General features: G+C 64.7%; 56 protein-coding genes (2 of these 56 cut by a window edge). 22 read left to right on the top strand and 34 right to left on the bottom strand.

The window, feature by feature from the left end; genetic code table 11:
* Both mnmA and NS6_RS15235 read right to left on the bottom strand, forming a co-directional pair.
* Window positions 1–492 carry the 5' portion of a tRNA 2-thiouridine(34) synthase MnmA gene (mnmA, locus tag NS6_RS15240; protein ID WP_068042216.1) on the bottom strand. The gene continues 609 nt to the left of window position 1, outside the view, so the window shows 492 of its 1,101 coding nt (coding positions 1–492); it begins with the start codon at window positions 490–492; its stop codon lies beyond the left edge, outside the window.
* A gap of 3 nt (window positions 493–495) precedes the next feature.
* Window positions 496–1,722 (bottom strand): cysteine desulfurase family protein, encoded by a 1,227-nt coding sequence (locus NS6_RS15235; protein ID WP_068042212.1) that lies wholly within the window; start codon window positions 1,720–1,722, stop codon window positions 496–498.
* A gap of 207 nt (window positions 1,723–1,929) precedes the next feature.
* Between NS6_RS15235 and NS6_RS15230 the strand changes: the two genes are divergently transcribed.
* Both NS6_RS15230 and NS6_RS15225 read left to right on the top strand, forming a co-directional pair.
* Window positions 1,930–2,520 (top strand): TetR/AcrR family transcriptional regulator, encoded by a 591-nt coding sequence (locus NS6_RS15230; RefSeq protein ID WP_068042210.1) that lies wholly within the window; start codon window positions 1,930–1,932, stop codon window positions 2,518–2,520.
* A 107-nt stretch (window positions 2,521–2,627) separates the two neighbouring features.
* Entirely contained in the window at window positions 2,628–3,362 is a 735-nt protein-coding gene (locus NS6_RS15225) for an SDR family NAD(P)-dependent oxidoreductase (protein ID WP_068042207.1), read from the top strand.
* A gap of 596 nt (window positions 3,363–3,958) precedes the next feature.
* Here the strand turns inward: NS6_RS15225 and NS6_RS34725 are convergent.
* Window positions 3,959–4,111, bottom strand: coding sequence for a hypothetical protein (locus NS6_RS34725; RefSeq protein WP_157112769.1), 153 nt, complete (start codon window positions 4,109–4,111; stop codon window positions 3,959–3,961).
* Window positions 4,112–4,406: 295 nt separating this feature from the next.
* Window positions 4,407–5,624 (bottom strand): fatty acid desaturase family protein, encoded by a 1,218-nt coding sequence (locus NS6_RS15220; RefSeq protein WP_068042203.1) that lies wholly within the window; start codon window positions 5,622–5,624, stop codon window positions 4,407–4,409.
* Between the two features lie 466 nt (window positions 5,625–6,090).
* On the opposite strand from NS6_RS15220, the gene NS6_RS15215 reads away from it, so the two are divergent.
* Window positions 6,091–6,645 carry a hypothetical protein gene (locus tag NS6_RS15215; RefSeq protein ID WP_068042200.1) on the top strand — a complete coding sequence of 185 codons (555 nt, stop codon included), beginning with the start codon at window positions 6,091–6,093 and terminating at the stop codon, window positions 6,643–6,645.
* 110 nt (window positions 6,646–6,755) lie between these two features.
* Here NS6_RS15215 and NS6_RS15210 read toward each other — a convergent pair whose 3' ends face one another.
* The 3 genes from NS6_RS15210 to NS6_RS15200 form a co-directional block, all read right to left on the bottom strand.
* Window positions 6,756–7,619 carry a lysophospholipid acyltransferase family protein gene (locus tag NS6_RS15210; protein ID WP_084471079.1) on the bottom strand — a complete coding sequence of 288 codons (864 nt, stop codon included), beginning with the start codon at window positions 7,617–7,619 and terminating at the stop codon, window positions 6,756–6,758.
* A 64-nt stretch (window positions 7,620–7,683) separates the two neighbouring features.
* On the bottom strand, window positions 7,684–8,511 hold the full coding sequence (locus NS6_RS15205) for a GNAT family N-acetyltransferase (RefSeq protein WP_068042194.1): 828 nt from the start codon (window positions 8,509–8,511) through the stop codon (window positions 7,684–7,686).
* A 233-nt stretch (window positions 8,512–8,744) separates the two neighbouring features.
* Window positions 8,745–10,049, bottom strand: a complete 1,305-nt coding sequence (locus tag NS6_RS15200; protein WP_068042191.1) for an NAD(P)/FAD-dependent oxidoreductase — start codon at window positions 10,047–10,049, stop codon at window positions 8,745–8,747.
* A 110-nt stretch (window positions 10,050–10,159) separates the two neighbouring features.
* Here NS6_RS15200 and NS6_RS15195 point away from each other — a divergent pair, with 110 nt between their 5' ends.
* Complete coding sequence (locus tag NS6_RS15195; protein ID WP_068042187.1) at window positions 10,160–11,017, top strand: LysR family transcriptional regulator; 858 nt, start codon at window positions 10,160–10,162, stop codon at window positions 11,015–11,017.
* A gap of 209 nt (window positions 11,018–11,226) precedes the next feature.
* On the opposite strand, the gene NS6_RS15190 is transcribed toward NS6_RS15195, so the two are convergent.
* The 3 genes from NS6_RS15190 to NS6_RS15180 form a co-directional block, all read right to left on the bottom strand.
* Window positions 11,227–11,550 (bottom strand): hypothetical protein, encoded by a 324-nt coding sequence (locus NS6_RS15190; protein ID WP_068042184.1) that lies wholly within the window; start codon window positions 11,548–11,550, stop codon window positions 11,227–11,229.
* Between the two features lie 104 nt (window positions 11,551–11,654).
* Entirely contained in the window at window positions 11,655–12,842 is a 1,188-nt protein-coding gene (locus NS6_RS15185) for a lipase family protein (protein WP_068042308.1), read from the bottom strand.
* A gap of 208 nt (window positions 12,843–13,050) precedes the next feature.
* Window positions 13,051–13,242 (bottom strand): DUF4177 domain-containing protein, encoded by a 192-nt coding sequence (locus NS6_RS15180; RefSeq protein ID WP_068042305.1) that lies wholly within the window; start codon window positions 13,240–13,242, stop codon window positions 13,051–13,053.
* Window positions 13,243–13,745: 503 nt separating this feature from the next.
* Between NS6_RS15180 and NS6_RS15175 the strand changes: the two genes are divergently transcribed.
* Window positions 13,746–15,380 (top strand): AMP-binding protein, encoded by a 1,635-nt coding sequence (locus NS6_RS15175; protein ID WP_068042181.1) that lies wholly within the window; start codon window positions 13,746–13,748, stop codon window positions 15,378–15,380.
* 67 nt (window positions 15,381–15,447) lie between these two features.
* On the opposite strand, the gene NS6_RS15170 is transcribed toward NS6_RS15175, so the two are convergent.
* From NS6_RS15170 to NS6_RS15155, 4 genes are all read right to left on the bottom strand, one after another.
* Window positions 15,448–16,290, bottom strand: a complete 843-nt coding sequence (locus NS6_RS15170) for an SDR family oxidoreductase (protein ID WP_068042177.1) — start codon at window positions 16,288–16,290, stop codon at window positions 15,448–15,450.
* A gap of 182 nt (window positions 16,291–16,472) precedes the next feature.
* Complete coding sequence (gene gdhA, locus NS6_RS15165) at window positions 16,473–17,822, bottom strand: NADP-specific glutamate dehydrogenase (RefSeq protein WP_068042174.1); 1,350 nt, start codon at window positions 17,820–17,822, stop codon at window positions 16,473–16,475.
* Between the two features lie 298 nt (window positions 17,823–18,120).
* On the bottom strand, window positions 18,121–19,077 hold the full coding sequence (locus NS6_RS15160) for an electron transfer flavoprotein subunit alpha/FixB family protein (protein ID WP_068042171.1): 957 nt from the start codon (window positions 19,075–19,077) through the stop codon (window positions 18,121–18,123).
* A 38-nt stretch (window positions 19,078–19,115) separates the two neighbouring features.
* Window positions 19,116–19,901 (bottom strand): electron transfer flavoprotein subunit beta/FixA family protein, encoded by a 786-nt coding sequence (locus tag NS6_RS15155; RefSeq protein WP_068042168.1) that lies wholly within the window; start codon window positions 19,899–19,901, stop codon window positions 19,116–19,118.
* 195 nt (window positions 19,902–20,096) lie between these two features.
* On the opposite strand from NS6_RS15155, the gene NS6_RS15150 reads away from it, so the two are divergent.
* Genes NS6_RS15150 through NS6_RS15140 form a run of 3 tightly spaced genes read left to right on the top strand, consistent with a single transcriptional unit; the run spans window position 20,097 to window position 23,679 of the window.
* Window positions 20,097–20,882: a class I SAM-dependent methyltransferase gene (locus tag NS6_RS15150; RefSeq protein ID WP_068042165.1), complete on the top strand. Its 786-nt coding sequence runs from the start codon at window positions 20,097–20,099 to the stop codon at window positions 20,880–20,882.
* The gene (locus tag NS6_RS15145) at window positions 20,879–22,420 is read left to right on the top strand and encodes a 1,4-alpha-glucan branching protein domain-containing protein (RefSeq protein WP_068042162.1); all 1,542 of its coding nucleotides are present in this window, start codon (window positions 20,879–20,881) and stop codon (window positions 22,418–22,420) included. Before NS6_RS15150 ends, NS6_RS15145 begins: the two co-directional genes overlap by 4 nt.
* Complete coding sequence (locus tag NS6_RS15140; RefSeq protein ID WP_068042159.1) at window positions 22,417–23,679, top strand: glycosyltransferase family 4 protein; 1,263 nt, start codon at window positions 22,417–22,419, stop codon at window positions 23,677–23,679. Before NS6_RS15145 ends, NS6_RS15140 begins: the two co-directional genes overlap by 4 nt.
* 91 nt (window positions 23,680–23,770) lie before the next feature.
* Here the strand turns inward: NS6_RS15140 and NS6_RS15135 are convergent, their stop codons facing one another.
* The gene (locus NS6_RS15135) at window positions 23,771–25,081 is read right to left on the bottom strand and encodes an outer membrane protein assembly factor BamB family protein (RefSeq protein WP_245669351.1); all 1,311 of its coding nucleotides are present in this window, start codon (window positions 25,079–25,081) and stop codon (window positions 23,771–23,773) included.
* 133 nt (window positions 25,082–25,214) lie between these two features.
* Between NS6_RS15135 and NS6_RS15130 the strand changes: the two genes are divergently transcribed.
* Window positions 25,215–25,964: an acyltransferase gene (locus NS6_RS15130; RefSeq protein ID WP_068042156.1), complete on the top strand. Its 750-nt coding sequence runs from the start codon at window positions 25,215–25,217 to the stop codon at window positions 25,962–25,964.
* An 11-nt stretch (window positions 25,965–25,975) separates the two neighbouring features.
* Here NS6_RS15130 and NS6_RS15125 read toward each other — a convergent pair whose 3' ends face one another.
* The gene (locus tag NS6_RS15125; protein ID WP_068042153.1) at window positions 25,976–26,524 is read right to left on the bottom strand and encodes a DUF1697 domain-containing protein; all 549 of its coding nucleotides are present in this window, start codon (window positions 26,522–26,524) and stop codon (window positions 25,976–25,978) included.
* Between the two features lie 156 nt (window positions 26,525–26,680).
* Here NS6_RS15125 and NS6_RS15120 point away from each other — a divergent pair, with 156 nt between their 5' ends.
* The 3 genes from NS6_RS15120 (at window position 26,681) to NS6_RS15110 (ending at window position 30,691) form a co-directional block, all read left to right on the top strand.
* Window positions 26,681–26,911: a hypothetical protein gene (locus tag NS6_RS15120; protein WP_068042150.1), complete on the top strand. Its 231-nt coding sequence runs from the start codon at window positions 26,681–26,683 to the stop codon at window positions 26,909–26,911.
* Between the two features lie 286 nt (window positions 26,912–27,197).
* The gene (locus tag NS6_RS15115) at window positions 27,198–29,228 is read left to right on the top strand and encodes an ATP-binding protein (RefSeq protein ID WP_068042145.1); all 2,031 of its coding nucleotides are present in this window, start codon (window positions 27,198–27,200) and stop codon (window positions 29,226–29,228) included.
* Window positions 29,225–30,691, top strand: coding sequence for an ABC transporter substrate-binding protein (locus NS6_RS15110; RefSeq protein WP_068042143.1), 1,467 nt, complete (start codon window positions 29,225–29,227; stop codon window positions 30,689–30,691). The genes NS6_RS15115 and NS6_RS15110 overlap by 4 nt, the downstream gene beginning before the upstream one ends.
* Before the next feature lie 8 nt (window positions 30,692–30,699).
* Here the strand turns inward: NS6_RS15110 and NS6_RS15105 are convergent, their stop codons facing one another.
* The 8 genes from NS6_RS15105 to ctaD all read right to left on the bottom strand — a co-directional run bounded on the left by NS6_RS15105 (window position 30,700) and on the right by ctaD (window position 40,075).
* Complete coding sequence (locus NS6_RS15105; RefSeq protein WP_068042140.1) at window positions 30,700–31,965, bottom strand: class I SAM-dependent methyltransferase; 1,266 nt, start codon at window positions 31,963–31,965, stop codon at window positions 30,700–30,702.
* Window positions 31,966–32,940: a class I SAM-dependent methyltransferase gene (locus tag NS6_RS15100; RefSeq protein ID WP_068042137.1), complete on the bottom strand. Its 975-nt coding sequence runs from the start codon at window positions 32,938–32,940 to the stop codon at window positions 31,966–31,968.
* Between the two features lie 141 nt (window positions 32,941–33,081).
* Entirely contained in the window at window positions 33,082–33,870 is a 789-nt protein-coding gene (locus NS6_RS15095) for an enoyl-CoA hydratase-related protein (protein ID WP_068042134.1), read from the bottom strand.
* A gap of 11 nt (window positions 33,871–33,881) precedes the next feature.
* Window positions 33,882–34,718, bottom strand: coding sequence for an NUDIX hydrolase (locus tag NS6_RS15090; protein ID WP_245669361.1), 837 nt, complete (start codon window positions 34,716–34,718; stop codon window positions 33,882–33,884).
* 225 nt (window positions 34,719–34,943) lie between these two features.
* The gene (locus NS6_RS15085; protein ID WP_068042133.1) at window positions 34,944–35,777 is read right to left on the bottom strand and encodes an ABC transporter ATP-binding protein; all 834 of its coding nucleotides are present in this window, start codon (window positions 35,775–35,777) and stop codon (window positions 34,944–34,946) included.
* Between the two features lie 38 nt (window positions 35,778–35,815).
* The gene (locus NS6_RS15080; protein WP_084471068.1) at window positions 35,816–36,652 is read right to left on the bottom strand and encodes an aminoacyl-tRNA hydrolase; all 837 of its coding nucleotides are present in this window, start codon (window positions 36,650–36,652) and stop codon (window positions 35,816–35,818) included.
* Window positions 36,653–36,791: 139 nt separating this feature from the next.
* Window positions 36,792–38,009, bottom strand: a complete 1,218-nt coding sequence (gene serB, locus NS6_RS15075) for a phosphoserine phosphatase SerB (protein WP_245669358.1) — start codon at window positions 38,007–38,009, stop codon at window positions 36,792–36,794.
* Window positions 38,010–38,335: 326 nt separating this feature from the next.
* Entirely contained in the window at window positions 38,336–40,075 is a 1,740-nt protein-coding gene (gene ctaD / locus NS6_RS15070; protein WP_068042129.1) for an aa3-type cytochrome oxidase subunit I, read from the bottom strand.
* Between the two features lie 369 nt (window positions 40,076–40,444).
* On the opposite strand from ctaD, the gene NS6_RS15065 reads away from it, so the two are divergent.
* The 5 genes from NS6_RS15065 (at window position 40,445) to NS6_RS15045 (ending at window position 44,155) form a co-directional block, all read left to right on the top strand.
* The gene (locus NS6_RS15065; RefSeq protein WP_084471067.1) at window positions 40,445–41,536 is read left to right on the top strand and encodes an ABC transporter substrate-binding protein; all 1,092 of its coding nucleotides are present in this window, start codon (window positions 40,445–40,447) and stop codon (window positions 41,534–41,536) included.
* 94 nt (window positions 41,537–41,630) lie between these two features.
* Window positions 41,631–41,852 (top strand): hypothetical protein, encoded by a 222-nt coding sequence (locus NS6_RS15060; protein ID WP_068042122.1) that lies wholly within the window; start codon window positions 41,631–41,633, stop codon window positions 41,850–41,852.
* A gap of 215 nt (window positions 41,853–42,067) precedes the next feature.
* The gene (locus NS6_RS15055; RefSeq protein ID WP_084471066.1) at window positions 42,068–43,570 is read left to right on the top strand and encodes a recombinase family protein; all 1,503 of its coding nucleotides are present in this window, start codon (window positions 42,068–42,070) and stop codon (window positions 43,568–43,570) included.
* A gap of 1 nt (window position 43,571) precedes the next feature.
* Window positions 43,572–43,922, top strand: a complete 351-nt coding sequence (locus tag NS6_RS15050) for a hypothetical protein (RefSeq protein WP_068042117.1) — start codon at window positions 43,572–43,574, stop codon at window positions 43,920–43,922.
* Window positions 43,922–44,155 carry a hypothetical protein gene (locus NS6_RS15045; protein WP_068042114.1) on the top strand — a complete coding sequence of 78 codons (234 nt, stop codon included), beginning with the start codon at window positions 43,922–43,924 and terminating at the stop codon, window positions 44,153–44,155. Before NS6_RS15050 ends, NS6_RS15045 begins: the two co-directional genes overlap by 1 nt.
* Window positions 44,156–44,210: 55 nt before the next feature.
* Here the strand turns inward: NS6_RS15045 and NS6_RS34720 are convergent, their stop codons facing one another.
* The 9 genes from NS6_RS34720 to NS6_RS15005 form a co-directional block, all read right to left on the bottom strand.
* Window positions 44,211–44,552: a 6,7-dimethyl-8-ribityllumazine synthase gene (locus NS6_RS34720; protein ID WP_157112768.1), complete on the bottom strand. Its 342-nt coding sequence runs from the start codon at window positions 44,550–44,552 to the stop codon at window positions 44,211–44,213.
* Window positions 44,553–44,566: 14 nt separating this feature from the next.
* A complete protein-coding gene (locus tag NS6_RS33905) occupies window positions 44,567–44,881 on the bottom strand; it encodes a hypothetical protein (RefSeq protein ID WP_084471065.1) in 315 nt (104 codons plus the stop codon).
* A gap of 2 nt (window positions 44,882–44,883) precedes the next feature.
* Window positions 44,884–45,723 carry a phage major capsid protein gene (locus NS6_RS15035; protein ID WP_068042106.1) on the bottom strand — a complete coding sequence of 280 codons (840 nt, stop codon included), beginning with the start codon at window positions 45,721–45,723 and terminating at the stop codon, window positions 44,884–44,886.
* 116 nt (window positions 45,724–45,839) lie between these two features.
* Window positions 45,840–46,256: a hypothetical protein gene (locus tag NS6_RS33900; protein WP_084471064.1), complete on the bottom strand. Its 417-nt coding sequence runs from the start codon at window positions 46,254–46,256 to the stop codon at window positions 45,840–45,842.
* Between the two features lie 18 nt (window positions 46,257–46,274).
* A complete protein-coding gene (locus tag NS6_RS15025; RefSeq protein WP_245669350.1) occupies window positions 46,275–47,450 on the bottom strand; it encodes a phage portal protein in 1,176 nt (391 codons plus the stop codon).
* Window positions 47,451–47,508: 58 nt separating this feature from the next.
* Window positions 47,509–48,969: a terminase large subunit domain-containing protein gene (locus tag NS6_RS15020; RefSeq protein ID WP_068042097.1), complete on the bottom strand. Its 1,461-nt coding sequence runs from the start codon at window positions 48,967–48,969 to the stop codon at window positions 47,509–47,511.
* 81 nt (window positions 48,970–49,050) lie between these two features.
* Window positions 49,051–49,416 (bottom strand): HNH endonuclease, encoded by a 366-nt coding sequence (locus tag NS6_RS36460; RefSeq protein ID WP_084471063.1) that lies wholly within the window; start codon window positions 49,414–49,416, stop codon window positions 49,051–49,053.
* A gap of 1,237 nt (window positions 49,417–50,653) precedes the next feature.
* On the bottom strand, window positions 50,654–50,923 hold the full coding sequence (locus NS6_RS15015) for a hypothetical protein (protein ID WP_157112767.1): 270 nt from the start codon (window positions 50,921–50,923) through the stop codon (window positions 50,654–50,656).
* 958 nt (window positions 50,924–51,881) lie between these two features.
* Window positions 51,882–52,097, bottom strand: coding sequence for a hypothetical protein (locus tag NS6_RS15005; protein ID WP_068042088.1), 216 nt, complete (start codon window positions 52,095–52,097; stop codon window positions 51,882–51,884).
* Window positions 52,098–52,206: 109 nt separating this feature from the next.
* On the opposite strand from NS6_RS15005, the gene NS6_RS15000 reads away from it, so the two are divergent.
* The 4 genes from NS6_RS15000 (at window position 52,207) to NS6_RS14985 (ending at window position 54,535) form a co-directional block, all read left to right on the top strand.
* Window positions 52,207–52,428, top strand: a complete 222-nt coding sequence (locus NS6_RS15000) for a helix-turn-helix domain-containing protein (protein ID WP_068042086.1) — start codon at window positions 52,207–52,209, stop codon at window positions 52,426–52,428.
* Window positions 52,429–52,496: 68 nt separating this feature from the next.
* Window positions 52,497–53,480, top strand: a complete 984-nt coding sequence (nrdF, locus tag NS6_RS14995) for a class 1b ribonucleoside-diphosphate reductase subunit beta (protein ID WP_068042083.1) — start codon at window positions 52,497–52,499, stop codon at window positions 53,478–53,480.
* A 135-nt stretch (window positions 53,481–53,615) separates the two neighbouring features.
* Window positions 53,616–53,939: a hypothetical protein gene (locus NS6_RS14990; protein WP_068042080.1), complete on the top strand. Its 324-nt coding sequence runs from the start codon at window positions 53,616–53,618 to the stop codon at window positions 53,937–53,939.
* Between the two features lie 152 nt (window positions 53,940–54,091).
* Complete coding sequence (locus tag NS6_RS14985) at window positions 54,092–54,535, top strand: nitroreductase family deazaflavin-dependent oxidoreductase (RefSeq protein WP_068042296.1); 444 nt, start codon at window positions 54,092–54,094, stop codon at window positions 54,533–54,535.
* 45 nt (window positions 54,536–54,580) lie between these two features.
* Here the strand turns inward: NS6_RS14985 and NS6_RS14980 are convergent, their stop codons facing one another.
* Window positions 54,581–55,087, bottom strand: coding sequence for a nuclear transport factor 2 family protein (locus NS6_RS14980; protein WP_068042076.1), 507 nt, complete (start codon window positions 55,085–55,087; stop codon window positions 54,581–54,583).
* 182 nt (window positions 55,088–55,269) lie between these two features.
* Between NS6_RS14980 and NS6_RS14975 the strand changes: the two genes are divergently transcribed.
* On the top strand, window positions 55,270–55,829 hold the 5' portion of the coding sequence (locus NS6_RS14975) for a zinc-dependent alcohol dehydrogenase family protein (RefSeq protein ID WP_068042072.1). It continues 463 nt past the right edge of the window; the window shows 560 of its 1,023 coding nt (coding positions 1–560); its start codon is at window positions 55,270–55,272; its stop codon lies beyond the right edge, outside the window.

Here is a 55,829-nt window from a genome sequence, read left to right as displayed (position 1 = left end):
CACCGGGAACAGGGCGCGTTCCAGCTGTCCGGCGGTCAGCACCGCCAGGACGTAGGACTGGTCCTTGTCCGCGTCCACGGCCCGGCGCAGCACACCGTCGGCCAAGCGCGCATAGTGCCCGGTGACCACCGCGTCGAAGCCGAGAGCCATCGCCCGGTCGGCGAGGGCGGAGAACTTGATCTTCTCGTTGCAGCGCAGGCACGGGTTCGGGGTTTCGCCCGCGGCGTAGGCGGCGACGAAATCGTCGATGACGTCTTCCTTGAAGCGATCGGCGAAATCCCAGACGTAGAACGGGATACCGAGCACATCGGCGGCCCGCCGGGCATCGCCGGCGTCCTCCTTGGAGCAGCAGCCCCGGGAGCCGGTTCGCAGGGTGCCCGGCGCGCTCGACAGCGCCAGATGGACTCCGACCACCTCGTGTCCGGCGTCGACGGCCCGTGCCGCCGCAACCGCCGAATCGACTCCACCACTCATCGCGGCGAGTACGCGCATACGCTACGCACCTCCTCTCGCACCGGCCAGGCCGGCGGCTCTGGCTCGTTCCACCACTTGCGGTAATACTTCCAGCAGGGCCTCGACATCGGCCCGTTGTGAGGTGTGCCCGAGCGAGAACCGCAACGATCCGCGCGCTTCCCGGGGCTCGACCCCCATCGCGATCAGGACATGGCTCGGCGAGGCGACCCCCGCCGTGCACGCCGAACCGGTGGAGCATTCCACCCCTGCGGCATCCAGCAGCATCAGCAGCGAATCACCTTCACAGCCGGGGAAGGTGAAATGGGCGTTACCCGGCAGCCGGCGCTCGTCGTGCGGGCCGTTGAGCACCGCGTCCGGAACGATCCGGTGTACCCCGGCGATGAGCTCGCCGCGCAGGGCGATCAGTTCTTTTGTCCGGGAAGGCATTTCCGCGACGGTCTCCCGCAACGCGGCGGCCAGCCCGGCCACGGCGGCCACATCGGAAGTACCCGACCGCAGGTCGCGTTCGTGCCCGCCACCGTGCAACAGCGGAACACAGCCCACCTGCCGCCCGAGCAGCAGCACACCCACCCCGTGCGGACCACCGAGTTTATGGCCCGCGAAACTCGCCGCCCCCAGCCCGCAGGCCCCGAAATCGACGGGCAATTGCGCGGCGGCCTGGACTGCGTCACTGTGCATCGGCACACCTGCCGCGCGCGCGATGACCGCCAGTTCCTCGATCGGCTGGATGGCCCCGACCTCGTTGTTCGCCCACATGACGGTCACCAGCGCTACCTCGCCGGGATTGTCGGCAAGTTCGGCGCGCAGAGTTTCGGGAGCAACAATGCCGTCGGAATCCACCGGTAGCCAGGTGACCCGCGCGCCCTCGTGGCGCTCCAGCCATTCCACGGCGTCGAGCACGGCATGATGTTCGGTGGCACCGGCCAGGATCCGGGTACATCGGGGATCGGCATCACGGCGGGCCCAGAAAATGCCCTTGATCGCGAGATTATCGCTTTCGGTACCGCCGGAGGTGAGCAGGACCTCGGACGGCCGGGCCCCCAGATCCGCGGCGATGGATTCGCGGGCCTCTTCCAGCCGACGGCGGGCCGCCCGGCCCGATCCGTGCAGCGAGGACGCGTTCCCGGCCGTCCCGAAAGCAGCGTTCATCGCCTCGATGGCGGCGGGCAGCATCGGTGTGGTCGCCGCATGATCGAGGTAAACCGTCGTGGGCACACCGCTGACCGCACCCGGAAAAGCCGACTTCATGACCGACAAAGCCTATACCACCGTTGACCTGGGCATCCTTGGGGTATCCCCCCTTGTTTCTACAGATTTTCTACAAACTACACACGATCCACAACAGTGCAGGCACCACCGACATTCCTGGATTTACATGCCCGGATGGCAGACATGACACCGCCAGTGCATCACCGGAGCGTGGACCGAACGGTCCACTATCGGTAGCCTGGGTTCATGCCGCGTCCACGCCAGTTCGATGAAGAGCACGTCCTGGCGGCAGTGCAGGCGGCGTTCTGGGACAAGGGGTACGCGGGCACGTCACTCGAAGATCTCCTGGCAGCCAGCGGACTGGGCAAGGGGAGTCTGTACGGGGCCTTCGGAGATAAGCGGAGCTTGTTCTTGCGGGTGCTGCGCGAGTACGACGAGGCCAACGATCGGATGCTGCGTACGCGGCTGGAGCAGGCGGATCGTGCTATCGATGTGATACGCGGTTTCGTGACCGGACCCGCCGGTGACCCGGGCGGCGAACAGGCCCGTCGAGGTTGCCTGCTCGCCAATACCGCGATGGAGCTCTCCGTGAGCACCTCCGAGGTGGCGGCCGAAGCTCGGCGCAGCTACGCCGCGACCACTGCCGTGCTGGTCGACGCGATACGGCGAGCACAGCGCGAGGGCGACATCACGCCCCGTGTCGACCCGGACGGCGCCGCCCATGCGGTGCTGGCGGGTCAGCTCGGACTGATCGTCCTCGGCCGGGTGGGGCAGGATCCGGCCGCCTTGTCGATCATGGCCGAGACCCTGCTCGACGGTCTGTTGCCCAAGTCTTGAGCGTTCTCGCAGTGGTGTGAGGCAGGGCACCGCCCAGATTCTTGACCGATCCGTCCACATCGGGTGTTATGGACGGATCAGTCAATAATAGGGAAGTGGGAGCTGCCATGAAGGTTCTGGAGGGCAAGGTCGCCGTCGTGACCGGGGGTAACGCGGGTATCGGACGGGCGATCGCGCGGGCGTACCTCGACGAGGGTGCCCGGGTGTTCGTCGCCGGCCGTCGCCAGGCGCAGCTCGACGAGGTCGAGGCCGAACTCGGTCCCGGGGTGACCGGGGTCCGCTGTGACGTGGGCAGACTCGAGGACCTCGACGGGCTCTATGCGACGGTCGCCGAGCAGGCAGGCCGGATCGATGTCCTGGTCGCCAACGCCGGGATCGGGATCGTAGCGCCGTTGGGTGAGATCACCGAGGAGCAGTTCGACGCCATGTTCACCACCAATGTCAAGGGCTCGCTGTTCACCGTGCAGAAGGCACTGCCGCTGCTCTCGCCGGGGGCGTCGATCATCCTCACCGGATCGACGGCGGTCTCGCGACCCGAGCCGTACCTGCCCGTGTACGGGGCGACCAAGGCCGCGATCCGCAACCTCGTTCGCGGGTTCGCCCACGCAGCCGGGGAACGCCGGTACCGGATCAACATGCTTTCCCCCGGCGGTACCCGCACGCAGGGTTTGGTCGACCTGATCTCGGCGGAGACGGTCGCCACCGCTGGGGCGTCGGTTCCGCTCGGCCGGTTGGCCGAACCCGAAGAGATCGCCGCGGCGGCTGTTTTCCTCGCCTCGGACGCGTCCAGCTATGTCAACGGCTCCGAGCTCGCCGTGGACGGCGGCTCCGCCCAGATCTGAGCCGCGCCCAGGCGCAAGCCGGTCGGCCCGGCAGAAGCCGTGGAAAGCCCGAGCGAACGACACTGTTTGCCAGCCAAGAGCTGTAGCGGCCCATCCGCCCGGGCTCGAGCCGAGACGATCTCCTCGCGGCGCGGATTCATCCCTGCCGGGTCCGGGTGGTGCCGGTCAAGTGCACCTCCCAAAACACTGTGCGGGCAACGCAACACGATCACGCGCGTTCGCGAGCCTGCACCGTCGTCGAATTACATTGCCGAACAACGTAAGCCAGACAGCGCTGGATCGGCACGTAGTTGGTGGCAGCGACATGGGCTGCCACGCAACTCGACCTGCGCTCGCCCCGCTTCATCGGACCGCCACCAGCCACCCGGCCTGCCCAGGACTTCGGCGCACCGGGCGTACGGGTCAGGCGCGACCAGTCACCCGCCGGCCCGCAGTTTCTACAAATTTTCTACAAATTTCACACGGGTCAGGATGGAAGTCAGAGGTCCCCGGCAGACCACTTCCGGCATGAGATCTGGCGGCGTTCCGGCACCGTTTCACCTCTACAGCCGGTGGCGCCCTACACCGCTACCGAATCCCCCGCCCGGTCCCCGCTTTCAGGACCGCTCGGCGCCGTCTTCCGGGGCGGCCTCACCGGCGGCCCGGTTCTCGGTCGTGGCGCTCGAGAACACCGGCTGGTTCGCGACAGTCGAGGCCGGATAGACCTCGGGTTCCGCGGGGACGTGACTGAACAGATTGCTCTCGTGCATATCGATACTCCGGTCGTAGAAGGTTTCGCAGTCGGTGCGCGGTGCGCGGTGGTCGCCGGTGGCGACTCCTCTCGCATCACCAGGGGGCCACCCGGCCCCGCCGCCCGCCCGCGGGACGGCGATTGTCCGCCGTGCACCGCGCCGCCCGATCGGGCGTAGTGGGCAGCGCCCGGGTCCCGAACGGATCCGGTGCTGTGATGGATACTCCTGACTCGGCCCGAGCGGACCGGATTGCGCGTCATCCGACGGTCCGGACCCGCACCCGAGGGGTCGCGGGGCCAGGGCCCTCTCCACCTTACTCGCCGCGGCGGCGGGAAGTCGCCTTTCGCAGCCGCAGCGCGGTGCGCAAGCCACGCACTGGGGTGTGTTCTCCGGCACGGCCCGGGGCATCGAATCGGCGTTCGGACGCGGTCTCCGGCGCATCGTCGGAGGTCGCGGTGAGCAGACTGTCCGGTAGCGCGAGTTTGTGGATGGTCCGCAAGCTGAGCACCGCCTGACGAGGCAGCGGCCCCGTCGTATACGGCAGATCATATTTCTCGCACAGCGCCCGGACCCGCACCGCGAGCTGCGGATACCGGTTACTCGGGAGGTCGGGGAACAGGTGGTGTTCGATCTGGTGCGACAGATGCCCACTGAGGAAAGCCAGCACCCGGCCGGCGTCGAAGTTCGCGGTGCCCAGCATCTGCCGGAGATACCAGTGTGCCCGGGTCTCGTCCGTCATCACCTCGGGCTCGAATTTCTCCGCGCCGTCGGGGAAGTGACCGCAGGCGATCACCAGGTAGGCCCACAGATTGCGGACCAGATTCGCCGTCGCGTTCGCGGTCAGCGTCCGGCGCCAGCGGCGGCCGCTCAACGCCGGGAAGACCACATAGTCCTTGCCCACCTGCCGGGCGATCTTCGCCGCCAGCGCCCGCGCCGAGCCCGTTCCTCCACCGGCCGGGCCACGACCGAACTTGCGCTCGAGGTACCAGCCCTGCGAGGCGATCCCCCATTCGAAGGTGACCGCCAGCAGCAGATTGCGCAGCGGTTGCAGCAGATGCCCGGGTTGCCAGCGTTCGTCGCGCGTCACGCGCATGACCCCGAAACCGATATCGTCGTCCAGCCCCAGCACATTGGTGAAGACGTGATGCCGGTAGTTGTGGGAATGCCGCCACTGTGCGGACAGCCCGGCCATATCCCACTCCCAGGAGGTGGAGTGGATTTCCGGGTCGTTCATCCAATCCCACTGGCCGTGGCTCACATTGTGGCCGATCTCCATGTTCTCGATGATCTTGGCCAGCGCCAGCCCACCGGTTCCGGCCAGCCATCCGCCCCGGCGGCGGCTGAATCCGATCGTCGCCCGCGCGACGGTGTCCAGTGTCCGCTGGAAGGCGATGGTGCGCCGGATGTACCCGGCATCACGGGCACCGAGCCCGTCCTCGACATCACGCCTGATCTCGTCGAGTTCGCGCCCGAGGGACTCGATTTCGGTGACGCTCAGGTGCGCATACACCGCCACCTGGCTGATCGCCATAGTTCTCTGCCCCACATTCCTGGGTAGTTGCCCGGATCCGGAGTCGGAACCGTCGTGAAAGCACCGATGACAGTGTTGCGCGGTGCACCTGCTGAAGCCGCCCCGGCTATGCCAGGGACCTTCCCGGGAACACTCCGGACACGCTCGAATGCGGCGCCACCGATATCGAGAGCAGCAGGCTCGGCCTGTTCGAGTCCACCGTAGCCGCATTCGTTCGCGGCGGTCCACAACACCGGTGGCGGGGCGTCGCGCCGGTTCCGTAACCCCCGTACAACCTCGCGCCCGCCCGCAAAACATCTGGTAGCGGGGTCGATACAGGCGGCGCAGTGAGCAAACGCACCAAACTTTTCAAAACCTATTGAATGTGCCGTTATTTAGCGGTACGGTACTGAATGTATCGATGGAGCGCTCCAGAAGCGCTACCGCCCCGCAAGTCCACCGGGGCGCGAAGAGTGAGGACTCTCCGATGAACCGAACCCCCGAACAGCGCATCCGCCGCATTGCCGCCAGGATCGCCGCGATCGCGGTGCTCGCCCTCGCGCCACTGACCGTCGCCGCCGGCAACGCCCTCGCCGACCCCGTCACGGCAGCAGCGATCAGCGATTCCGACGACTCCAGCGGTTTCGGCAACGACGACAGCCACACCGGCAATTACGGCGTCGACGACGACAGCTTCGGCTGGGACGACAACGGTCAATATGGTTATCGCGGCCACAACCAGCATAATTACGATGGCTGGAACGACCAGTTCAACACCGGTCACACCAATCGCGGAGATCAGGACTCGTATGCGGGTTACGACGGCAACCGCGGTAGCGACTACGACGCTCCGACCGACTGGGACGGCGACAACTACAGCAACAGCACCCCGAACCAGACCTGGAATGTGCCCAATCCCCACATTCCGCCGGCTCCCCCGGCCCTGCTGCCGACCCCGCCGGTACAGCTCCCGGCACTGCCACATCTTCCGCTACCACTGGTAGGCCTTCCGGGCCTGCCCGGCACAGGCAGCGCCTTCTGATACCGCGACTTATGTTGCCGTTGCATAGCGGTACATTCATAAGCGATACATCAGTTGCGACAAAACGGCCGGGCCCGTAGCCCGGACCCGGCCGTTCACCACCTCGTCGGTCAGCCGGGCGCCGCCACCGCCGCCCTCGTCAGCTGCCGACCGGCCGCGGCGAGTACCGCATGCGCCGCATCCGAGAGTTCCTCGGCCCGGACAGCCCGTTCACACCGCCGCGCAAGATCGATCCGGTCACCGCCCGCCGGCTCGACCGGGGCGAGCACGACCTCAGCCGTCAGCCCCCGCGCCCGCAGCACTCGGCCCACCGAGCCGATCAGCGTATCCTCGCCGACGAAACCGGGTACGGTCGATCTGTTGCCGTTCAGATCCAGATACCGCAAACGCACCGGCTGCACCGGGGTCCCCGTATCCACCGCAGCCTGGAAAATCGCCGGCCGCAATTTCCCGTAGGCCCGGCCGCACCAGGTGGTGCCCTCCGGAAAGAACCCGATCCGCTCGCCCGCGGCCAGTCGCTGCCCGACCTGCTCCACCACCTCCGGCAACCGGCGTAACCGCTCCCGCTCGATCGGCACGACCCGCATGATCCGGGCCAGCCGTCCGAGCAGCGGCCAGTCGACCAGGTCCGCGCGCGCCACGAATGCCAGTGGCTGCACCGCGGCGAGGACGATGATGTCCGCCCAACCTATATGCCCGCAGGCCACCAGCACTCCGGTACCGGACGGCGCGAACTCCGGCCGCCCCTGCACCGGCCGGCGATCCACCACCCGAAGCCGGATCCCGCAGCTGCGCAACAGCAATCCCGCAAAATGCCGCTGTACGCCGGACCGGCGCGACGGCGGCGTAACGATATGCGCGAACGGATAGGCAGCCAGAACCGACAGCGCACCCGCGGCCCGGATCCCGGCGCGCAGCACCCCGACCTCGGCGCCGGGCTGGACGCATCCGGCCGCGCACGGACTGATGGGCATCCACGAATGCTGCGGTGCGGCTACTTCGACGATGTGTTCTTCCAGAGTCCGGGCCGGCATCGGGTCACCGCCCGCCGGCGAAATTTGCCGCCGCGCCGCGTAAACGGTCCAGATAACGGGTGTTGATGGTGTCCAGCCCCAGCAGCACCACGAAATCGGCGACCGCGAAATCCGGATCGTGCGCCGGTTCCCCGCAGATTTCCGCGCCGAGCCGCAGATACCCGTTGAGCAGCGGCGGTAGTTTGGGGCGCAAGGGCGCGGGCAGATCGTCGAGCGCCACCCCATCCACCACGACCTGGCGGTACGGCCGCACCCGTTTCTCCGGTGCGCACGCATATTTGGCGAGCAGGAGATCGCGCACCCCGCGCACATTGACCCCGGCGGGTTCGTCCGGGCGGTTGCGCATGGGCACCGAGGCGCATCCCATCACCCAGTCGTAACCGGTGAGCTGAATATAGTGCAGGATCCCCGCCCACATGAGCGTGAGCACCGACCCGTTGCGGTGGTCGGGCACCACACAGGCCCGCCCCATCTCCACGATCCGCTTCCCGGCCGGGTCCAGCCGGGTCAGGTCGAATTCGGTGGCCGTGTAGTAGCCGCCGGCCGCCGCGACCTTGTCCGGCGGCAACATCCGGTAGCAGCCGACGAATTCGCCGCTGACCTCGTCGCGCACCAGCATGTGGTCGCAGTGGTCGTCGAAGCGGTCGGCGTCCAGACCCGTTCCGTTGTCGGGGATCCGGAAACCGGGTTCATCGGCGAAAACGTTGTACCGCAGTCGCTGCGCCGCGATGCGATGGTCGGTATCGGAGGAGACGATCAGTGCGTATCGGGACCGGTGATCCTCGCTGCCGGCCGGTCGAGCCGGCGCAGTCAGCACGGACGTAATAGCCATATGGCCAAGGAGGCCAGTTCGACACCTCGCCGGGGCGTCCGCGACGTGTCGCCGATATGCCGATTCGGTGAACGAGATGTAGCTCACACCAGGCGTTCACCAGCAGGTTCCGAGCAGTTTGCCGACCGGGGCGTGCGCCACCCACTCCGCCACCGCCGCGCGGAAACTACCGGCGGTGAACAACCGTCCGCTGCGTCACACCGCGAACAGATATCCGCCGACCGGTCACCGCACTACGCGACAAATCGTTCCGGTTCCCGGACACTGGCGCGCCACTGCTCGTCGACCTCGTCGAACCCGGGCCGGCCGGTTCCGATGAACGCCACCAGCCACGAGAGCACCGCGGCGAAGCGGTTGCGGAAGCCGACCAAGTAGAACAGGTGTACCGCCAACCAGATGAACCAGGCGATCGTGCCGCGGAAGCTGATCCGCTCGTTGAGTTTGGTGACGGCGCTGAACCGGCTGATCACCGCCATACTGCCCTTGTCCCAGTACACGAACGGCGTACCGGGGTGCTTCTCGCGGCTGACGATATCGGCGGCGTGCCGCCCTTCCTGCATGGCGACCGGCGATTGTCCCGGATAGCCGCCCAGCGAGGTCATATCGCCGACGGCATAGATATCGGCGTAACCGCCGACGGTCAGATCAGGGTTGATGAGCAGCCGGCCGGCCCGGTCGGTTTCGCATCCGGTGACTTCGGCCAGCAGTTTCGCGAACCCACCCGCCTGTACACCGGCGGACCAGACGATGGTTTCGGCGTCGATCTGCCGCTGTTGCCCGTCCTTGTCCTTGACGGTGACCTGCCCGGCCTCGATATCGGTGACGAAGGTGCCCAGCAGCACTTCCACACCACTGCGGGTCAGCGATTTCTTCGCGTACTCCGAGAGCCCGCCCCCGAACGGCGGCAGGACCGCACCGGCCCCCTCCACGAGGGTTACCGAGACCTCTTGGTGGAAGTGCCGCTTCGCCAGCTCCTTCAGCTGTCCGGCCACCTCGACACCGGTGGCGCCCGCCCCGACCACCACGAATGACAGCAGCCGGCGGCGGGTCTCCTCGTCGGCGCCGGCGGCTTCCCGGAAAACGCGCTCGATCTGCGCGCGCAGCAGCTTGGCGTCGTCGATGGTTTTCAGCGAATACGTCTTGTCGGCAAAATCGTCACGCCCGAAATACGACTGGCTGGCGCCGGTGGCGGCGATCATCGAACCGTAGCGGATACGCCGGATTCCCTCGGGGGTCTCATAGGTGAGGATCGCGGCATCGGGCTCGATATCGGTGACGTGCCCCTGCCGGACATCGGCCTCCTTGTGCCGGCGCAGGATGTTCGCGATGGGGGGTGCGATCTCCTCGGACACCAACACCCCGGTGGCGACCTGGTACAGCAGCGGCTGGAACAGGTGTTCCGGCGTGCTCGAGATAAGGACATAATCGACGCCCGCCTTCGCCAACTGCTTGGCGGCGGCGAGCCCACCGAACCCCGATCCGATGATCACGACATCCGCGTACTCGACGCCGGCGCCCATTTCCGTGGCGTTATGCATGACAGCCTCCTTCACTCATGACTAACCGTCATCCATAACGCAGATATTTCAAGGTTCAGGGCGCATAATTGAGATGACTCTTATCTGATCTCGTCATGAATGGGGTAGAGATGGAACTTCGCCAGCTCACGTACTTCGTCGCAGTGTGCGAGGAGCTCAGTTTCAGCCGGGCCGCGGTCCGCTGTTTCATCTCGCAATCGGCGATCAGTCATCAGATCGCCCGGCTCGAACACGACCTCGGCGTCCAGCTCTTCGAACGCTCGACCCGATCGGTCGTCCCCACCGACGCGAGCACAAGGCTACTACCGCTGGCGAAGCAGATGCTAGGTCTCGAATCCGCGATCCGGGCCTCCATCCGCACCACCGGCCCCAGGATCCGGCTCACTGCGAATATGTCCTTCGCCACACGATCGCTGACGGCTATCGCCGGTGCCCGCGAAGCCCACCCCGGGGCCGAGATCGAATTCGTGATCAAACCCTTCCGCCAGCGCGTGGCCGCGGTGGCCGACGGCGATTGCGATCTCGCCCTGATCCGCGGCAGCGTCCAGCAGGCGGGCCTGATCGTCGAACAGCTGTGGGTGGAAGACCTCACCCTCGCCACCGCCCCCGCCCACCCACTCGCCGGACGCACCGATGTCACCCTGCCCGAACTGAGCGCCTATCCCCTACTGCTGCCCCCGGAATCCGAGCAGGTCCTCATCCACAACGTGATCCGCGCCGCCTTCGCCGACCTCCCCGTCGGCCCCACCTACGGCCCGCCCATCCCTCCCGACCACACGGCCACCATGGAGTTGATCAACCACCCCGACGCCTGGACCGTGCTCTACGCGAACAGCTCCACCGAAGGTATCGCCACACTCTCGCTCGCCGACCAGCGTCTGCGTATCCCGGTCTCCGCGGTCCTGCGCGCCGACACCCGCCGCACACCGATCCTCGGGAAACTGCTGGACGGACTGCACGGCGCATAGCGGCGCATAGCGGCCGGAACGAGTTCCCGGGTCCCACGCAACCAACCGGCCCGGCGCCGTCGCATACCGGGTCGGTCGTGTTCCTGCGGCCGGGCAATCGATAGCCGGCTTTCGATGTTTGCGACGCTGGTTCGCTTTCCTGCGCTCCGGTTGCGCGCACAGCCGGGAGTCGGGCGGGAACCGGCCGCCTTACGGAGAACCGCGCCGGTTCAGCCGCAGCAGAACGGGTCGTCGCACGGCTTCCCGGCCTCACTGCCATACACCGTGAAACCGCGCAGCGGCGCCAGCAGAGTGTCGGCGGTCCACGGATCCAGCAGCGGCGCGGATGCCGGAGCGAGAACACCCCAGCTCGGTGGCGCATCGTCGAGGTCGTAGCGGGCAGCACCGTCGACGAACAGGGTCCACAGGCTGTGGTCGGGAAAAGGGTTCAGCCGCAACACCCACCAGTGCCCGTCTACTGCCGCGGCCAGCGGAAACCTACGGTGGCCCGTACCACGCCACCGCGGCTGCGCCTGCGATTCGTATCCCGCCATCCCTCGAGTATCCGCCGCGGCCGTGGTCGACCACCCCGCCGTACGGTAGCCGGCTCCGAGTGCCTACGGCTGCCCAGCGGGAGACGACCTCGGGGCCCGGCTCGTCATGCTCCACACATAGGACCCGGGTCGTCGCCGGCGAACAACGTGCCGAGAAAGGCGTCGACATCATCGCCCGCGGCCGTGAGCACACCACGGTGGTCTGCACCCTCGTAGGATCGGTAGCCCACGGGCGAGCCATCGGCGCACAACTTCTCGGTGATCTGCGTGGTGATCGGTGCAGCGACCAGGGCGTCGGTGGTGCCTTGCGCGACCAGCGCCGGAACCGTCAGGTTCAACTCCTCCGGCTCCTGACCGGCGAAGTACGCGGTGAGCGCGGCGGTATCGGCGCCGGGCGCGAACAGATCATCGGCCGGGATCCTGGCCGCTGCCGCTTTGATCTGGTCCATGCAGCCGGTGCGCGCCACATCGAGCAGCGGCCGCGCCGCATCGCTGATCATCGCCTCGGCCGAAAGCGCCGGGTCTGCGGCCTCGGCGCCGAGCAGCAGTACCGGCAGGAACGGTATTGCCGCACGCACCCCGGGACCGCCGGCTGCCATATACGCGGCGGTATCGCTGGTGCGGCTGCCCGGCGCGTAGGACACGGCGCCGACGAGATCGAGTTCCGGGGCGTATTCGGCACCCTGAGCGGCGGTGAACAAGGCGGCGTGCCCGCCCTGGCTATGTCCGGCCACAGCCCATTTCGTTCCGATCCGGGAATCGAGTTCACGCGCGGCACGCACGATGTCGGTGACGGTATGGCCTGCGCTGACGCCGTTCATGTACGGATGGCCGCCCGGTGTTCCCAGGCCCTCGTAATCCGTGGCGGCGACCGCGTACCCGCCGGCAACCCATCGGGCGATGACGGGATCGGTGGCAGCCAGATAGTCGCGGGCCGGCCCGCCCACGCTGTGCGCCGACGGGGCGCAGGCGTCACCGACGCCGGTGGTGCCGTGCGCCCAGCTGATAACCGGCCAACCGCCCTCGGGTGGCTCGCCGGCCGGGACGGTGACCGTCCCGGAAACCAGGACCTCCTGCCCTGCAGCGGATTGCGACAGATAGGTGATGCGTTCGGTCCGGGCATCCTCGGGCACCACCGTATCGGGAGACAATCGCACCGGTGTGGCGGTGATCAGCGCGCCCGGCGCGGCACTGTCGGGCCGGTCGGCCGATTCGCCGCATGCCGTGGCGACCAGGGCGATGGCCGCGAGCACGATCGCGACGCGCCATTTTCCGGTGCTGCGACGGGACACATCTGTTTTCATATCACGCTTCCAACCATCTGCGGCAGCGCGACCTCGCTCCACCGAAAACCGGTCGCCACGGCCAAAAACTGAAATTCATTCTAGAACGTAGCACGGTGCGCCACGTCGGCGGAGCGAATCGGGAAGTTCCGGACCGCGGCCGATGATCGATCCCGACCGGGGCCGCCGAGACAGCCGACCCCACCTATCGCGCGCCTCAGTCGTTGCGCTTCTTCAGTATGAGAGCGACCTCGATGGCCTGCCCGGAGCCGAAGCTCGGCGCCAGCGTCCCGACCGCTTCCCAACCCTTGCGCCCCAGATCGTTGAGGTCCTGCTCCATCTGCTCATAGTCGAAGCCCTTCATACGGAGCTTGTACTTCAGCACCTTGTGTTCCCACTGCACCGCCATACGGCAGCCTCCCATCGGGTCGGCCATCGCCGGCGCGGATCCGCCCGGCGAGAACAGTCGAAACTATGCCGTCACGGCACGGTCAAACCTGTCACGCCGAGCCGGATACTCTCGGTTTCCGACGGCAGCGGCAGCAGCCGTCGTCATCGACGGGCCGTCCGTTGTCGTTCGGAGAGTGCGGTCACGCGACGGTTCCGCCGACCATGCCACCGGGTTGACCGCCGTGCGTTGCACTGTCACTTCAGCTATGCATCGGCCTGGACAACCGCGCCGCCGCGATCGCACCCGCTACAGCGGGGTGCACGTCCTAGGGAATCCGGTGGCCCTCGTACCGGCGATCGGGGGCCGCCGATGCGACGTCCCGGATCAGCCCGTTCTACCCCCGTTCGGGGGTGGCCGATGGCCAGTGACCTGTATCACTATCTCATCGGGTCATGGCGGCAAGAGTTACGCCTACGGCTCCGGATACAGGCGTCCGTGTGGGCGCCGGGAGAGGACCGGTGATGAGTAGAGCCCAGAAGAGTTACGCCTCCGGCGCGTGGGATATACCGCTGCTCGGGGATACGATCGGCGACAACTTCGATCGCACAGTGGCCACTTTCCCCGATAACGATGCCCTGGTGGATGTAGCCGGCGGACGGCACTGGAGCTACCGCGCGCTGGCGACCGAGATCGATGCGCTGGCTTCGGGGTTGCTCGCGGCGGGGATCGGCAGCGGCGACCGGATCGGGATCTGGGCGCCGAACTGCCCCGAATGGGTTTTCGTCCAGTACGCGACCGCCAAGATCGGGGCTGTTCTCGTGACGATCAACCCCGCGTATCGCGCGCACGAACTGGAGTACGTGCTCCGGCAGGCGGGTATCCGGATGGTGTTCGCGGCACCGGCATTCAAGACTTCGGACTACGCCGCCATGTTGGAGGAGGTGGGGTCGGGGTGCCCGGCGCTGGAACGGGTCGTACTACTCGGCAGCGCGGATTGGTCCGGCCTACTCTCCGCGGGCCGCGCCGCCGACCCGGCCGCGCTCGCCGACGCACAGGACCGGTTATCCGCAGACGATCCGATAAATATCCAATACACCTCGGGCACAACGGGTTTCCCCAAAGGGGCGACGCTGAGCCACCACAATATCCTCAACAACGGATTCTTCGTCGGCGAGATCTGCGGTTACACCGATCAGGACAGGGTGTGCATCCCGGTGCCGTTCTACCATTGCTTCGGCATGGTGATGGGCAATCTGGCCTGCACCAGTCACGGGGCGACAATGGTCATCCCGGCGCCGGCGTTCGACCCCGCGGCCACCCTCGCCGCGGTACAGGCGCAGCGGTGCACATCGCTGTACGGGGTGCCGACCATGTTCATCGCCGAACTCGCCGAACCAGGTTTCGGCGACTACCGGTTGTCGACGCTGCGAACCGGGATCATGGCGGGGTCTCCGTGCCCGGCGGAAGTGATGAAACAGGTCATCGAGCGAATGGGGATGAGCGAGGTGACGATCTGCTATGGCATGACGGAAACATCACCGGTGTCCATCCAGACCAGAGCAGACGACAGTATCGACCAGCGCACGGCAACGGTCGGGCGGGTGGGCCCGCATCTGGAGATCAAAGTCATCGACCCGGTGAGCGGCCGGACGCTGCCGCGCGGTGAGCCCGGTGAGGTGTGCACCCGGGGCTATTCGGTCATGCTCGGCTATTGGGAGGAGCCGGAGAAAACCGCCGAGGCCGTCGACGCGGCCCGCTGGATGCATACCGGCGATCTCGGGATCATGGACGACGCCGGCTATGTGGCCATCACCGGGCGGATCAAAGATATGGTGATCCGCGGCGGCGAGAACATCTACCCGCGTGAGATCGAGGAGTTCCTCTACACCCATCCCGATATTCTCGACGCGCAGGTGATCGGCGTCCCCGACGCCCATTACGGCGAGGAGCTCATGGCGTGGGTCCGGATGCGTGAGGGTACCCCCGCCCTCGACGCCGCGGCACTTCGCGCGTTCTGCGAGGGCCGGCTCGCGCACTACAAGGTCCCGCGCTACGTGCACGTGGTCGACGAATTCCCGATGACCGTTACGGGGAAAGTGCGCAAGGTGGAGATGCGTGAGCGGGCCCTGGCACTGCTCGAGAGCATGGACGAATGATCTCCCGCACGTGAATGATTGCGGATTTCGCCGGGCCGCAGTGGCGGCGGCCCGGCGAAGTCGCGGTTCAGGCAGTAGTGCCGAAAGATTCCAGAATCGTGTCGATCCGCTCACGGGCGGCGACCGCCATATCCGGGTGCGTGGTTTCGTACAACTTTCCGGATTCCACCGCATCGAGGATGATCTCCGCCGCCCGGGTCGCCGTGATCATCTCTGTCGCCATCTCGGCGACGGCCTCCATCATCGGCGCCAGCTTGGCCATTACTTCCGGCGGCAATTCCTCCGATTCCGTTGCCCCGCCCTCCGGTGGAGTAGCGAGGTCGGTGAGACCACGCAACATCCGGGTATCCACCGGGCCCGGGCACACCACTGTCACACCGATATTCGGCGCGACCAGGTCGAGTTCCCCGCGCAGCGATTCCGAGAGCGAGATGAGTGCCGCTTTGCTCGCCGCATACGGGGCACCGAACAGGCCGACCGTGAGCCCTGCCAAGGAGGCGGTGTTGACGATATGCCCCTGCCCCGCGCTGATCAGATGCGGTGTGAAGACGTGGATCCCGTTCACGACGCCGCCGATATTCACCGCCCAGACCCGGTCCCAATCGCCCGGATCGATCTCCCAGCTGGGCCCGCCCGTTCCCATCCCCGCATTGTTGAACACCAGATCCACGCGGCCGAATTCGGCGAGCGTCCGGTCGGCGAGCACGCGCACCTGTTCGATATCGGCGACATCGGTGGGCACGGCGATTGCCCGGTTACCGAGTTCGGTAGCGGTTGTCGCCAGCGCCTCGGAATCCGTATCGGCCAGGACCACTCGCAGCCCCCGCTGCACCAGTGCGGCGGCAACGGCCGCACCGATCCCGTTCGCGGCACCGGTGACGACAGCGACCTGCCCGGCTTCCAGTTTCATATGCCCTCCACTCCGCTGCCCACCCCAGCGGCGGGCTCCCAACCATCCTCGCGAAATGGGCGGCGGACCACATCGGTCTCGGGGCCTACACTCATCTCAGCCCTGAGTACCACTGCGCGACAAGCGGCTCGCTCCCGCGATCGGTCCGAGGTGGAAACCGATCGTCGCGTTCGACCCGTCCGTCAGATGACGCCGAGTGCGAGCATGGCATCCGCAACCTGGATGAAACCGGCGATATTCGCCCCGACGACATAGTTTCCGGGGGAACCGTATTCGTCGGCGGTCGCGAGAGTGCGATCGTGCACACCGCGCATGATCTCGGCAAGGCGTTCCTCGGTGTATTCGAACGACCACGAGTCCCGGGAGGCGTTCTGCTGCATTTCCAGGGCACTGGTCGCGACACCACCCGCGTTGGCGGCCTTACCCGGCGCGAACCCGACCTTCGCCTCGCCGAACACCCGCGCCGCCTCCGGCGTGCAGGGCATATTCGCTCCCTCGGCGACGACCGTGCAGCCGTTGCGTACCAGTACGGCCGCGTCCCGGCCGTTGAGTTCGTTCTGCGTGGCGCAGGGTAGCGCGATATCGCACGGCACATTCCAGACCGACCCGTCCTCGACGAACCGCGCCGAACGACCCCGTTCGTCGGCATAGCAGGAGATCCGGGCCCGGCGCTGTTCCTTGACCGCTTTGAGCAGTTCGAGGTCGATTCCGGCTTCGTCGACGATATAGCCGCTCGAATCGGAGCAGGCGATCACCGTGCCCCCCAGTTGCTGCACCTTCTCGATCGCGTAGAGGGCCACGTTTCCGGAACCGGAGACGATGACCTTTTTGCCCTCGAAGCCTTCACCGCGGGTCCGCAGCAGTTCGTCGACGAAGAACACGACACCGTAGCCGGTGGCTTCGGTGCGGACCTGCGACCCGCCCCAAGCGAGCCCTTTACCCGTGAGCACACCCGATTCGAAGCGGTTGGTGATGCGTTTGTACTGCCCGAACAGGTAGCCGATTTCCCGCCCACCGACACCGATATCACCGGCCGGGACATCGGTGTGCTCGCCGATATGCCGGTAGAGCTCGGTCATGAATGCCTGGCAGAAGCGCATCACCTCGGCATCGGAGCGGCCCTTCGGGTCGAAATCGGATCCACCTTTGCCCCCGCCGATCGGCATGCCCGTCAGGGAGTTCTTGAAGGTCTGCTCGAAACCCAGGAATTTCACGATTCCGACGTTCACGGTCGGGTGGAAGCGCAGCCCGCCCTTGTACGGCCCGAGCGCGGAATTGAACTCGACCCGGAATCCCCGGTTGATCTGTACCTGACCGGAGTCGTCGACCCAGGCCACCCGGAAGATGATCTGCCGTTCGGGCTCACACAGGCGTCGGATCACGGCCGCATCAGTGTAGGCGGGATGCTTGGCCACTACCGGAGCGAGGCTGTCCAGCACTTCGTGCACGGCCTGGTGGAACTCGGTCTCCCCCGCATTGCGGAGAAGCACCTCGTCGTAGATCTCCTGTAGTTCCTCGTGCAGAACGGGCATGGATCCGGTACCTCCTCATCAGCGGTGACCACGTGCTGATCGACCCGTCGGGCCGCGCTCGAGCTTTCGCATCTGTCACGAACCTCTCCGCCACGAGGACACCGTTGTGAGCCTAACTGCCGGCCCGAATGAGCCTCCCACCTGGATACACTCAACGCGGTTCAAACCTACTTGGGAGTAATTTTCGCCACAGATTTCCGGGCGTACGCTCACCGGCCGGAGCACGAAAAGCGAACGCCCGGCCGGATGAACCGGCCGGGCGTTGTCGTGAACGGGTGCGGACAGAGCCGCGGGGCGCTCAGCCCTTGTGCTTCTTGACCTCTTCGGTCAGCTGCGGGGCGACGTTGAACAGGTCGCCGACGATGCCGTAGTCGGCGATCTCGAAGATCGGCGCCTCTTCGTCCTTGTTGACCGCGATGATGGTCTTCGAGGTCTGCATACCGGCCCGGTGCTGGATCGCGCCGGAGATGCCCAGGGCGACGTACAGCTGCGGGGAAACCGTCTTACCGGTCTGGCCGACCTGGAACTGGCCCGGGTAGTAGCCCGAGTCGACCGCGGCACGCGAGGCGCCGACGGCCGCGCCGAGCGAATCGGCCAGGGTCTCGACCACGGAGAAGTTGTCGGCGGAACCGACACCGCGGCCACCGGAGACGACGATATTCGCCTCGGTGAGCTCGGGCCGGTCACCCGCGACGACGGGCTCGCGGCTCGTGACCTTGACGGCGCCTTCTTCCTGCGCAGGAACCTCGACGGTGACCTTCTCGCCGGCGCCGGCCGAGGGTTTCGCCTCGATCGAACCGGGGCGAACGGAGATCACGGGCACATCGCCGGTGGCCTTGGCGTCGACGGTGAAGGCGCCACCGAAGATGCTGTGCACGGCCGAGCCGTCGGCTTTGACGTCGATGACGTCGACCAGCAGGCCGGAGCCGATACGAGCGGCCAGGCGACCGGAGACCTCTTTGCCCTCGGCGGTCGCGGCGACCAGGACGGCCGCCGGGGAGGCGGATTCGACCAGGCCGGCCAGCACGTCGACCTTCGGCGTGATGAGGTAGTTCTCGACATCGTCGGATTCGGCGACGTAGATCTTGGCGGCACCGGCCGCGGCCAGCGCGTCGGACAGTTTGTCGGCGGTGCCGGGGGCGCCCGCCACCACGGCCGACGGCTCGCCGAGGGCGGCGGCGGCGCTCAGCAGTTCGGTGGTCACCTTCTTGACCGCACCGTCGGCGTGCTCTACGAGCACAAGTACTTCTGCCATTTGTCTCTTCTCCTAGAAGTTGCTGCGGGTGCGGGGACTCAGATGATCTTCTGGCCGACCAGGTACTGGGCGATCTTGGTGCCGCCGTCGCCCTCGTCGCTGATCTTCTCGCCCGCCGTGCGCGGCGGCTTCGGGGTGGACGCGGTCACCGCGGTGCCCGCGTTCGCCACACCCACGGTCGACGGGTCGATGCCCAGATCTTCCAGGGTGAAGGTCTGCACTTCCTTCTTCTTGGCGGCCATGATGCCCTTGAAGGAGGGGAAGCGCGGTTCGTTGATCTTCTCGGTGACGCTGACGATGGCCGGCAGCGTCGCCTCCAGCTTGAACACGCCGTCGTCGGTCTCGCGCTCGCCGGTGATCTTCTCGCCGTCGACGGTGAGCTTGCGCAGATGGGTGAGCTGCGGGATGCCCAGGTACTCGGCGATAACGGCCGGAACGGCACCGGAACGGCCGTCGGTGGCCTCGTTGCCGGCGATGACCAGTTCGACGCCTTCGACCTGCCCCAGTGCACCGGCCAGGACCCACGCGGTCTGGACGGTATCGGAGCCGTGGATGGCCGGGTCGTTGATGTGGATGGCTTTGTCGGCGCCCATGGACAGGGCTTTGCGGATGGCCTCGGTGGCGCGATCCGGGCCGGCGGCGAGCACGGTGACCTCACCGCCCTGGGCCTCCTTGATCAGGAGGGCTTCTTCGACGGCGCGCTCGTTGATCTCGTCGAGCACCGCGTCTGCGGCTTCACGGTCGAGTGTGAAGTCACCGTCGGTCAGCTTGCGCTCGGACCAGGTATCGGGCACCTGCTTGATGAGTACGACGATATTCGGCATCGGTCTTCGTCGACCTCCTGTTCTGGTTACCTGTGTTGGCGGTCGCACGATCTCCAGCGGCCGTACGTCCATGTGAGTAGCTCAGGCCGAGACATTACCCTACGTTAAGTTACTCGTGGGTAACTTACAAGCGCGGCCACCCGGAGGGCCTCCCTGGACACCCGTGTACCGGGCAGTACCAGTAACCTCGTCGCAATGAGCGAGGCTGTGATTCCCGCCGCACCGGCCACCCCTGACGTACTGGAGCCGCTGCCGTTGACCGGCGAGCGGACGGTGCCGGGTATCGCGGAGGAGAACTACTGGTTCCGCCGGCACGAGATCGTCTACGACCGGCTGCTGTCGCGGTGCGCGGACAAGGTGGTACTCGAGGCAGGGTCGGGCGAAGGATACGGCGCAAATATGATCGCCGAGATCGCGACCGCGGTGATCGGGCTCGACTACGACCGCGGCGCGGCCGCGCATGTACGCGCACGGTACCCCCGGGTGCAGATGATCCGCGGTAACCTGGCCGCCCTCCCACTGCCGGACGACACGGTCGACACCGTGGTGAATTTCCAAGTGATCGAACACCTTTGGGATCAGGTGCAGTTCCTGCGCGAATGCCTGCGCGTGCTGCGCCCCGGCGGTGAACTGCTCATCAGCACCCCCAACCGGATCACCTTCTCCCCCGGGCGTGACACCCCGCTCAACCCCTTCCACACACGCGAACTGAACGCTGCCGAATTGACCGGACTGCTCGAGGAAGCCGGCTTCCGGGTGGAGCTCATGACAGGTGTGCACCACGGCCCGAGCTTGCGCGCACTGGACGACAAACACGGCGGCTCCTTCATCGACGCACAGATCGAGCGGGCGCTGGCCGGCGAGCCCTGGCCGGCCGAACTCACCACCGACGTCGCGGGTATCACCGTCGACGATTTCGCGTTGACTCCCGCCGATATCGACGCCAGCCTCGACCTGGTCGCCCGAGCGGTGAAACCGTGAGCGGCAACAACACCGGCGACGCGGTACCCGGACAGTTCACGCTCGTCCTGCACTCGCACCTCCCCTGGCTGGCCCATCACGGCCGATGGCCGGTCGGCGAGGAATGGCTCTACCAATCGTGGGCGGCGTCGTACCTGCCGGTCGTCGAGGTACTGCGCACGCTCGCCGACGAGGGCCGCTCACATCTGCTGACACTGGGGATAACCCCTGTTCTCGCAGCACAACTCGACGATCCGCATTCGCTTGCGGGAATGCATCACTGGCTCGGCAACTGGCAGTTGCGGGCCGACGAGGCCGCCATGGCCGGAAACAAGGCGCTCGGCCGGCACGAGCACCGGCTCGCGGTGGCAGCGCTGGCCGAGTTCGAGCAGAGCTGGCGGCACGGGGCGGCGCCGGTCTGGCGGCAGTTGCTCGACGCCGATGCCATCGAATTGCTCGGCGGCCCGCTGGCGCACCCCTTCCAGCCCTTACTCGATGAACGGCTGCGCGATTTCCAATTGCGCGAAGGGCTGATCGACGCACGCCTGCGCTGGGGTCATACGCCCTCGGGGATCTGGGCACCGGAATGTGGGTTCACGCCGGGGATGGAAGACGGTTACGCCGCCGCCGGTGTGACCCATTTCATGGTCGATGGACCCGCACTACGCGGGGATACCTCGTTCGGCCGGCCGGTCCGCGATTCACCCGTCGTCGCGTTCGGGCGCGATCTCACTGTCAGCTACCGGGTGTGGTCACCGAAATCGGGTTACCCGGGTAACGGCGCCTACCGAGACTTCCACCACTACGACCACGCCACCGGACTCAAACCCGCCCGGGTCACCGGGAAAACCGTTGCCGGGCCGGACAAGGCGCCCTACGACCCCGAACTCGCCGCGGCGCAGGTCGAGCGGGACGTCACCGATTTCGTCGCAACCGTACGTAAGCGGCTCATCACCGAATCCGAGCGAATCGGACGGCCCGCACTGGTGGTTGCGGCCTTCGATACCGAGCTGTACGGACACTGGTGGCACGAGGGCCCGCAGTGGCTCGCCCAGGTACTGCGCGCACTACCGGAAGCCGGGGTCACCGTCGGCACCCTCGCGGACGCGCGCGAACGCGGGTTCGTCGGCGATCCGGTTCCGCTCGCCGATTCCTCGTGGGGGTCGGGTAAGGACTGGCGGGTCTGGGCCGGCGATCAGGTCCGCGACCTGGTCGAACTGAACGAAGAAATCGTCCGGCTCGCCCTCGACACGACCGCGAAGATGCGGGCCGACGCGCCCACCGGCCGTGACCCGGTGGCCGACCAGCTCCTACGCGAAGCCATTCTCACGGTGTCCAGCGACTGGGCGTTCATGGTCAGCAAGGATTCCGCCGCCGGATACGCCCGCGACCGGTCCCACCAGCACGCCCACGCCGTCCGGGAGATCGCGGGCGCCGTGGGCGCGGGCCAGTTCGCGCGGGCCCGGGAATTGGCGGCCGGATGGGCTGTCGCAGACGGCGTGTTCCCGGCCCTGGACGCGCGTAGGCTACGCGTCAATCCAGGAGAAGGACCGCGATGAAGATCTTGATGGTGTCGTGGGAGTACCCGCCCGTGGTCGTCGGAGGACTGGGCAGGCATGTCCACCACCTGGCGACTTCGCTCGCGGCGGCCGGACACGAACTGGTGGTACTCGCGCGGCGCCCCACCGGCACCAGTCCCGCCACTCATCCCACACATTCGTTCGTCGCCGAAGGTGTGCTGGTGGTGGCGGTCGCGGAAGATCCGCCGATCTTCGATTTCGGCGAGGATATGCTCGCCTGGACCCTGGCCATGGGGCATGCGATGGTCCGTGCCGGAGTCGCACTGGACAAGCCCGGTATCGGCGAGGGCTGGACCCCCGATGTGGTGCACGCACACGACTGGCTGGTGGCGCATCCCGCGATCGCACTGGCCGAGTACTACGACGTCCCGCTCGTCTCCACCATCCACGCCACCGAGGCCGGGCGGCACAGCGGCTGGGTAGCGGGCCGGGTGAACCGGCAGGTGCATTCGGTCGAATGGTGGCTGGCCAACGAATCGGATGCGCTCATCGCCTGTTCGGCGTCCATGCAGGACGAAGTGGAACGGCTCTACCGGCCGGACCGGGTGCCCGTACACGTGATCCGCAACGGAATCGATGTGGGGGCCTGGTCGTTTCGCGCCCGGCCGCCACGCAGCGGGCCGCCGCGCCTGCTGTACGTGGGGCGGCTCGAATACGAGAAAGGGATCCAGGACGCGATCGCCGCGCTACCCCGGATCCGCCGTGCGCACCCTGGTACCACGCTGACCATCGCCGGAGTCGGAACCCAGTTCGAATGGTTGCGGGAGCGCGCCCGCGTGCACCGGGTGGCGCGCGCGGTGCATTTCACCGGGCAGCTCGACCATGCCGAACTGCTGGGCTGGCTGCACGGGGCCGACGCCATCGTGCTGCCGAGCCGCTACGAACCGTTCGGGATCGTCGCCCTGGAGGCGGCGGCCACCGGAACACCGCTGGTCACCTCGACCGCGGGCGGGCTGGGCGAAGCCGTGATCGACGGCGTGACCGGGGCCTCGTTCGAACCCGCGGACGTCAACGGCCTGGTGGACGCAGTGATCGCGGTCCTCGACGACCCCGCCGCCGCACAGCAGCGCGCGCGGGCCGCTCGCGACCGGCTCACCGAGGATTTCGCCTGGGACGTGGTGGCCGCGGAAACCGCGGGGGTGTACTCCGGTGCGAAGCGCCGGGTCCGCACTCCACTGGGGCGGCCCGAAATCGACCGCCGCCCGCTCCCGGAAAGAGATCCCGCACAGCCGCTGTGAACCACGGCCGGTAGTCGCCGGGATTCCCGGGGCTGCTGCCCGAAATCGCACGTATCGCAGTCCTTCTCCACACTCGTGGAAGGGGGCCGGATCAGGCTTTTTCGCGGAAGGTGAAAATTTCGCCGATCCGGGTCGCGACCACGACCTCGCCTTCGGCGCCCACGGCCGTTCCCGTGGTGGTGCCCGAGGCGCCGGGCAGGGCATCGGAGTCGACGGTGGCGCCGGTGGCGGTGTCGAAGGTGATCAGGTTCAGTCCGTCGCCGATTGCGGCGGTGACATAACCGGTCCCGCCGGCCGTTTGCACGGGAGCGCCGCGCAAGGCCAGGTCCTTACGTTCCCAGACTTTTTCGTAGCCGGCACCGGTATCGCGGAGGGCCATCAGGTAGCCGTCGTCGCCGGCCGGGATGATCAGGCCGTCGTCGGAGACCGAGATCCCGCGGCGTGGCTCCCAGTCCAGGTGGGCTTCCCATTTCGGTCGGCCGTCGGCGGTGTCGACGGCCAGCAGGCGCCGGCTGTTGTCACCGACGTAGAGCGTCGACCCGTCGGCAGCGAGGGCGGGATCGGTGGCGCTGCCCCCGGCCAGGATCTTGCGGCTCCACTCCTGTACGACCTTGCCGTCGGCGTACCGCAACGCCACCAGGGCGGCATCGGGTTCGCCCGGTTTGCGCACCGTGGCATAGATCCGCCCGGAGTCGACCTCCATCGCGGCGATGGTGGCCACCGCACAGCCCGGGCCACCGGTGGCACAATCTTCGAGCCCCTCCCCGGCGGGCGGCCAGTCGACATCGGGGGTTTTCAGGAAATCGGGCGTCGGCAGCAGCTGCTGGGTGGGCACCATCCGTTTACCGGTCTGCCGTTCCAGTACATCGACCTGACCCGATTGCGTGATCACCAGCAGATGGCCGTCACCGGTGAACTGCATACCGGTCGGCACCCCGGCCACCGGCGTGCGCCAGCGTGGCTGGCCCAGTTGGTTCGCCGATTCGACCGCGCTGTCCAGCCCCACATACACATTGCTCGCGCCGTCGAGCAGGGTGGGCGAGTAGATGGCGTGCGGGCCCAGCGGATTGCAGAAACGTTTACGGCCCGTGGACATCTGATAGGAGTAGATCTCACAATTAGCGTCGGTACGGGTGGTCAGGAAGATCTGCCCCTCCGAACCCACCGTCACCGGCGCGACGACGGGCCCGCCGACCGGACGCGACCACCGCAGGCTCACCGCCCGGGAACCGGTGACCGGGGTATTGCCGCTGTTACGGGCCTCATGTCCCGCCGCGGGCCAGCCCAGACCCCGTCCGACCGTGATGTCGTCCACATCGGTACCGCACGCGGTGAGCACACCCACCGCCGCGACAATCACCGCGAGCCAGGACCCGGTCCGTACGCCGCCGCCGATACGCACCTGCTGGTCTCCTCCGTCGTCCTGTCGCCCCGGCCATGTGTGAGATTAACGGAAGGGTATAGGCCGGGCCCGCGGAGCACGAAAGTAGGCTGTTCGGCAGTGGGGGGACCACGGGAGATTCAGGAGAGACGTCGTGACGAGCATGTGGGGCGCACCGTTGCGCACGCGATGGCAGGGTTCCCGGCGACGGGACCCCAGGCAGGCCCGTTTCCTCACTCGCGATTCGCTGCGCTGGGTCGTGTCCAATCGTGCCTACACGCCCTGGTACCTGGTGCGTTACTACCGACTGCTCAGATTCCGACTGGCCAACCCGCACGTCATCCTGCGCGGCATGGTCTTCCTCGGCAAACGCGTGGAAGTCCACGCCACCCCCGGACTGGGCCGGCTCGAGATCGGGCGCTGGGTCCATATCGGCGACGGTAACGCCATCCGCTGCCACGAGGGCTCGCTGCGAATCGGGGACAAAGTGGTGTTCGGCAAGGACAACGTGGTCAACACCTACCTCGATATCGAGATCGGGGAGTCGACGTTGGTCGCGGACTGGTGCTACATCACCGATTTCGACCACCGGATGGACGACATCACCATGCCGATCAAGGACCAGGGCATCGTGAAGAGCCCGGTGCGAATCGGACCCGACACCTGGATCGCCGCCAAGGTCACCGTGCTGCGCGAAACCCGGGTCGGGCGGGGTTGTGTGCTGGGCGCGCACGCGGTGGTGAAGGGCGAGATCCCGGATTTCGGTATCGCGGTCGGGGCACCCGCCCGGGTGGTGAAGAACCGGAAATCGACGTGGGAGGCCGGCGCTGCCGAACGGACGGCGCGCGAGGCCGCGCTTGCCGATATCGAACGTAAGAAGAACGGGGTCGCGCAGGACGCGTGACCGCCCCGAGGCTATTTCGGCGATTCCATCTTCTTCACGACTCGCTGCACGGTGAGCCAGGTCCGGGTCGTGATGTTCTTCCCGTAGTTCCGTTCCAGCCACACCATGAAATTCGGGGTGTTCGGCGCGGAATTGTCGATGATCGAGAGGAAGGCCCGCGCCTGATCGTCGTAGCCGACGACCTTGGTACGCGGATCCGTATCGGTGGGCATTTCGACACGGGAGTGGGCGCTGTCTTTGAAGAACGTCACGGTCAGATAGGTTTCGCGGCCGTGGGTGTAACCGGCGAAGGGGTCGCGGTCCAGCAGGGCGCGTAGCTCGGCGTAGCCGCGGACTACGGTGCCGCCCGCGATCCCGAGTTCGGCGCTCAGGGCTTCCTGGATCCGCTTCTCGAGCTCCGCACCGGGAGTCTCCCCGGTGGTGAACACGATATTGCCACTGGAGAGCACCGACGCCACCGATTCGAAGCCGAGCCCGGTGAATACACCACGCAGCTTCTCGTTGCTCATATTCGGATTGCTGGGCATGATGCCGCGTAGCAACGCCGCGTACCTGGTCATGGGCAGACCGTACCCCGGCGCTCCGACATCATTCGGGCCCGGCGCCGGTGTCCTGCCCACGAAACCACGGGCAGGACAACTCGGGTCTGGCCGGCGACCGGGATCGGCACTACCTTCGCTGCTGATCGGTACGCTCCGGTCAGGAAGGAAGCAATCATGCGTCGTACTCTCCGGGCCGGCCTGCTGGTAGCGGCCCTGTTCACGATCCCGGTCGCCGGCGCGGCCACCGCCTCGGCCGTGCCACTAGTACCGCAGGCACAGCCCGCGGCCGAGCAGAAGGCGTCCGAGAACATCGGGCTCGTCTGCACCATGCAGTACCCCCCGTCGCCCCTCTGCTTCTTGTCGTCGTTGTCGGCCTCGATTTCGGGACCGTCCGCCGCGGGCTGACCATCCACCACCGGAACGACCCCGGGTCCACGTCCCCGGGTTCGTTCCGGCGGTCATCGGCCCCCCTGCTCCCGGACACCCCATCCGCTCCCGCAACGCAATTCCCGCCTCCCCGTTTCATATTGCGATCTCATGGCTACTCCAAAAGCCTGGGCGGACTTGCCTAAGATGGCTGCACTGATCGATTTTCGTCCAGCAGTTCGCCCGGTCCGCTCAGAGCGCCGGTTCACACTGTGGCACCGGATACCGATATGCCGGATATCGATTGCCGAAAGCGGGAGGGGCGATGCCAGGAGAAGGCCCGGTACTTCATGGGCTGGAACCGATCACCGGGCAGCTGATCGAACAGCTGGTACAACGGCCGGAGGGCCGGAGCCGGCTGCTGCCGGTGGTGGTGGCCGTCGGGCCCCCCGGGAGCGGGAAAACCGTTCTACTGCAATCGCTTGCCCAGCGCTGTGCGAAACTGCCGTTCGCCCAGGTGGATCTGGGTCGCGGCGACCGCACCCCGCGCGAAGTCTTCGGTGAGCTCGCCTTCGAACTCGGCCGGAAGCGAGCGCAATTCGGCAGTATCAACTTCCCGCAACTGTGGCTGTGTGTCGTGGCGGTCGGCAGCACACTGCATATGCAGGCCGACAACCGGCGGGCGGCGCTGCAGACCCTGCGCCAAGTCGTCTCCAGCGCCCAGCCCATGGAGGCGCGCAGCCAGAGCGTCGCCGATATCCTCGAGGCTGCCGGTCAGGTGCCCGAAGGGATGTCGCCGTGGGTGGGTATGGCCGTGGAAAGCCTGATGCAGAGCCTGAACCGGCTCAGTATCAGGCGCCGTATCAAACGCGGACCACGACTCAGCGGTGAACAGGTCGAACGCGACGATATGCTGATCGACCTGGCCAAATGGGCACACGGCGACGACGAATCCCGCGCCGAGGCCGACGCCATTTTCGGGATGGCCTTCCTACACGATCTGCGACGGGCCTACAGCGGCATGCGCGGTACCGGGCGCACCCTCAACTCCGTACTGCTGCTGGACAATGCGCACACTCCCTCCGGCCGGCATTTCTTGCAGACCCTGCGTGAAGCGCGGCGGCGCAACGGTGCCGAACCGGATCCGCTGGTGGTCGTCGCCACCAGCGCGCAATGGCTGCCCGCCTGGAGCGAATGCTGGCACCGTCCCGGTATGCATCGCTTCAGCGATGTCACCGAACGCCGCGAACCCGAACACCGGACCGGCGGTATCGAATGGCCGGAACCGCGCAACCCACCCGATATTCTCACCGACTGGGCATCCGCAGATAATCCGGCGGCCTCCTGGTTTCCCTGGTACCTGGTGGATCTGAGCCGGTTGAGTACGCAGACCACCGGTGATCTCGCCGCCGACCGGCGGATGCGCTCGGTGCCCCGGGTCGCGGATTTTGTCCGCGCCCTCACCGGCGGGAACGCCGCCGCAACCACCGATGTCCTGGCCGCGCTGGAACAGACCGGGGTAGACGATCCACTCGCCTGCGCGCGGTCCGTCCTCACCAGCGCCGTAGGTACCCACCACGATCCTTTGCAGGAGCCGGTCGACACACCCGGCACTGTGCTGGAGCGGGCCGGCGAACGGTTGCTCGGCGATTTCGCGGCCGACAACTTACGTGATCTGGTTACTGCCGCCGCGGGCCGCACCGTGGATGTGCTGTATCAGCGGGAGATTCTGGATTCCCCCCTGCCGGACGGGGAGGCGTTGCTCCAGGAACTGCGTAACCGGTTGTGGATCCGGACCGCCGGCGGGCCGGAACCGGAGATGGTGCTCGATACCTGGCTCCGCCGGATTCTGCTCTGCGAACTGGCAGACCGCGAACCGGACGATCCCCGGAACTGGGACGCCACCCATATGATCTGCCGCGACCTCTACCGGTGCAAATTCGAAGAGGGTGAGGCGGAAGCCGAAATAGCGGCCATCTACCACGATCTGGCTCTCGGCGGACTGGGTGCCGCCATCGAATACCTGGAGCGGCCGTTCCTGCCCGGGCAGACGGAGTTCGGTCACGCATCGGCCACGGCGTGGCTGTCCGATCTGGATCTGATCACCTCGGCCCCACGCCGCCCGGACGCGGATGAAAACCCGTTCACACAGGTCGAGGCGATCGTCCGGAACAACGGTCTGGAGCCCGAACACGAGATGGCGTGGCTGATCGCCGCGCTGTGGGTTTCCAGCGATCCCCTGGGCGATCCGCAACGGACTCTCGATCGCACCATCGAGAACGAATTACGGCAGCTCGCCCGTGGTCTCGGCCGCGGGGCCCTGCTGCTGTATGAACGAGCGGAGAGGTATCGATGACCACCTTGATCCAGCCGCCACCGCCCGGCTACCGAAAATGGTGGTGGGTTCCCGCCGTGTTCCTGGTCGCGGCTCTGGTCGTGGCCGCCACGCTCTGGCTGACCGACCTACTCCGTCCGGGCGACGGGTGCGACGCCGGTCTCGACCGGAACGAAAGCGGCCAATGCGTCGGGGTCACCGACGGTAGCGAGCAGTTCACCGACGATATCGCCGATCTCACAGGGCGCATCCGGGACGAGAACGAGACCGTAGTGGATTCCGGCGATCCGTATGTGAGCATCGTCTTACTGACACCGATGACGACCGGCGACAGCGACGAAGGCAACGTCACGACGGCAGGTATCCAGCACCGGCTGGCCGGCGCACATCTCGCCCAGCTCTCCGCGAACAAGACCAGCTCCTGGGGGGACCGTCCGAAGATCCGGTTACTCCTGGCGAATCCGGGCAGTGATTTCGCCTCGTGGGAATCCGTGGTCGATACGATCGTGCAGCGCCGTACGGCCGATCGTATCGTCGCGGTCACCGGGATCTCGTTCAGTTTCGAGAAGGCGCTCGCGGCCATCGACCGGCTGACCAATCTGGAGGAGCCGATTCCCGTATTCGCCTCCACACTCACGATCGATGTATTTCAGGGAGCACGCGCCTTCCTCAAAGTTTCGCCGCCGGCCTCGGAACATGCTCGTGCTGCCGCGGAATTCCTCGCCGGCGACAACGAAAAAATCCTGATCGTTCGCGACGACAACCCGGCAGACCAGTACGGCCGTACCCTCGCCGGCGCCTTCGAGTCCCAGTTCCCCGGTGATTCGCCGCATTTCGCCGGGCCACCGGAGACCTACGATGCCGGTTTCGGCCAGGTGTCCATCGCGTTCCGCTTCATGATGGCGAACATCTGTGATCGGAAGCCGAGCACGATCTATTTTGCAGGGCGGGGCGCCGATGCCCTCGAATTTCTCACCCAGCTCGCCCAACGCGATTGCCGCGAGCAGCCGATCCAGGTGATGACCGCTGACGATATGCCCTACCACCAGCTCGCGGACAGCGTTGCCGGAAAGGCGCTCGAAGGTAATGTCACGGTACGGTACACCGGGCTGGCCCATCCGGATGCCTGGGACCGAAACCGCAACGAATTCAACCCGATCGCGATCGACCAATTCTCACCCGAGTGCGAAGGCCCGATCTGCTATCGCGCGTTCTCCGACGGCGATGTACACGATTTCGCGGCGGTTATGGAACATGACGCGGTGCTGGCGGCTGTGCAGGCAACCAGGTGGGCGGCCGTGGCAGCCGGGGACGACGTAGATTCGAACGCTGTCGGTCAGATGATGGATCAGATGCGATTCAACTGGGCGTTCGCCGGTGCCAGCGGGAAACTCAACTTCATCGACGGGCTGCCGCAGGGTAAGCCCATTCTGCTCCTGGAGGCACGGAACGGCCGGCCACCGCTGTATCTCGAATCACGCTGACAGATCCCTCACCGGGACGCACGGCACAGGAAGGCGGTGGCCGTACGGCCGATTCGGGTGATCACCAGTGTGTACGGTTCGGAGCCGTTCGGTTTCAGCCGGCGCCGCAGCGCATCCGGGTCGGTGTCCACCCCTCGGATGAGGATCTCCAGGGCACCGCAGTCGCGGCGGCGGAGCTCGGTACGCACTGCCTTCTCGCGGAATTCGAACCGGTCGAGGATCCGGAATCCGCGGACACCGGCAGGCAGCCGGTCACCGGTGAGATAGGCGATCCGGGGGTCCAGCTGCCACAGCCCGTGGCGAGCCGCATAGTGCCGAACGAGCCCTGCCCGGACCACCGCGCCGTCCGGGTCGATGATCCACTCCCCCGGCGCCCGCTCCGGGATCTCGTCAGGATCGGCGTCGGTCAGGGTGGTAACCGTGTCCGGGGCCGTGAGCACCGTGGCCCGGCGGGTGACGCCCGGTTCACTCAACCCCGCCGACCACAGGCAGGCTTCGCGGACCGCCCCGTCCAGTGATACCACCTCGATCTCACCCATCCAGCCGAGCCGATCGAAATCCAGTCCGGGCGCACACTTCACAGCCATGTCCCGCCCGGGGTAGGCAGCCAGCAGGTCCGGTAGCGGTGGTTGCAGAGCGGCCGGGTCGAAGGTGCGCTTACCACCCGCCCGGCGGGCCGGGTCCGCAATGATCACCGTGCCGGCGGTACACGGCACCAGCGCATCGGCCCGGACGAGAAGGGGGCTCGGCGATGGCGCCTCCGCCGCCGTGCGGGATGTCGTCCCGGACCGGGCCCGCACCTCCGGGTTCGGGGCGCAGCGGGTATCCACCGGAGTCCGGGCAGACACCGCTCGGGACAGGTTGTGGCGGGCCATGGCGAGCCGGACCGGGTCGAGGTCGCTACCGACGACGTGGGGGCACACCCGCGCCAGCTCGACCAGTTCCGCGCCGATCGAGCAGGTCACATCGTGCACATCGCGACCCGCCAGCCGGGCGGCGCGATGCCGGGCCACCAGGGTCGGGGTGGCCTGCTGGAGCGCGTCATCGGTGAACAGCCAGTCCTGGGCACCGGACAGTTTGGCCGCCGCCCGGCGGCGCAGGCGCACGGTTTCGATCAGCGCGGGCGCCCGGTCGCCGTGCACGCGGCGCACAGCCGCCACATCGTGTAGCTGTGAGGCCGCCGTGAGCTCCCGCTCCGCGACCTCGGCCAGCGCGGCCGCGCCCGGCGGCGAAGCCAGATAGGCGATATCGGCCGTACTGAAGCCGTACCCCACTTACTTGCCGGCGCCCGGTTTCACCCCGGTGATCATGGCGTTGTAGAAGAACTGGCGCGGAACCACCCGGCTCATCACGTTCTCGTCCACCCAGCTGAGCCCGAGCCACGCCCGGTACATCGCCATGCGGTAACCGAAAGTGAGTTTCTCGTCCGGCACAGCGGCCTCGAAGGTGCGTACCGGCCAGCCCCACAGGGCGGCAGCGAATTCCTCGGTATGCGCGGCCACGTCCACAGCGCCCGCGGAACGGGCGATATCCTCGAGCTGGGTGGGGTCGAAGGTGTGCAGATCGACCACGGCCTCCAGAGCCGCGGCACGCGACGATTCGTCCAGTTCCTCCTGGGGCCGGCGCCAATCCCGCAAAAACGGGAGCTTGGTAATGGCGGTGGTGGCCTTCCAGGTGATGTTGCCCAGGTTGCGGGCGTAGAAGTTGCCGACGGTGGTGGGTTCACCGGCGAAGACGAAGCGGCCGCCCGGCTTCAGAACGCGCAGGCATTCCCGCAGTGACTGCTCGACATCCGGGATGTGATGCAGCACCGCGTGACCGACCACCAGATCGAAGGTGTCGTCGTCGTACGGGATGGTTTCGGCATCGGCGACCCGGCCGTCCACATCCAGGCCCAGGTGCTCGGCGTTACGCAGCGCGACCTTCACCATCCCGGGCGACAGGTCGGTCACCGAACCGGACTTCGCGATACCGGACTGCATCAGGTTCAGCAGGAAGAAACCGGTTCCGCAACCCAGCTCCAGGGCCCGTTCGTACGGCAGATCCGCCTCGCCGACCGCGGCATCGAACCGGCCGCGGGCGTATTCGATACAGCGTTCGTCATAGGAGATCGACCATTTGTCGTCGTAGGTCTCCGCTTCCCAGTCGTGATAGAGCACCTGGGCGAGCTTGGTGTCCTCGAATGCTGCTTCGACCTCCGCGGCGGTGGCGTGCGGATGTGGTGCGGGGTCGTCGGGGCGTACCGTCATGGTCGGAAAGCCTAATGGGTGCTGCTGGGCGCAGCCCATCCGCAGTCCGCGCACGGCCGGAGCGAAGGCAGAGGTATCGCCTATCCCTTGCTTCGGGATGGCTTGATACCAGCGCGTGGGTCCGGGTGGGCATGGCCTCGTTCAGGCGCCGGTGAATTCGGCGAACCCCGGCCCGTCCCGCAGGTAGGACCGTGTTCCCAGGCGCTGATCGGCAGTATCGAACAGCTGTGCCCATTCGGTGCGGGCCCGTTCGTGACCGTGCGGTCCCGCCTCGAACACCGCTTTTGCCGCCGCCAGCGCGCGGGCCGGTCCGGTGCTGAACTGCCGGGCCCACGCGATCGCCGAATCGAGCACATCGTCGGGTGCGACCACCTGATCCACCAGACCCAGCCGCGCGGCCTCCTCGGGTTCTACGAAACGCCCCGTGAAAACGAGATCCTTGGCAGCGCCCGGACCGACCAGCAGCGATAGCCGCCGGATACCGGCGAGCGGGATCATTCCGGTGCCGATCTGCGGCAGCCCGAGTTTGACGTTGTCGCCGATGATCCGCCGGTCCGCGCCCAGGGCCAATTCCAGCCCGGCGCCGAGCGCATACCCACTGATCGCCGCGACTGTCGGCTGCGGGATCCGGGCCAGACAGCCCAGCGCCGTCTGCAGGTCGGCAGCCATGACGGTGGCCTGTTCGGCCGGCAGGGCGGCGAGTTCGGCCAGATCGTCACCCGCGCAGAAAACCCGCTCGTCGCCGTAGACCACCAGTGCCGCGATCCCGGAATCCGCGCCGCAGGCTTCGGCTGCCGCGGCGATCTCCCGGATCAGCTGGGTGCCGAACAGGTTCAGCGGCGGCCGGTCGATCCGCAGCACCGCCACGCAGCGGCCGGAACCGCCCGTGAGGTCGGGTTCGAGCCGGGACAGGGATACGAATTCGGCCATGGGCCGATACGCTACCGGGCGCCCGAACCGGCGCCGCCGCGGCCGGAACCGCCCAGCAGGGAGGGATCGGTATCGCGCATCCCCTTGGACCCCTGGAGCCGGGACGCGTCCGGTATATCGGCGAAATAGCTCATGTTGTCGGGGAATTGCAGCAGCATCTTCCCGTCCACGGGACCGAATTCCGGCTGGATCGGTTCGATCGGAGGTTCGGCGGCGAGGATCGCCGCAGTGTCGGAGTAGGCGCCCAGCGAGGTCAGCTGCGACCAGGTCGGCGGCAGCAGTACCTGTTCACCGGCTTTCCAGGTGGCCAGCGCGGCGGCCGGGGTGGACCAGTGCACGCCGTCGGATTCCGAGGTCGCTCCGTCGGCCAGCTGGCCTGCGGGCAACAGTGCGACGAAGAAATGGGTGTCGTAACGGCGGCGCTCCACGGTCGGGGTGATCCACCGCGCCCACGGCCGCAGCAGGTCGGCGCGCAGGACGAGCTTCTCCTCGGCCAGGAATTCGGCCAGGGTCAGATCGCGTCTTTCGATCCGTTCCCGCTGCCGCCGGTATCCGGCGGTATCGGCGACCACGGTGTCGGCGGTGGGGCCGGCCAGCAGCACCCCGCACTCCTCGAAGGTCTCCCGTACCGCAGCGCATACGAGCGCCTTCGCCCGCGCCTCGGTCACCCCGAACCGCTGCCCCCACCAGTTCGGCGCCGGCCCGGCCCAGTCGATATCGACCTCCGCGTCCACCGGATCCACCCGGCCACCGGGAAAGGCGGTCATCCCGGCCGCGAACTCCATCGCCCCGGCCCGCCGCTGCAGGAAAACCTCCGGACCGTCCGCACCGCCGTCACGCACCAGCATCACCGTCGACGCATCCTTGGCTTCGGGCACTTCGGCAGGTTCCGGCACAGTCGTCTCACTCACACCTGCACCCTAACGCTGACCACACACTATGGCTGAGGCGGACGACCAAGACCTGGGTAGCGGCGAATCACGTTGTCGAGGGTGTCCATTTCTTCGGCAGTCAGGTAGCCCACCGGGTCGCCGAGTAAATAACTGGAATCGAGGACCGGATCTGATCCCCCCTCAGCGGGAGCGATGCCTGCCGAGGCGGCGGGCGCGGCGGGCGAAGAAGCGGTCGTCGATCCGGTCCAGAGCAATGGATTGGCGGAAGGCTTCGCTGAGGTTCTCGGCGGTCAGCACATCGCCGAGCAGGCCCTGCTTCACGATTTCCCCCTCGCTCAGCAACATGCAGTGGGTGAACCCGGGCGGGATCTCCTCGACGTGGTGGGTCACCAGGACGAGGGCGGGCGCATCGGGGTCGGCGGCGAGATCGCCGAGGCTTTCCACCAGTTCCTCGCGACCCCCCAGATCCACCCCGGCGGCCGGTTCGTCGAGCAGCAGCAGTTCCGGATCGGTCATGAGGGCGCGCGCGATCAAGACCCGCTTGCGTTCGCCCTCCGAGAGCGTGCCGTAGGTGCGGTCCAGAAGATGTTCCGCGCCCAGGCTTTCCAACATATCGATCGCGCGGTCGATATCGATATCGTCGTACTTCTCGCGCCACCTGCCGAGTACCGCGTACCCCGCGGAGACGACCAGATCGGCGACCCGTTCCTCGGCGGGAATCCGGGCCGCCAGCGCCGCCGAGGACAAACCGATCCGCGGCCGCAGCTCGCTGATATCGGTCCGGCCCAGGCGTTCACCCAGCACGTAGGCCGTCCCGTAGGAGGGATGGTTTTCGGCGGCCGCGAGCTGCAGCAGCGACGTTTTACCGGCCCCGTTGGGCCCCAATATCACCCAGCGTTCGTCGAGTTCGACCTGCCAGGTGACAGGCCCGACGAGCGTATGCCCGTTGCGGCGGATGGAAACGCTGGTGAAGTCGATGAGCAGATCTGGATCGGGGTGCGCCACGGCCTCCATCTTGTCTCGAGACGTACTGGGTCGCGGCACCGGGCACGCTACCGGTGATCGAGTCGCGCCGGGCGGGTGGCGATCACCGTGGTCGATCCGGGAGCCACCTCGGTGAAACCCGCATCGCGGACCGCAGTCGCCGCGCTACGCGCCACCGCGGTGCGCAGCATCTCCCATTCGTCGGGCTCGGCTTCACGGACCGCACAGGCGAATCCGCGCTGCGCCCAGGCCCGCGCCTGCTCCACCGGCAACGCACCGGCGAACAGCATGCTCGCATGCCCGACCTGCGCGGCGGCCTTACCGACCGTCATCCCCAGCGCGGCATTCACCCAGAACACCGGTACATCCAGCGGAACCGGCCCCGGATCATCGGACTCCAGGTCGGTACCACCGATCTGGAGCCGCCGGATCCGCGGATCCACCGACCCCACCGGCCCCGGCACCAACGCCCGCACCAACGCCCCACCGCTTTCGACGGTCACCCCGGGCACCTCGTTCGCGGCTGCCCACTGCGCACCCCGCGCCCGCCGGGCGACCTTCCGGATCCGCGACCGCTTCCACGCCAGATACGGCTGCTCCCACTCGCCCGCGGAACCCACCCGCGGGTCCAGGCACAGCGCCACCGCCGCACCGGCCGCCGCGGCAAGCAGATCACTCCGCGCCGGCGGATCCGTCTTGGGCAGATGCAACACCATCTGCATGGCCTGGACCTGAGCGGGATCATCGGGGTCGCCCGAACCCCCATAACCCGCGGCAAGTTCCGAGTGGCGCTCGGAAAACCCTGGGTCACCGTAGAAATCGACATCCGGGTCCGGCGGCAGATCCCCTACCTCGTCCCATTCGTGATCGCCCGCCACCACATCCGCGCCGCTATCCGGCAGCATCACACAAAGCCTCCAAGCACCCGACCAACACCGGTCGACAGCCTACCTACGCCCTCGCACTACACCCGCCGTGGACCTGCCTCCGCAACCCGCTCCGGCAACATGGCAGGTACACACACCTCGCCGCGGTCCAGCGCGTCTACCCCAGCGGTACTCGCCGCAGCAGGCCATCTTCCGCATCCGCGGCCTCCACCTCGTCCCGGGTGACCCCGAGAATGAACAGCACCGCGTCGAGGTAGGGATGCGACAAGGCGGTGTCGGCGACCTCGCGCAGCGCCGGTTTGGCGTTGAACGCCACACCCAGACCCGCCGCGTTCAACATATCGATATCGTTGGCCCCGTCGCCGACCGCGACCGTCTGCTCCATCGGGACCCCGGATTCGGCCGCGAAAGCCCGCAGCGCGGTCGCCTTGTAGGCACGGTCCACGATCTGCCCCGCCACCCGGCCGGTGAGTGTGCCCTCGACCACTTCCAGCACATTGGCCTGCACGAAATCGAGTTCGAGCTCACGGGCCAGCGGATCGATCACCTGCCGGAAACCACCGGACACCACACCGCACCGGAAACCGAGACGTTTCAGTGTCCGGATGGTCGTGCGCGCGCCGGGCGTCAGGGCGATGGTCGCCGCGACCTCCGCGATCACCGATTCGTCCAGCCCGGCCAGGGTCGCCACCCGCTGCCGCAACGATTCCGCGAAATCGATCTCACCGCGCATCGCCGCCTCGGTGACGGCACGCACCTGCTCCTCGACGCCCGCATAGGCGGCCAGCATTTCGATGACTTCCCCCTGAATGAGGGTCGAATCCACATCGAACACGATCAGCCGTTTGGCCCGCCGAGCCAGCCCGGCCCGCTCCACCGCGATATCGACGCGCTCGGTGACCGCGACCTCGGCCAGCGCCGTCCGCAGCCGCGAATCGGTATCACCGGCCCGATCCGGGGCGGTAACCATCAACTCCATACCGGTGACCGGATAGTCGGCTATACCGCGAATCAGATCGATGTTCACGTCGAGCGCGGCCAGCTCTCGCGACACCGCACTGAACGCCCGCGCCGTCACCGGCGCGCCCAGCACCACCACGGCATGCGTGGAAACCGGGCCTCGGGCGGCATCGGCATCGACGTCCACATCGACCTGCATACCGACGGTGTTCATCGCCTCTTCGAGGTCGTCCTGCAAAGATTCGGGATCGGAGGGGCAGCTGACCAGCACGCCCAACGTGAGCCGGCCGCGGATCACCACCTGCTCGATATCGAGCAGACTCACCCGATGCCGCGACAACGCGGTCAACAACACCGAGGTGACCCCCGGGCGATCGGGCCCGGTAACGGTGACGAGAACGGTCGTCTCGGCCAAGAACCTGCTCACTCTCTGTATCATTGCGCCGCCTCCGGCGGCGCGGGGTTCGGGGCTCTATGGGTCTCGTTCTTCACTCCGCCGCTCCTCCGCTTCGCTCCCCCGCTCTGTCGCTCCAGAACGAGACGGGCCCCGAGCCTTTGAGGTGGGCGAATCCGGGGCGCTGCACTGCGCCGTGACGGAGGGCCTGGAATCGTGCAAGACCCTCCACAATCTAAGCGTTCCGCACTCGGCCCGCTGCCGACGGCCCCTCTGTTGCGCGACCGGAAACGCAGTACGCCCGCCGACCTGGGCCGACGGGCGCATCTGTGCACTGCGGGGACGCGTCAGGACTTGACCAGCGTCTCCTCGGGATGGTGTTTGGCTTCACCACTGAGCCCGACGTGTGCTTCCTTGCGCATCCGCTCGATCATGTGCGGGTAGTGCAGTTCGAAAGCCGGACGTTCGGACCGGATCCGCGGCAGTTCGTAGAAGTTGTGCCGTGGCGGCGGGCAGCTGGTGGCCCATTCCAGCGAGTTGCCGTAACCCCACGGATCGTCCACTGTCACCACCTCGCCGTAGCGGTAGCTCTTGAAGACGTTCCACAGGAACGGCAGCATCGAGGCACCCAGGATGAAGGCGCCGATGGTGGAGATGGTGTTCAGCGTGGTGAACCCGTCACCGGCCTGGTAGTCGGCGTAGCGGCGGGGCATACCCTCGGCACCCAGCCAGTGCTGTACCAGGAAGGTGAGGTGGAAACCGAAGAACGTGGTCCAGAAGTGCCACTTCGCAAGACGTTCGTCCAGCATGCGACCGGTCATCTTCGGGAACCAGAAGTAGATACCGGCATAGGTGGCGAACACGATGGTGCCGAAGAGCACGTAGTGGAAGTGCGCGACCACGAAGTAGGAGTCGGTGACGTGGAAGTCCAGCGGCGGGCTGGCCAGGATGACACCGGACAGACCACCGAACAGGAAGGTGACGAGGAAGCCCACCGAGAACAACATCGGTGACTCGAACGTCAATTGCCCCTTCCACATGGTGCCGATCCAGTTGAAGAACTTCACGCCGGTCGGGACCGCGATCAGGAAGGTCATGAACGAGAAGTACGGCAGCAGCACCGCGCCGGTGGCATACATATGGTGCGCCCACACGGCGATGGACAGGGCCGCGATACCGAGGGTCGCGTAGACCAGGGTGGTGTAGCCGAAGATCGGTTTACGGCTGAACACCGGGAAGATCTCGGAGACGATACCGAAGAACGGCAGCGCGATGATGTACACCTCGGGATGCCCGAAGAACCAGAACAGGTGCTGGTAGAGCAGGATGCCGCCGGTCCCGGGGTCGTAGATGTGGCCGCCCAGGTGGCGGTCGTAGGCCAGACCCAGCAGGGCGGCGGTCAGCAGTGGGAACGCGAGCAGGATCAGCACGCTGGTGACGGCGATGTTCCAGGTGAAGATAGGCATCCGGAACATGGTCATACCCGGAGCGCGCAGGCAGACCACGGTCGTCAGCATGTTCACACCACCGAGGATGGTGCCCAGGCCGGAAACGGCCAGGCCCATGATCCACAGGTCGGTGCCCACACCCGGCGAATGCAGGATATCGGTGAGCGGCACGTACGCCGTCCAGCCGAAGTCCGCGGCACCGCCCGGGGTGATGAAGCCCGCGGTCGCCATGCTGGCGCCGAACGCGTACAGCCAGTAGCTGAAGGCGTTCAGTCGCGGGAAAGCGACGTCGGGGGCGCCGATCTGCAGCGGCAGGATGATATTGGCGAAACCGAACACGATCGCGGTCGCGTAGAACAGCAGCATGATCGTGCCGTGCATGGTGAACAGCTGGTTGAACTGCTCGGGCGAAAGGAACTGCAGGCCCGGCCGAGCGAGCTCACCTCGCATCATCAGCGCCATCAGGCCGCCGATGAGGAAGAACGCCATCGAGGTGGTCAAGTACATGACACCCAGGACCTTCGGGTCCGTGGTTGTCACCGCCTTGTATATGAACGACCCCTTCGGCCCCAATCGTGCCGGGAATGGCCGAGTCGCTTCCACCCCCTGCGGGACTGGCTTGGGCTCTACGGCAGTCACTGATCCTCCTGAAGGTGCCTTTAGGGTCGCTCCGCAGGCTCCACTGTTTGCCCGCTGACCCGTCGCGCGGGACAGCCAACGGTTAGCTTGCGCTTCTCGAATCGTAAACCGTCCGCCGAGCGGCGACCGAACGGGTCCTACTCTGTGTCGTACTACCGGCCTGTCAAGTTCCGCGCAACGGGCCGCCGAGCTGCGGAACCATCGCGGCACCCGGAGCCCTGCGACCGGTGGCCGCCGCCGCCCGCACCCGCAGGACCTGCCCGTCCGCCTGCGCGCGCGGTACGGGCAGCCACCTCGGCGATCGGGGGCCGAGCTCGGCGGCAGGCGCTGGCGCGCAGCGAATCCCGGTGGGCATGTACCCTTCCCGGCATGCCGGTGAGCCCTGCTGTCCGTACCCCAGCCGCGCGCAAACCCCGGAACTCCACCCGGGCGCGCCGCGCCCACCGGTTCGTGGGCGCCGCGCTCGCCTGTATCGCGGTGGCGGTGGCCGGATGCGCGAGCCAACCCGATAACTCGGCGTCGATCGTCCGCACCACCACCAAGATCGCCGGCGCGGGTGTGGTCGGGACGGAGCGGGACACCACACAGGCGTGCCCGCTGCCCGCCCCCGCCGATCCGGCCGACGGCCCCACCCGTGCCGTCCGGCACGCCTCGGGTGAATCGCGGGTTCCGGCCGATCCGCAGCGAATCGTGGTGCTCGGCACCTCCGCACTCGACGCGACCTGTGCCGTGGGCCTGTGGGAGCGGGTCGTCGGCGCCACCACCGTCCCCGGCCCGGCGCCCCAGCCGGGTTACCTGGGATACGGGGTGCTGGAGGTCCCCGGCGTCGGTGTCGCCACCGATCCCGACCCCGCGCTCATCGCCCAGCTCGACCCCGACCTCATCATCGGCGAGGTACCGGCAGGCCGGGGCAACTACGCCGCCCTGAGCGATATCGCCCCGACGGTCCTGGTCGGCACCGACAAGACCTGGGAGGAGCAGTTCAGCGCGTTCGCGGGTGCCATGGGCCGCGCTACCTTCGGGCGAGAGGCGCTCGACGACTACCGCACCGAGGCCGCCGACACCGGTAAATCCATCAACGCGGCATTCACCGAGGCATCCCTGGTCCGGTTCACCGCCACCGGTAGCGAGATCATGGGCAGCGAAACCTTCGCGTCGCAGGTTCTCGCCGATACCGGCGCGCAACGGCCGGCCGCGCAGCGGGACGAATCGGAACCGCTGGACGAATCCGATCCCGTCGCCGCCGAGGGCGATCTCATCTATGTCATGTTCGCCGGTCCGGAGGGCCAGGAGCACGGCGAATCGGTGATGCGTTCGTCGGAGTGGAAAGAACTCGGTGCGGCCACCGACGGCCGTACCTTCGTGGTCGACGACGCTCTCTGGCACACCACGGGCCTGACCTCGGCGCGTGCGGTACTCACCGATATCCAGGACAGCCTCAACTCCTACGTGATGGAGTGATCCCGGCGCCGAACACCTGTTCGCGACCTCCCCGAGACCATCCCGGAACAATGAAATCGCAGGTGAGAGCACCGGATGCCGGTACCGTCGAAGTATGGGCGCCGGTGGTGATCGCTCACTCGGTTACCGGTTGAGTATCGGGATCGTCATCGGACTGGCGATCGGGATCCCGCTCGGCCTCGCAGTCCTCGGCAATCTCGCCCTCGGGGTGGGGCTCGGAATCGGTTTCGGTCTGGCGTTCGGCCTGGCCATGTCGCCGTCGTCGTCGGGCGACGACGGATCGAGCGGCCGGCACAAACCACCCGGCGACGACTGAAGTAGGCTCGGCGCCTGCGGTTGCCAGTGCGCCGAAGTTCCCGCTCTTCTAGCGCATTCGACGCTGAAAACACAAGTTCTGGTGCCGCTCGGTGATTCGACCCCCAAGGGGTAGTGTTACGGCACGCGCAGGGTTGTCGTCGGATTCGTTGGGAAGGGTGTGGAAGCAGCATGAAGCTCATCGATCGGGTGTCATCTATGCCGTAGGTTGAACCCATGGCAAGAGTAGTAGGAAGACTCCGTATCTCCAGGGCAACCGAGGAATCAACCTCGCTGGAACGACAAGAAGAACTGATACAGCAGTGGGCTGACATGCACGGGCATGTCGTGGTCGGCTGGGCTGTAGACCGGGACGTATCCGGGTCCGTCGACCCGTTTGATACCAAGGGCCTAGGGCCCTGGCTCACCGACACAGGTTCAGACAAGTACGACTTGTTGGTTGGGTGGAAGCTCGACCGGTTCGGGCGCCGAGTGATCCCGCTGAACAAGTTGTTCGGCTGGTGCTTGGACCACAACAAGGCGTTGGTGTGCATCTCGGATCAGATCGACCTGAGCAACTGGATAGGCCGCTTGGTCGCCAACGTCATAGCCGGTGTCGCCGAAGGTGAACTAGAGGCCATAGCGGAACGATCCTCCGCCTCTCGGGCGAAACTGTTGAAGCTCGGCAGGTTCCCCGGTGGAGCAGTCCCCTACGGGTTCCAGAAATACCGGGCCGACGTCGGATGGAAACTGAAAGCTCATCCGGAACACTCGAAAATCGTTCGACGGATCGTAAACGAAATCATCTCGGGTAAATCCGTATCCGAAGTAGCTCACGACTTGACCGAGGACAAGGTACCCACTGCGACCGGGAAGAAATCCCGGTGGGAATCTATGACGCTGTGGCAGATCACCGAATCCAAAACACTGCTGGGCTACGCGACGTACAAGGGTGAAGTCGTTCGGGACGATCAGGGAGAACCCGCGATGCTCGCGGAGCCGTTGATAACCCTGGATGAATGGAACCGGCTGCAAGCCGCCAGAGAACGACGGCGTAACCCGAACACTAAACGGACCCGGAGCGCGTCACCGCTACTCGGTGTAGCGAAGTGTGCCACCTGCGGCGGTAACTTTACGCATATGGACCACAACAAAGAGGGGAAGAACTACCGGTACTACCGGTGCACCAAGAACCACCCGGACCATAAACAGATTCCAGCGAAGCAAATAGAGGACCTCCTAGAAGAAATGTTTATCGATGAGCTTGGCGAATACGAGCTTGAAGAACGCCGTTGGGTGTCCGCTAGCAACCACACCGAAGAACTCAACTCCGCTCGTGAGGCTGTAGCCGAGCTGTCTGCGGTCATGGAGGGGATCAAATCCCGCGGTGCGCGGGATACTCTGATCAAACAAATAACCGCGCTGGACTCCAAGATTGCCACACTTGAAGAACTTCCCGTAACCGAGGCTCACTGGGAATACATCCCGACCGGGAAAACGTGGGGGCAAGTGTTCCGCGCTGCTGATTGGTCCGAGCGTAGGAAAACCTTGACGGACGCCGGTATCACCGTAGACGTAAAGATAGAGGGCCAGAAAGGCGCATCCGGTGCCTGGTACGCCAATGTAATTATCCCCGTGGATCTACTCGAACGTTTGCACATCGGATCAACCGAAGAGCATAACAAGCGGCGAGAGGTCCGAGCAGAAGAGATTCGTAAATCACTCGGAATAGGAAACTAAAATGGGATTCGACTGGGATCGCTGGCTGTTCGACATCTACACTCACCCGGATTTCTTCGATACAGAATCCGCACTCTCCGCGTATATCGCCCGAGGCATGCAGGAGGCGAGTCAGGAAACTTTGCCGTTCTCGTGGTCTGAGACTCCGGAGTACGCGAGTGTAACCCTTGGGGTTCCTGAAGATGGGGCACTCGAGAATATCGGTGAGCCGGACGAGATAGTAACCGCAATGATTGCGCTGGAGAACTGTGGATTTTTTGAGCTTCTGATTCACGAGTGGGACGACGAACTCAGCGTACACACGAATATTTGGAAGCCGGTTATCCCGGCGGTTCAGAAGGGTTTGTTCTGATGACTGTCACCCTGCCTAGCTTCTCCGGCGATACCCTCCCGGCACTGGTCGACCTGGAAGCAGACGGGGCGCTGTCCATCCTCACCGAGGAACGCTACGGCTACGGTTCGGCGCATATAGCCGCCGCACACAAGCATTTTGGTGGACCTGCCACCAAAGAACTGGAACACCGATACCTCAGCGCCACGGGACGCGCTCGTGTCCTGACGGTGTGGCGACTGATGTCTAACTGACTGCCTGGGGCCGGGGGATGTAGGTAGCATCCCCCGACCACCGGTCAGGCTACAGCTAGCCGACTACTGATTTACAGATGACCTCGTAATGGTGCAGACGACCACGGATCACATGGCGTTCTACAGCACCATCGGCTATCAGGCCAGAATAATTACCGGTCACCTGATACGGACCCCACGAGAACCGCAGTTCGTTTACTGCATTCTTAGCGGGGATATCTGCCATCGGATGGATGATGAGCCGGTACCGGTTGATTACCGAAGCTAGATCACTCGATATTGACACATCAGAGTCCAGCGAGAATACTTCCGCTGGAACATCCGGAACCGTGACATCAATCTTCGTCGGATTATTGAACGGGTCTTTAGGTCCGTCTATTTTGTAGACGACCGTCACCCGGTCATGAAAGATCATGCCGCCCGCTTTCTGTACCGGTTCAACACCGCTAGTTCAGCGAGGTTAAAACCGGTGAATCCTCCTCGGACACCTACCGATCCCACGGTTTGATCCAACTGTTCCGGATTAGCCACCAGACGAGACGTAGCAGTGACGATAACCGCTTCAATCTCAGCGTTGGGGATATTCGCGGTAAACCCCCCGTCGCGGGTGTAGGCCCGGACCATAGACGTAATCACCACGGCATGAGCCGAAGCCATAGCCACCAATTCAGTATTGGTGGCTTGGCCAAGGAATGCCGCTACTTGTTCACCCGTAACGGCAGCCATGATTACGCCACGTCCGTCAGGACAACAACGCCTTCGGGATGAAGCAGACCCAGGTCATACCGGGTAACCACCCGGATAGCCTGCTGGTCGTACTCGGCGAACCGCTCGGAGAGCACAGTCACCGACGGGGCCAGGTCCCGAACCACGGCCACCTGTGCCATGTCGACAAGCACAGCCTTACCGGCAGGGAGCTTGTTGGTAACGGTCACCGGGATACCGAACAGCGAGTAAGTAGCACCCGCGTGGACGTTCTCTTCAAGCAGGTACTTGCTAGATCCGGTGGCTTCCTTCAGCTTCCGCAGAGCGAAGAAATCAGCACCCGAGATGAACCAACGGTTCGGGGTAACTTCAGCAGCGGCAGCCAGAGCGAGAGCATCCAGCAGAGTATCCGGATCGGCAACATCGAGTTCGCCGGTCTGCACGCCCGCCTGATTGATCAGGCCGGTGATGCTGTTCGAAGTACCCGCACCGGTCAGCAAAGCGGTATCCAGAGCGTTGGACACATCGCTAACGAGTCGAGTCTTAAGGACAGCGTCCAGACCGACAGTGCTCTGTCGCAGAAGCTCATTGCTGAACTTCGTCATAGCTTTGATGCTCGTACGGTTCGAAGGCATCAAAGTAATTTCACCGAAATCGACATCAGCGTCCGGGATCAGCGCATTCTCAGCGACGAAACCGGCAGCAACGCCAGCGGTCACGGTCGGAATACGCAGCGGCTCCGAAGAATCGAAGATCTGAGGACCCGAAGACAAAACAACCGAAGCAGCCTCCAGCGGCTGAACCAGCAGCGAGGAAACCTGTTCCTGAATCAGTTCAGGGGCAGAAGTAGTGGAGTTGGTCATTACGACCCTTTCATGAAAGGGCAGCGTTAAGCCACCCGTGAATAAAGGACTTCGGTAGTCGCCAGGACTAACCACGGCACAAGGGGGCGCCAGGCCCCGATGTACCGAATGATTTGTTAGGCGCGGGACCTGAGAAGGGCCGCGAGGTCGACGGTGGAAACCGTCTTAGTGGTTGCACCCTGGCCGATATCGCCCCGCGGTTTCCGGGAAGCAAGGTGAGGTTTGTTCTTAATCAGCTCATCAATAGCAGCCTCCAGGGTTGCCGGATCATCGATATGAGCCTCATTAAAAGGCAGGTCCGAAGGATCAGCGAGACGACCGGTCGCTTTCACGAGTTCTACATGAAGCCGATTAGCAAGAGCATCAGCAGACTGAGATTTAACACGGTACTGAGCAGACTCAGCACGTAGTTTCTCGACATAAGCTCGCGGGAAAGTGTCTGAGTCGTCATTGTCCGTTGTTCCTTCGTCGTTAATCGGTTCTTCTATCGAGTCCAGCTCGATATTGTTCGTATCCGATACCTGATCGGTCATACGAATTTCTCCTAGTTTTTAGTTGGCGATGATTTCTCGAACCTCGGCATCGGAATAGCCGAGACGCTTAAGCGCGAACCTTTGAGAGAGCAGACCAGCGGAGAATAGTTTCACCACGGCGTCTGCTTCCTGAGCTACCGACCGGGTAGCCGGATCGGCCCACTGTGCCGACACGCTCACCGACGCAGGGTCGACACCATCGCGAGCAGCGATAGCCAGACGTGCCACCTGTTCCCACGAGCGGCCGAACTGGGATTGTTTGGCCTCAGCTTTGGCAGTCAGAGCAGATTCGGATGATCGCATAGCGTCGGCAGAGGTCGGGTTATCCCCACCGATGCCGAGCATGTGTTCCGGAAGCCCTGATACCGCGCTGATCTGACGCATAATCACATTGATAGCGTTCTGGTATGCGGCGAGGTCAGCGCCTTGCAGTTGTCCGAACTTCGAATCAGCCGCTTCGCTGATCATCATCCGGTCGTTCTCTCCAAACGGGTTAACCGCTTCGGTTTCTCCGGTCGGGTTACCTTCGTCGTCCAACACATCACGCTCGGCAAGCTCTACACCGGTAGCCCACCTGCGAGGCCGGGCCGAGTACTCGGACGACGTGAGCATGTCCGTCGTGAGCTTGGTCAGTGCATCGGTCAACGACAACACCGGCTCCATAGCCGAGACACCCTCACCCAGCAAGCGATCCGAATTCTTGAACCGGACCACCGGGACGACACCCAACGGGTTCTCCAGCTCGTCAACAACCTCGAACCCTTGGGTCGTTGCACCCGTCTGATTGGCCCGGAGACGAACGATCGTGTTCGGAAGGTACAAAACCCCTTCGGTGGTCTTATCGGTCTCCCAGCGCTTGAACCCTGCAACCGTCTCCCTGGTTCCGGGGTCCTCCATGGTCACCATCTGGTGCGCTGTCTCTACGGTGATTTTGTCCCAGACCGTGACGTAGGAATTTCCCAGCGTCAACGCTTCTCGGTGAACGACACCGGACAACTGATCCATATCGTTCTGGAGAAAAAGATCCCAGACCGACAAGTCATCGAAACCAGTGAGCCTCAGACGCTCTGCCAGAGCATCAACCAGCATCCGAGGTACACCGATGCTTACCCGGCTCAGCCGGTTGTTCAGCGCTGCCCGAATCTCGGGAGCAAGGAACGTAAGCGGCTGTTCTCCAGCCGAATACAACTCCAACCGGTGCCTATTAGCAGACCCAGCGTCAAGGCGCTGAGCCATTTCTATGATCAAATCGTCATGCGGCAAAGCTGCCTACTTTCCTACGTGATTTACCCGCGTGGATAGCAGCACGCTCGAACGCGATAATCGCACCGACCGCAGCGTCTATCTTCCGTGGTGAATTCTTTTTGTCTTTGGAAACCAAGTCACCCATCGGTGTTCGCTTAGCCACGCAGTGAGCTAGATGCTTGGAGAGCCTTGCGTCACCGTCGTGGGTGACGTTCCCGGTAACTACGGCTTGGTACAGCCGGTCAGTAGCCGGTGCCATACGCTGAGCGGCAGCGGTGTTCCATTCGAGAACCCGTTTCTCACCGTGGCGCTTAGCCCACGATTCGATCTCGGTACGCCAACCCCACGGGTCGGCGGCGAGTTCTACTACGTCGTATTTCTCGAATGCCATTGCTACCGCGGTATCTACATCCGCCCGCGGTACCCGCCATTGCTGATCCCCGGGGTTCTCCCAGAGTCCCTCTACGAATACGTGTCCATCCAGAGTGCATCCGATAAGCGCTGTCGAGTCACCGGAAGCGGAACCATCGAACGCCAAGACAACTTTGGACCTACCGATTTCCCTATGGTCTGTGCATGCATCCCACGCACCGAACGGCAACCATGCCTCAGTACCGGTCACCCACTGGCCTAGTCGCAGCTGCCTGAACACAGGCTCACGGAGAGTACGCCTAGCAGCCTCCATGCCATCCACGGACAAGAACGGCTGTGTACAGGACATCGCAGGGTTAGCGATCAACCACGCTTCATGGTCATCTACTGCACAACCTTCAGGGGCACCGAATTCTTTCAGGAAGAATGCAGGGTCAGTACCCGACCGGCCGTGTTCAACGAGCTTCCACATGATCGAGTCCGAAGAATCTGACGGAGTAGAGATAGCAAGGGTCAAAGACTCCGGACGCTTACCGGTCACCGAGGTAACCGCCTCCCAAACCTCTTCGGTAACGACGTGAAGCTCATCGATGATCATTAGCGACGGGTCCCAGCCGTGTAGGGCGCTTGGATCAGCGGGCAACGGAATAAGCGTCGCGTCATTCTCCGGCAAGTACAGCTTGTCTTTGTAGACGTGTACACGCTCAGCGAGAACAGGGCTCAGCTCGACCATTCTCCGCGCCAGGTTGAACGTAATCGACGCCTGGCGTTGATCCGAGGCCACGACAAGAACCTCAGCGGACATATCCCCGACGAACATCTCTGCGAGACCCAGCATCGCCGCTAGGGCGGTCTTACCGTTGGCTCGTGGCATGGAGACCAGCGAGGTTCGTACGCCGGGACTGTATGAACCACGGATAATATCCTGCTGAAACTCCCGAAGTTTGACTTTTTTACCGGCTCCAACGCCTTTAGGAACGATGATGTACTCACGAATGAATCGTTCTCGCCGCTTGGCTCTATCCCGTGGATAACCCTTGAAAACCAGCGGTTCGGCCGTAATCGCTTTTTTCCGGCCAGATACCCTACTCGTCATTTTACCCCGCCTTTACTAACGGAAAGGAAGCCTGGACGAGGGAGGGCGAAGCGATCAAAGGGGGGTATATCCCCTGGTCATCTAGATACATCGTGGTTTCCTTCGGTTCTTAAGACGTTGTTCCACCTCCGCTCGTTGAGCTTCGCTCGGTGGTGATCCTGATTTCCTGCCGTTGCATCTACGGCAAAGAATCTGAATGTTCTCCGTCGCGTACACGAGTTCAGGACGTTCAGAGACAGGAATGATGTGGTCTGCGCACAGGTCATTGGTTGCACCGCACTCGGTGCACCATGGTTGGAGCTTTCTCAGCTTGGCGCTGAGTTTCTTCCAACGCGTTGAGTCAGTCTTGACGACTCGGTTCGATGTCTTGACTATCCGGTGTTCTGAGCACCGGGATTCCTTGGATAGTTCACCGCATACAAGACACGGCTTGAATAGATCACTCATGGTTCTTTCATGAGCACACAACAAAGGCCCCCAGCGTCCTGAGAGAGTGGATCTCTCGAAGGCATAGAGAGCGCCGTAGAGGCGTCTCACTGCCACGCTAAGGGCCTAACGGCTCTGGTTGGTGTAGTTGTCTACCCCCGACTAATCCAAGGGCTTAGAAAGGGCAAGTCTGTGAGAGCCCCCCATGAACCGCGCACTCGGGATCACTACACGATGAGCTACCGCACTTGGGTCTACCCCACGAAGACACCGGAGGAGGAAGAACCTCGGGTTCGGGTTCAATGAACTCATCGTGAGTACTGCACGTGTAGTCATCCATGAATGGATCTTTCTTGCACACCGCATACGCCGATGCTCCGCACGGCTGAGCCGACGAGCCCACTGTATTGCTCATAGTCGAGTTCTCCAACGGGGATGTATCGGCCGTCCGGTCGGACGAGCCTAACTGACTTCCAGTTTCACGGTTAACCAACGCATAGGGTTCCTCTCGACCATCGGGGATTCCCGATAGGGAAGGAAAATCCCCGGTGGTCTCTTCCAAGGGATCTACAGATCCCATCGCTTCAGCGCTGGTCTCTATATGAGTAGTTTTATTAGTAGTTTCTTTTTGAGTAGTTATATGAGTAGTAGGTGTGCACTCTAGTTCACTACGTGGTGCACTGTAGTTCACTAGGGTAGTGCACTCTAGTTCACTAGGGGTAGTGAACTGTAGTTCACTAGGGGAATCATAGTGTGCACTGTAGTTCACTACCTTAAGACTCTCTGAAGTCCGACCATAGGTCAGCTGGTACGTGTTGGTCGAACCACCCGAGTTGCCTCGGCTCGGCTTGGACAACCATCCCGCGTCGATATTCTCCTGGATCTGTTTAATGATCCCGCGACGACTAAGGCCGGTAGCTTCTTCCAGCCTCGCTATGGAGATCTTCTCGACCCTAAGCGTCGTGTTGTTGGCGTAGGTCCGAAGGACGTTCATTACCGTACGGTTGATCTTCAACCCGTTGCGGTTGTACGCCTGGTCCCACTGGATAATCTCCAACACGTCGTCGGCAGCGGTGACGAGACGGTTACTGGTCCTGGTGTTCATTAGAGATGCCTTTCGAGGCCGCGATTTGGTTAATAAGGTCTGCAAGGAGTTCGTCGGTCAAGAGAATGAACCGATCGGTTCCTGCGATAGAAATCTTGTGCGTGGTGCACTGGTACTTTTTGTCCCAGTGATTCGAATAAACAACCCGACGGCTCACTGTGCGTACTCCAAACGGATGATCTGATCCAACGGGACAACAACCGCGGTCTTTGCGTTAGTAGACCGGTTCGTATACACAAACCCTGCGAAGTCTCCTTCGCGCATGAACGTTCCGATATCGACCATCCAGGTACGACCCTCAGCGACGGATACGACCTTTACGTGGTCGTCCATGCTTTGGAACCCGATACGTTGCACCGGTTCATCCGGTTTCTTCCTGGCAGGCATCATGCGTGGTGTCGGTTTAGGGGTTGTGATTGCCATCGGTGTTCATCCTTTTTCTTCGCCTGCGCTGGTACGCAGCCTGGTTCAGTCGTTGGCAGTACAAACACCCGCCGTTAGGGCGTCTGTCCTGTGGTCCTGTGATGACGTGCCGACCGGAGCGGCAACGGTTGGTATCCATGCCGCTTCCTTGGGTTGTCTATCGAAAAGAGTCGTAAAAAATCCCGGTCACCTCGTGGTGCCGGGTATGGGGCTGAGGCCCCTCACTTATATATGCCTGTAATATTCGATGTTCATCCTCTAGAAGTGACCAGGGTCACCGATCTAGAACCTTCAGACTCCCTCACTATATAAGTAGGAGCGTTTTTTCATTCTGAAGCTATAGAAGTGGTGTAGATCACCTAGGGAGGTTAGCTTCCGGGGTCTCAACCCCCTCACTTATCTAATGGTGCGATTTTCGAGAAACACGCCCGGCGTAGACCGGAACGTTATCGAATGTTACCAACCTGAGACTGTGGAGGTGTCCACCGCGTGAACTCTCTAGCGTTCGGGGCTGAAGCCCCTCACTTATATATGCATGAGTATTTTTCTCTCCCACCCTTTAAGTACGAGCCTTTTTCAGGGTTGAGACCAGATCGTTACGAAGTACCTCGGTTCGGGGCTGAAGCCCCTCACTTATATATCCCTGTAATATTCGATGTCCGATCACTAGATGTGGTGTAGATCACGGGTACGTCGATATCCTCGCCAGGCTCAAGCTCGGTCCGGTCCGGGACGTAGCCCCGGTCCGCCATGACGTCCCAGGTGTCCAGGTACTTCTTGACCGTGTTTCGAGCAATACCCGAATGATCAGAGAATGACCTCATGGTGCATTTTGAGCCATGACCCCAACGCGCAGCGTTGGCGTTGTCCGGCTCCACACACCGAGCGCCATCCGCCGCCTGGATGAGGACGAATACACGCAGGTCACGCCCAATGTACGGCCCGGGCACAATGGACCTCACTTATTTAATGGTTCTACTTTCGAGGTTTCGCCCTCCGGTGTGTCGATGCTCACGCTGAACTCTCTGGGTGCTGACCCGCAAGCGGCGATCATCCCGCGGGCTACCGCGGGGATCTTCTCTTCGTCCTGAACGAAGCGGCCGACGCCGAACGCAGGGGCGAACACGAACCATCCGTCTTTGTCGGGTCTAACCCGAACCTCGAACGTAGTCATCACAACAGTATGAAGCTATCGCTTCTGGTTGTCATCGCTTCGGATACAGATAGCTACTAGTAGTGATGACATCGTGGTACGTACGTGTCAAGGACTTGAACATGTACCTATGGCCGAGGGAGAGCTACAACGCGTCGTCGGTACCAACCTGCTCCGGATACGCCGTGAGATGAAGCTGAGCCAAGAACGCTTGGCGAACGATGTCCTTGGGCTGTCCACCCGGTACGTGGCAGGCATCGAGGCCGGACGCCACAACATGACGTTGAGGTCTGTAGAACGTCTGGCCGAGGCACTAGGGGTTAACCCGCTGGAACTCATGACCCAGCACTGACGTGCCGGGGCTAACGCCGTATCACTGGGTCGGTAACCCCCTCCTCACCACTGGGATAGTGTGAGGTTATGCAGCCGGAGAAGGTTACAACCAACGTAATTGATCGGGTTTCGGCCATCAACTGGAATCGGGTACCCGACGAGAAGGATGCCGAGGTCTGGGATCGGCTCACGGGTAACTTCTGGCTCCCCGAGAAGGTCCCGGTGTCCAACGACATCCCGTCCTGGGCCACCCTCACCGCGGACGAGAAACAACTCACCATGCGGGTGTTCACCGGACTCACGCTGCTGGATACCATCCAGGGCACGGTCGGGGCGGTCAGCCTCATCCCCGATGCACTGACCCCGCACGAAGAGGCGGTGCTCACCAATATCGCGTTCATGGAATCGGTGCACGCCAAGAGCTACAGTTCGATCTTCTCCACGCTGTGCTCCACCCGCGAGATCGACGACGCCTTCCGCTGGTCGGAGGAGAACCGCAACCTCCAGCGCAAGGCCGAGATCGTCCTCGACTACTACCGGGGCGACGATCCGCTCAAACGCAAGGTCGCCTCGACGCTGCTGGAGAGCTTCCTGTTCTACTCCGGCTTCTACCTGCCGATGCACTGGTCGTCGCGGGCCAAGCTCACCAATACCGCCGATATGATCCGCCTGATCATCCGTGACGAGGCGGTGCACGGCTACTACATCGGCTACAAATACCAGCGCGGCCTCGAGCAGGTCACCCAGGCCGAACGCGATGAGCTCAAGAACTATACCTTCGAGCTGCTGTTCGAGCTGTACGACAATGAGGTGGAATACACCCAGGACCTGTACGACGAGGTCGGGCTCACCGAGGACGTCAAGAAGTTCCTCCGCTACAACGCCAACAAGGCGCTGATGAACCTCGGTTACGAGGGCCTGTTCCCGAAGGACGAAACCGAGGTCAACCCGGCGATCTTGTCGGCACTTTCCCCCAACGCCGATGAGAACCACGACTTCTTCTCCGGGTCGGGTTCCAGCTATGTCATCGGTAAGGCGGTCAACACCGAAGACGACGACTGGGACTTCTGACCCGCCCGTCCGGCGCCCCGCGAGACGCGCAGGATCCGGTAGACCTTCGTCGAGATTCCACAGCGCCCGCTCGACGCAGCTCACCGCGCCGAGGTGCCGGACGGTCTCGCAGGGCAGTGCCGATACAGTTCTACCGTGAAATTCGGAAAGCTCTCTATTGCAAGCGCACTCGCTGTCACTGCGATGACCGTGGCAGCACCGGTCGTTGCCGCGCTCCCCACCGGCTCGGCCGGTTTCGGGGGCGGCCGGGAAGTGGTACTCATCGACAACAAGTTGGAAATCAGCAATCTGGATTCCTGCTGGGCGAGCGGTTTCCCGCGGGACATCACTATCGACAACCGCAGTTCACGCCCGTATCTGTTGTTCGACAACGACAACTGCGGCGGCCGGCCCGTCGCGGTCGTGCCGCCCCATTCGATCGAGCGGCACTACGGCTGGTCCGGCGTGGCCGCAAGGTAGCCGCCCGGTCCTCGGTGTGCCGAACCCCGGCGAGGCACACCACCCAACCGTCGGCGGCTGCCACCCGCAACCGCTACCATGCCGGAGCGGGCCGCCTCGGACGGCTCGCTCGCCGGAGCGTGGATGAGGCGTTCGAGTGGGAGGACCGCACAATGGCAGGCAACAACGCCAAGATTCCCCGGTGGCTGAAACCGATGAATCGGGCAATGGTCGCTGTCAGCCGGGTGGGAATCCGGCTGCCGATGGCGTTACTCACCGTGCCGGGCCGGAAATCGGGCAAACCTCGCACCACACCGGTGACACCGTTCGAATACGACGGCGTCGAATATGTTCTCGGCGGTATTCCCGGCGCGGACTGGGTGAAGAACGTCCAGGCCGCCGATACCGCGGAACTGACGGTGGGGCGGCTCGAGCGGACGGTTCGCCTGGTGGAGATCCCGGCGGCCGACAGCGAGCCGGTGCTGCGGGAATTCCCGCGGCTGGTACCCACCGGGGTACCGGTCATGATCAAGTCCGGGGTCGTGACCAGCGACGACCCCGACGAGTTCGCCGCCCTGGCCGGCCGGTGCACGCTCTTCCGCATCGAGGACGCCTGATACCCGCTCCGCGGAGGAGCCGGCGCTTACGCCCGGCCCGCCGCGCTACTGGGTGACCCGGCAGCTGTCGTCGACCCGCCGCGTGATCGACCAGTACTGCACGAACCGGCAGGCAGCGATCTTCCATCCGCCGTCCTCGACAACGTATTCGTCGTCGTACTCGCCGGTCATCACCGTCTCGGTGTTCTCGATCAAGTTCACCTGACGGAATTTCAGCGTCCACTTCCCGGATGCGTGCTCCGCGTCGTGGACGGTGATGTCGGGGTGGGTCCCGTGGTGCATATCGAGGATCACGTTCTTCCCGTCGACCTTCCGCAACGCGAACTTCTCGAACACTGCCGCCATACCGTCGGCGTCGAACGAGCCGAGCGCCCCGTAGTCGACCGCGGCGCCCGCAGCGATGAAACACTCCCGGAAAGCCTTCGGGTCCTTGGCATCACACGCCCGCAAGTAACGATGTTTGAGAGCCTTGATCGCCTCGACCGCCTCCAATCGCGCCACTCGCTGCGCCAGATCGGTTTCCTCGAAATGCGGTATCGGTGCAGGTGGCATACGGGCCCTCCTCGTACAAGGGTTCGGCCGACCGGAGTCGGCGGTGCGGTCCTCGCGCAGTGTATCCCTGAGCCCGGCTCGTGACCGCCCGGTCTCTGCTCCATCACACTGCCGCGTGGCACCCTACAGTGACCGCCGGACAGCGGGACGATCCCCGAAAACACCGGAGAAGGAGCCCGAAGATGCGTGGAGTCATGCTGTACGCCCCCGGCGATGTGCGCGTCGAAGACCGTACCGACCCGGTGATCACCGAACCCACCGACGCGGTCATCCGGATCGCCGCCACCTGTATCTGCGGGTCGGATCTGTGGCCGTACCGCGGTGTCGAACAGGTCGAAGGTCCCGCTCCGATGGGGCACGAGTACATCGGGGTGGTCGAGGAGATCGGCCCGGATGTGCGCAACATAGCGGTGGGCGATTTCGTGGTGGGGTCGTTCTTCGCCTCCGACAACACGTGCGAGATCTGCCGCGCCGGCTATCAGAGCCGCTGTGTGCACAGCGTCCCCATCGGTTCGATCGGTACCCAGGCCGAGCGCGCCCGCATCCCCCTCGCCGACGGCACCCTGGTCCCCGTGCCCGGCGCACCCGGACCCGCGCAGTACCCGGCGTTGCTCGCGGCCTCCGATGTGCTCGGCACCGGCTGGTTCGCCGCGGTGGCCGCCGAGGTGGCGCCCGGGAAAACAGTGGTCGTCGTCGGTGACGGCGCCGTCGGGCTGCTCGCCGTCCTCGCCGCGAAACAACT

The organism is Nocardia speluncae NBRC 108251 (assembly GCF_001613245.1).
GTDB classification, from domain to species: Bacteria; Actinomycetota; Actinomycetes; order Mycobacteriales; family Mycobacteriaceae; genus Nocardia; species Nocardia speluncae.
This window is presented reverse-complemented; position numbering and strand designations above follow the sequence as displayed.

What these genes read in the sequence shown, in the direction of transcription:
- NS6_RS15235 (WP_068042212.1), bottom strand. Translation starts at nt 1,722, where the DNA reads ATGAAGTCGGCTTTTCCGGGTGCGGTCAGCGGTGTGCCCACGACGGTT.
- NS6_RS15230 (WP_068042210.1), top strand. Translation starts at nt 1,930, where the DNA reads ATGCCGCGTCCACGCCAGTTCGATGAAGAGCACGTCCTGGCGGCAGTG.
- NS6_RS15225 (WP_068042207.1), top strand. Translation starts at nt 2,628, where the DNA reads ATGAAGGTTCTGGAGGGCAAGGTCGCCGTCGTGACCGGGGGTAACGCG.
- NS6_RS34725 (WP_157112769.1), bottom strand. Translation starts at nt 4,111, where the DNA reads ATGCACGAGAGCAATCTGTTCAGTCACGTCCCCGCGGAACCCGAGGTC.
- NS6_RS15220 (WP_068042203.1), bottom strand. Translation starts at nt 5,624, where the DNA reads ATGGCGATCAGCCAGGTGGCGGTGTATGCGCACCTGAGCGTCACCGAA.
- NS6_RS15215 (WP_068042200.1), top strand. Translation starts at nt 6,091, where the DNA reads ATGAACCGAACCCCCGAACAGCGCATCCGCCGCATTGCCGCCAGGATC.
- NS6_RS15210 (WP_084471079.1), bottom strand. Translation starts at nt 7,619, where the DNA reads ATGCCCATCAGTCCGTGCGCGGCCGGATGCGTCCAGCCCGGCGCCGAG.
- NS6_RS15205 (WP_068042194.1), bottom strand. Translation starts at nt 8,511, where the DNA reads ATGGCTATTACGTCCGTGCTGACTGCGCCGGCTCGACCGGCCGGCAGC.
- NS6_RS15200 (WP_068042191.1), bottom strand. Translation starts at nt 10,049, where the DNA reads ATGCATAACGCCACGGAAATGGGCGCCGGCGTCGAGTACGCGGATGTC.
- NS6_RS15195 (WP_068042187.1), top strand. Translation starts at nt 10,160, where the DNA reads ATGGAACTTCGCCAGCTCACGTACTTCGTCGCAGTGTGCGAGGAGCTC.
- NS6_RS15190 (WP_068042184.1), bottom strand. Translation starts at nt 11,550, where the DNA reads ATGGCGGGATACGAATCGCAGGCGCAGCCGCGGTGGCGTGGTACGGGC.
- NS6_RS15180 (WP_068042305.1), bottom strand. Translation starts at nt 13,242, where the DNA reads ATGGCGGTGCAGTGGGAACACAAGGTGCTGAAGTACAAGCTCCGTATG.
- NS6_RS15175 (WP_068042181.1), top strand. Translation starts at nt 13,746, where the DNA reads ATGAGTAGAGCCCAGAAGAGTTACGCCTCCGGCGCGTGGGATATACCG.
- NS6_RS15170 (WP_068042177.1), bottom strand. Translation starts at nt 16,290, where the DNA reads ATGAAACTGGAAGCCGGGCAGGTCGCTGTCGTCACCGGTGCCGCGAAC.
- gdhA (WP_068042174.1), bottom strand. Translation starts at nt 17,822, where the DNA reads ATGCCCGTTCTGCACGAGGAACTACAGGAGATCTACGACGAGGTGCTT.
- NS6_RS15160 (WP_068042171.1), bottom strand. Translation starts at nt 19,077, where the DNA reads ATGGCAGAAGTACTTGTGCTCGTAGAGCACGCCGACGGTGCGGTCAAG.
- NS6_RS15155 (WP_068042168.1), bottom strand. Translation starts at nt 19,901, where the DNA reads ATGCCGAATATCGTCGTACTCATCAAGCAGGTGCCCGATACCTGGTCC.
- NS6_RS15150 (WP_068042165.1), top strand. Translation starts at nt 20,097, where the DNA reads ATGAGCGAGGCTGTGATTCCCGCCGCACCGGCCACCCCTGACGTACTG.
- NS6_RS15140 (WP_068042159.1), top strand. Translation starts at nt 22,417, where the DNA reads ATGAAGATCTTGATGGTGTCGTGGGAGTACCCGCCCGTGGTCGTCGGA.
- NS6_RS15125 (WP_068042153.1), bottom strand. Translation starts at nt 26,524, where the DNA reads ATGACCAGGTACGCGGCGTTGCTACGCGGCATCATGCCCAGCAATCCG.
- NS6_RS15120 (WP_068042150.1), top strand. Translation starts at nt 26,681, where the DNA reads ATGCGTCGTACTCTCCGGGCCGGCCTGCTGGTAGCGGCCCTGTTCACG.
- NS6_RS15115 (WP_068042145.1), top strand. Translation starts at nt 27,198, where the DNA reads ATGCCAGGAGAAGGCCCGGTACTTCATGGGCTGGAACCGATCACCGGG.
- NS6_RS15110 (WP_068042143.1), top strand. Translation starts at nt 29,225, where the DNA reads ATGACCACCTTGATCCAGCCGCCACCGCCCGGCTACCGAAAATGGTGG.
- NS6_RS15100 (WP_068042137.1), bottom strand. Translation starts at nt 32,940, where the DNA reads ATGACGGTACGCCCCGACGACCCCGCACCACATCCGCACGCCACCGCC.
- NS6_RS15095 (WP_068042134.1), bottom strand. Translation starts at nt 33,870, where the DNA reads ATGGCCGAATTCGTATCCCTGTCCCGGCTCGAACCCGACCTCACGGGC.
- NS6_RS15090 (WP_245669361.1), bottom strand. Translation starts at nt 34,718, where the DNA reads ATGCTGGTGCGTGACGGCGGTGCGGACGGTCCGGAGGTTTTCCTGCAG.
- NS6_RS15085 (WP_068042133.1), bottom strand. Translation starts at nt 35,777, where the DNA reads ATGGAGGCCGTGGCGCACCCCGATCCAGATCTGCTCATCGACTTCACC.
- NS6_RS15080 (WP_084471068.1), bottom strand. Translation starts at nt 36,652, where the DNA reads ATGCTGCCGGATAGCGGCGCGGATGTGGTGGCGGGCGATCACGAATGG.
- NS6_RS15065 (WP_084471067.1), top strand. Translation starts at nt 40,445, where the DNA reads ATGCCGGTGAGCCCTGCTGTCCGTACCCCAGCCGCGCGCAAACCCCGG.
- NS6_RS15060 (WP_068042122.1), top strand. Translation starts at nt 41,631, where the DNA reads ATGGGCGCCGGTGGTGATCGCTCACTCGGTTACCGGTTGAGTATCGGG.
- NS6_RS15055 (WP_084471066.1), top strand. Translation starts at nt 42,068, where the DNA reads ATGGCAAGAGTAGTAGGAAGACTCCGTATCTCCAGGGCAACCGAGGAA.
- NS6_RS15050 (WP_068042117.1), top strand. Translation starts at nt 43,572, where the DNA reads ATGGGATTCGACTGGGATCGCTGGCTGTTCGACATCTACACTCACCCG.
- NS6_RS15045 (WP_068042114.1), top strand. Translation starts at nt 43,922, where the DNA reads ATGACTGTCACCCTGCCTAGCTTCTCCGGCGATACCCTCCCGGCACTG.
- NS6_RS33905 (WP_084471065.1), bottom strand. Translation starts at nt 44,881, where the DNA reads ATGGCTGCCGTTACGGGTGAACAAGTAGCGGCATTCCTTGGCCAAGCC.
- NS6_RS15035 (WP_068042106.1), bottom strand. Translation starts at nt 45,723, where the DNA reads ATGACCAACTCCACTACTTCTGCCCCTGAACTGATTCAGGAACAGGTT.
- NS6_RS33900 (WP_084471064.1), bottom strand. Translation starts at nt 46,256, where the DNA reads ATGACCGATCAGGTATCGGATACGAACAATATCGAGCTGGACTCGATA.
- NS6_RS15020 (WP_068042097.1), bottom strand. Translation starts at nt 48,969, where the DNA reads ATGACGAGTAGGGTATCTGGCCGGAAAAAAGCGATTACGGCCGAACCG.
- NS6_RS36460 (WP_084471063.1), bottom strand. Translation starts at nt 49,416, where the DNA reads ATGAGTGATCTATTCAAGCCGTGTCTTGTATGCGGTGAACTATCCAAG.
- NS6_RS15015 (WP_157112767.1), bottom strand. Translation starts at nt 50,923, where the DNA reads ATGGCAATCACAACCCCTAAACCGACACCACGCATGATGCCTGCCAGG.
- NS6_RS15005 (WP_068042088.1), bottom strand. Translation starts at nt 52,097, where the DNA reads ATGACTACGTTCGAGGTTCGGGTTAGACCCGACAAAGACGGATGGTTC.
- NS6_RS15000 (WP_068042086.1), top strand. Translation starts at nt 52,207, where the DNA reads ATGGCCGAGGGAGAGCTACAACGCGTCGTCGGTACCAACCTGCTCCGG.
- nrdF (WP_068042083.1), top strand. Translation starts at nt 52,497, where the DNA reads ATGCAGCCGGAGAAGGTTACAACCAACGTAATTGATCGGGTTTCGGCC.
- NS6_RS14985 (WP_068042296.1), top strand. Translation starts at nt 54,092, where the DNA reads ATGGCAGGCAACAACGCCAAGATTCCCCGGTGGCTGAAACCGATGAAT.
- NS6_RS14980 (WP_068042076.1), bottom strand. Translation starts at nt 55,087, where the DNA reads ATGCCACCTGCACCGATACCGCATTTCGAGGAAACCGATCTGGCGCAG.